The organism is Enterococcus sp. 7E2_DIV0204 (genome assembly GCF_002140855.1).
GTDB lineage: Bacteria > Bacillota > Bacilli > Lactobacillales > Enterococcaceae > Enterococcus_L > Enterococcus_L lemimoniae.
On record NZ_NGKY01000001.1, the window covers coordinates 1315001 to 1361962 of the forward strand.

Annotated in this window: 38 protein-coding genes and 1 pseudogene; 25 read left to right on the forward strand and 14 right to left on the reverse strand. The window is 36.5% G+C overall.

All coding sequences use genetic code 11. The features are described from left to right. The first annotated feature begins 806 nt into the window (after window positions 1-806). On the forward strand, window positions 807-5090 hold the full coding sequence (locus tag A5819_RS06205) for an LPXTG cell wall anchor domain-containing protein (RefSeq protein ID WP_086277636.1): 4284 nt from the start codon (window positions 807-809) through the stop codon (window positions 5088-5090). Between the two features lie 515 nt (window positions 5091-5605). Here A5819_RS06205 and A5819_RS06210 read toward each other — a convergent pair. The 5 genes and pseudogenes from A5819_RS06210 to mnmE form a co-directional block, all read right to left on the reverse strand. Further along, window positions 5606-5935 (reverse strand): annotated as a pseudogene (locus A5819_RS06210) (amidinotransferase); the annotation flags it as partial. Window positions 5936-6075: 140 nt separating this feature from the next. Then, a complete protein-coding gene (locus A5819_RS06215; protein ID WP_086277637.1) occupies window positions 6076-6831 on the reverse strand; it encodes a peptidoglycan amidohydrolase family protein in 756 nt (251 codons plus the stop codon). Between the two features lie 41 nt (window positions 6832-6872). Then, window positions 6873-7217 (reverse strand): hypothetical protein, encoded by a 345-nt coding sequence (locus tag A5819_RS06220; protein ID WP_086277638.1) that lies wholly within the window; start codon window positions 7215-7217, stop codon window positions 6873-6875. Window positions 7218-7519: 302 nt separating this feature from the next. Continuing rightward, a complete protein-coding gene (gene mnmG, locus A5819_RS06225; RefSeq protein ID WP_086277639.1) occupies window positions 7520-9418 on the reverse strand; it encodes a tRNA uridine-5-carboxymethylaminomethyl(34) synthesis enzyme MnmG in 1899 nt (632 codons plus the stop codon). 13 nt (window positions 9419-9431) lie between these two features. Further along, window positions 9432-10829 (reverse strand): tRNA uridine-5-carboxymethylaminomethyl(34) synthesis GTPase MnmE, encoded by a 1398-nt coding sequence (gene mnmE, locus A5819_RS06230; RefSeq protein ID WP_086277640.1) that lies wholly within the window; start codon window positions 10827-10829, stop codon window positions 9432-9434. 313 nt (window positions 10830-11142) lie between these two features. On the opposite strand from mnmE, the gene A5819_RS06235 reads away from it, so the two are divergent. Beyond that, the gene (locus tag A5819_RS06235) at window positions 11143-11484 is read left to right on the forward strand and encodes a hypothetical protein (protein ID WP_086277641.1); all 342 of its coding nucleotides are present in this window, start codon (window positions 11143-11145) and stop codon (window positions 11482-11484) included. Window positions 11485-11533: 49 nt separating this feature from the next. Here A5819_RS06235 and A5819_RS19210 read toward each other — a convergent pair whose 3' ends face one another. The 5 genes from A5819_RS19210 to rpmH form a co-directional block, all read right to left on the reverse strand. After that, window positions 11534-11701 carry a hypothetical protein gene (locus tag A5819_RS19210; RefSeq protein ID WP_176271371.1) on the reverse strand — a complete coding sequence of 56 codons (168 nt, stop codon included), beginning with the start codon at window positions 11699-11701 and terminating at the stop codon, window positions 11534-11536. A 331-nt stretch (window positions 11702-12032) separates the two neighbouring features. Next, on the reverse strand, window positions 12033-12803 hold the full coding sequence (jag, locus tag A5819_RS06240; protein WP_086277642.1) for an RNA-binding cell elongation regulator Jag/EloR: 771 nt from the start codon (window positions 12801-12803) through the stop codon (window positions 12033-12035). Window positions 12804-12818: 15 nt separating this feature from the next. Further along, entirely contained in the window at window positions 12819-13646 is an 828-nt protein-coding gene (locus A5819_RS06245) for a YidC/Oxa1 family membrane protein insertase (RefSeq protein ID WP_086277643.1), read from the reverse strand. Window positions 13647-13661: 15 nt separating this feature from the next. Then, a complete protein-coding gene (gene rnpA / locus A5819_RS06250) occupies window positions 13662-14000 on the reverse strand; it encodes a ribonuclease P protein component (RefSeq protein ID WP_086279660.1) in 339 nt (112 codons plus the stop codon). Window positions 14001-14533: 533 nt separating this feature from the next. Beyond that, on the reverse strand, window positions 14534-14668 hold the full coding sequence (rpmH, locus tag A5819_RS06255) for a 50S ribosomal protein L34 (RefSeq protein WP_010762140.1): 135 nt from the start codon (window positions 14666-14668) through the stop codon (window positions 14534-14536). A 749-nt stretch (window positions 14669-15417) separates the two neighbouring features. Between rpmH and dnaA the strand changes: the two genes are divergently transcribed. The 7 genes from dnaA (at window position 15418) to A5819_RS06290 (ending at window position 25104) form a co-directional block, all read left to right on the forward strand. Next, complete coding sequence (dnaA, locus tag A5819_RS06260; protein ID WP_086277644.1) at window positions 15418-16761, forward strand: chromosomal replication initiator protein DnaA; 1344 nt, start codon at window positions 15418-15420, stop codon at window positions 16759-16761. A gap of 199 nt (window positions 16762-16960) precedes the next feature. Next, window positions 16961-18091, forward strand: a complete 1131-nt coding sequence (gene dnaN, locus A5819_RS06265) for a DNA polymerase III subunit beta (protein WP_086277645.1) — start codon at window positions 16961-16963, stop codon at window positions 18089-18091. 589 nt (window positions 18092-18680) lie between these two features. After that, window positions 18681-18923, forward strand: a complete 243-nt coding sequence (gene yaaA / locus A5819_RS06270; protein WP_086277646.1) for a S4 domain-containing protein YaaA — start codon at window positions 18681-18683, stop codon at window positions 18921-18923. After that, a complete protein-coding gene (gene recF, locus A5819_RS06275; RefSeq protein ID WP_086277647.1) occupies window positions 18910-20037 on the forward strand; it encodes a DNA replication/repair protein RecF in 1128 nt (375 codons plus the stop codon). The genes yaaA and recF overlap by 14 nt, the downstream gene beginning before the upstream one ends. Further along, on the forward strand, window positions 20034-21983 hold the full coding sequence (gene gyrB, locus A5819_RS06280) for a DNA topoisomerase (ATP-hydrolyzing) subunit B (RefSeq protein ID WP_086277648.1): 1950 nt from the start codon (window positions 20034-20036) through the stop codon (window positions 21981-21983). Before recF ends, gyrB begins: the two co-directional genes overlap by 4 nt. Window positions 21984-22003: 20 nt before the next feature. After that, complete coding sequence (gyrA, locus tag A5819_RS06285; RefSeq protein WP_086277649.1) at window positions 22004-24526, forward strand: DNA gyrase subunit A; 2523 nt, start codon at window positions 22004-22006, stop codon at window positions 24524-24526. 146 nt (window positions 24527-24672) lie between these two features. Beyond that, window positions 24673-25104, forward strand: a complete 432-nt coding sequence (locus A5819_RS06290; RefSeq protein WP_086277650.1) for a hypothetical protein — start codon at window positions 24673-24675, stop codon at window positions 25102-25104. Between the two features lie 173 nt (window positions 25105-25277). On the opposite strand, the gene A5819_RS06295 is transcribed toward A5819_RS06290, so the two are convergent. Together A5819_RS06295 and A5819_RS06300 are read right to left on the reverse strand one after the other, a co-directional pair. Further along, window positions 25278-25649 (reverse strand): PaaI family thioesterase, encoded by a 372-nt coding sequence (locus tag A5819_RS06295; protein ID WP_086277651.1) that lies wholly within the window; start codon window positions 25647-25649, stop codon window positions 25278-25280. A 19-nt stretch (window positions 25650-25668) separates the two neighbouring features. Then, window positions 25669-26013, reverse strand: a complete 345-nt coding sequence (locus A5819_RS06300) for a hypothetical protein (RefSeq protein ID WP_086277652.1) — start codon at window positions 26011-26013, stop codon at window positions 25669-25671. Window positions 26014-26190: 177 nt separating this feature from the next. On the opposite strand from A5819_RS06300, the gene A5819_RS06305 reads away from it, so the two are divergent. From A5819_RS06305 to menC, 8 genes are all read left to right on the forward strand, one after another. Beyond that, the gene (locus tag A5819_RS06305; RefSeq protein WP_086277653.1) at window positions 26191-26574 is read left to right on the forward strand and encodes a YccF domain-containing protein; all 384 of its coding nucleotides are present in this window, start codon (window positions 26191-26193) and stop codon (window positions 26572-26574) included. Between the two features lie 316 nt (window positions 26575-26890). Continuing rightward, window positions 26891-28414 (forward strand): zinc ABC transporter substrate-binding protein AdcA, encoded by a 1524-nt coding sequence (locus A5819_RS06310; protein WP_086353024.1) that lies wholly within the window; start codon window positions 26891-26893, stop codon window positions 28412-28414. A 717-nt stretch (window positions 28415-29131) separates the two neighbouring features. Next, complete coding sequence (gene menB / locus A5819_RS06315) at window positions 29132-29947, forward strand: 1,4-dihydroxy-2-naphthoyl-CoA synthase (RefSeq protein ID WP_086277655.1); 816 nt, start codon at window positions 29132-29134, stop codon at window positions 29945-29947. Window positions 29948-29959: 12 nt separating this feature from the next. Next, window positions 29960-31429 (forward strand): o-succinylbenzoate--CoA ligase, encoded by a 1470-nt coding sequence (locus tag A5819_RS06320; protein WP_086277656.1) that lies wholly within the window; start codon window positions 29960-29962, stop codon window positions 31427-31429. Then, window positions 31426-32808: an isochorismate synthase MenF gene (locus A5819_RS06325; protein WP_086277657.1), complete on the forward strand. Its 1383-nt coding sequence runs from the start codon at window positions 31426-31428 to the stop codon at window positions 32806-32808. The genes A5819_RS06320 and A5819_RS06325 overlap by 4 nt, the downstream gene beginning before the upstream one ends. Then, the gene (gene menD / locus A5819_RS06330) at window positions 32792-34516 is read left to right on the forward strand and encodes a 2-succinyl-5-enolpyruvyl-6-hydroxy-3-cyclohexene-1-carboxylic-acid synthase (protein WP_086277658.1); all 1725 of its coding nucleotides are present in this window, start codon (window positions 32792-32794) and stop codon (window positions 34514-34516) included. The genes A5819_RS06325 and menD overlap by 17 nt, the downstream gene beginning before the upstream one ends. Continuing rightward, on the forward strand, window positions 34513-35343 hold the full coding sequence (menH, locus tag A5819_RS06335) for a 2-succinyl-6-hydroxy-2,4-cyclohexadiene-1-carboxylate synthase (RefSeq protein ID WP_086277659.1): 831 nt from the start codon (window positions 34513-34515) through the stop codon (window positions 35341-35343). Before menD ends, menH begins: the two co-directional genes overlap by 4 nt. A gap of 21 nt (window positions 35344-35364) precedes the next feature. Continuing rightward, window positions 35365-36474, forward strand: a complete 1110-nt coding sequence (gene menC / locus A5819_RS06340) for an o-succinylbenzoate synthase (protein ID WP_086277661.1) — start codon at window positions 35365-35367, stop codon at window positions 36472-36474. 57 nt (window positions 36475-36531) lie between these two features. On the opposite strand, the gene A5819_RS06345 is transcribed toward menC, so the two are convergent. After that, entirely contained in the window at window positions 36532-38058 is a 1527-nt protein-coding gene (locus A5819_RS06345; RefSeq protein WP_086277663.1) for an acyl-CoA synthetase, read from the reverse strand. 307 nt (window positions 38059-38365) lie between these two features. Between A5819_RS06345 and rpsF the strand changes: the two genes are divergently transcribed. The 6 genes from rpsF to dnaB all read left to right on the forward strand — a co-directional run bounded on the left by rpsF (window position 38366) and on the right by dnaB (window position 43686). Continuing rightward, window positions 38366-38668, forward strand: coding sequence for a 30S ribosomal protein S6 (rpsF, locus tag A5819_RS06350; protein WP_010766612.1), 303 nt, complete (start codon window positions 38366-38368; stop codon window positions 38666-38668). Between the two features lie 48 nt (window positions 38669-38716). After that, entirely contained in the window at window positions 38717-39268 is a 552-nt protein-coding gene (ssb, locus tag A5819_RS06355) for a single-stranded DNA-binding protein (RefSeq protein WP_086277665.1), read from the forward strand. Between the two features lie 25 nt (window positions 39269-39293). Next, a complete protein-coding gene (gene rpsR, locus A5819_RS06360) occupies window positions 39294-39533 on the forward strand; it encodes a 30S ribosomal protein S18 (protein WP_010762117.1) in 240 nt (79 codons plus the stop codon). A 176-nt stretch (window positions 39534-39709) separates the two neighbouring features. Beyond that, window positions 39710-41686: a DHH family phosphoesterase gene (locus A5819_RS06365; RefSeq protein WP_086277668.1), complete on the forward strand. Its 1977-nt coding sequence runs from the start codon at window positions 39710-39712 to the stop codon at window positions 41684-41686. Window positions 41687-41721: 35 nt separating this feature from the next. After that, window positions 41722-42174, forward strand: a complete 453-nt coding sequence (gene rplI / locus A5819_RS06370) for a 50S ribosomal protein L9 (protein WP_069653499.1) — start codon at window positions 41722-41724, stop codon at window positions 42172-42174. Between the two features lie 141 nt (window positions 42175-42315). Continuing rightward, window positions 42316-43686, forward strand: coding sequence for a replicative DNA helicase (dnaB, locus tag A5819_RS06375; RefSeq protein WP_086277670.1), 1371 nt, complete (start codon window positions 42316-42318; stop codon window positions 43684-43686). A 63-nt stretch (window positions 43687-43749) separates the two neighbouring features. On the opposite strand, the gene A5819_RS06380 is transcribed toward dnaB, so the two are convergent. After that, entirely contained in the window at window positions 43750-44298 is a 549-nt protein-coding gene (locus tag A5819_RS06380; protein ID WP_086277672.1) for a GNAT family N-acetyltransferase, read from the reverse strand. A 247-nt stretch (window positions 44299-44545) separates the two neighbouring features. On the opposite strand from A5819_RS06380, the gene A5819_RS06385 reads away from it, so the two are divergent. Continuing rightward, entirely contained in the window at window positions 44546-45838 is a 1293-nt protein-coding gene (locus A5819_RS06385; protein ID WP_086277674.1) for an adenylosuccinate synthase, read from the forward strand. Window positions 45839-45998: 160 nt separating this feature from the next. Next, window positions 45999-46865 carry a DegV family protein gene (locus A5819_RS06390; protein ID WP_086277677.1) on the forward strand — a complete coding sequence of 289 codons (867 nt, stop codon included), beginning with the start codon at window positions 45999-46001 and terminating at the stop codon, window positions 46863-46865. The last annotated feature ends 97 nt before the right edge of the window (window positions 46866-46962 follow it).

Consider the following 46962-nt stretch of genomic DNA (forward strand, 5'->3'; position numbering starts at 1 on the left):
TTAGTAAGACAAGTGGTTTCTTTTGTTGGTGAGCATTTCTGAAATGGGTTGTTTTGGTTTCGTTCATTGATCATCAGTCCCTTCGTTTTGTAGCTTTAGTGTACTGCTGATCGATAGAAGGTTCTTTCGAAAAATGAACATCAATTTTTTATTTTGATTTGGGGTTTGGTGATTTTCTAGTAGGGTGGCTTCTCTCTTCACACGCCTTGCATTGTTAATCATCCATTCTGGCGGAGCCAGTCATGGTGATTCACAACAAATAACCCACTCTTTGGGGAAGAGTGGGTAAAAGGAGTTAAAAAATGAAAAAGTGTTTTGTTAGGGTTGTTTGTTTGGTATGAATTTATAATAACCTGAAAGTGTGACTATTTTGTGTTGAAAGATAGGTTTCTTTATTACGATTGTTTGTCAGAAATCTGAAGTTTTAATTTAACTTACACAAGAATTAACAATTAAAACGCTACATTACTTTTAATCATTCTTTTGATCAAAAAAATTGATACAAATCATCAAAGCATGTACTTCGAAAAGTTTATTAAACATATTCTACATTTTATATCAATTGTATTCAAAAATCTTATAGAAATCATATAGCATTTTTTCCACTTTCCTTAATTCTCTATAATACTCCTCACATAAATAGTCATATTTCCTGAACTTTATACAAAAATCAAAATAATTTTCTTCCAAGGTAAAAATTCTCTATCACCAAGCTATTTAGTACTTTTTCTAGAAAAGACCATTCTATAATACTTTATTTATTTACTATATGAATATTATTAAAAAAAGAAAGGTAGTGTGATTTAATGAATGACTCATGGAAAAAAGGTTCGTTTAAATTTATGTTGCTTTCTAGTGTGGCTCTCATAGGTTCTGGTATTCCTATACATGCACTGGCTGCAACAGTAGAACAAAAGTCATCTGTTCAGAAAGCGTTGGAAAAAGATTATAAGAGCATATTAGAAGAATACACCACAGCAAAAACAGAATATGAGGATACAAAAAAAGCATATGATATTGCCTTAGAAGACTACAATACCTCCAAAAACGAAGCTGATAAAACCTATGAAATAGCTGATCAACTTAAAACGACGTTAGACGGATTAAAAGAAACGTACAAAAAACAGTTAACGATTTTCGAAGAAGCGACAATGACTTATAACTCACATAAAGCTACATATGAAACAAATAAGTCTAGCTACGAAGCACATATTGATACTTACAACCAAGCAAAAGCTGCCTATGAAACAGAACAAAAACGTTATCAAGACACGGAAACAACTTTTCTCGACATGCAAACAAACTATTTAAGTGCTCAAGCTGAATACGAGCTATTGAACAAGGATGCTGAGGAAAAAAGAACAAGCTACGAAAATTTAAGAGTGGAATACGAAACAAAACGAAAAGTTTACGAAGATGCTGCAACAGCTTATAGAACCATTCAAACAGCATACAATGATGCAAAAAATAAGTACAATACGCAACTATCAGACTATAATTCGCAAAAACTTTCTTACGATGCCTTACTTAACAACTACACTAATAAAAAAACAGTGTATGATACTAAAGCTACAGAATTCAACGTAGCAACAGAGGTATACAATACCTTAAAAACAGAACTTGAAACAGCAAAAACCAGCTATACCGAAGTAAAAACTGACTATGATAAAGCACTTGAGAAATATAATGTACTACTAACTGAATATAATGATACAAAAACAACGTATATAGCGGATAAAGCAACTTATGAAAAACGTTTATCAGACTTAACGGTGACCATAAGTGATTATGAACGAAAACTTACTGAGTATAATAAAATTAAAGAAGAATATAACATTACAAAACAAGCGTACGAAAAAGCAAAAACAACTTATGAAACTTTATCTAGTCAACTTAAAGAATTAGCCATTCAATATGAAACAGAACGTACGGCCTATGAAACCGAAAAGACAGCCTTTGACCAAAAAACGAAAACATATGAAACTGCAAAAACAACTTATGATCAACAAAAATCTGCCTATGATGCTAATTTGATTGCTTATGAAACTGATTTAGCTACCTACAATGAAAAAAGAGCAGCCGCTGAAGCCATTCTAAAACAGTATGAAGAAGGCACAGTGGAATATTCAACAGCTTTGGCCTCCTATAATGAAAATAATACTCGTTATAACGAAGTGGACAAAGAATATCAACAAGTAAAAGAACAAGCTAAACAACTCAATACAAAGTTCAAAGACGTACAAACAGCTTATGACACTGCAACAGCTGATTATCAAAAAATTGCCACTTCCTATCAGTCTATTAGGCAACAATATGATACTCTTTTAGCACAATGCGAGCGAGTGAATACTGATTATCAAAAATTGGAAAAAGAGTACCAAACAATCAGTACGAACTATACACAAGTAATCAATGTCTATGAAGAAACAGAATCTGCCTATCAAGCAGCAGTCACAGAGTCTACTGAAGTAAAACATCAATATGACCTGTTAAAAGAAGCTTATGATGCTGTATTTGCTAAATTTACAAGCGGATCAGACGCTTTTGACATCATAGAAGCAAAATATAACGAGGCGAGCAAAATATATGATGCTGCTAATAAAAAATACGAACTAGCACGTGCCGAATATGACCGTCTTTTACCAGAATATCAAACACTATCAGAGGAATTAACTACACTAAAATCAGAATTGGCTGCAGCTAAAGTAGCTTTTTCAAAATTAGGCGAAACATTAGAAACAACTACAAAACAATACACCGCCTTAGAAACTCAATATACTAAAACAAAAGAAACTTATGATAAAGTAACAAAACAATTTGCTGCTTTAGATGCCGAATACATTATCGCCGAAACAGCCTATACCACAGCGGCAACTGCCCTTTCTAAAGTAAAAGAAACTTTTTTACTACGCGAGAAAGAATATACAGATTTAGCTGCTTACTATGTTGGTCTAAAAACAAAATATGAAGAAACTCTGAAAACCTATAATGCAACTCAAATCAAATTGGGTGAAATGACTGATGAGCAAACAGCTCACGAAAAAGAATTCGCCGCTGTTTCAAAAGAGTACACAGACTTGGGAAACTCCTTTGAAGAGCTTCATGAAAAGTATAGCGGAGTTAATACAGCCTACGGTGCTGCAAATGATGCGTGGAAAGCCGCTGATAAGGACTACCAACTAGCTGATGGAAAATTAAAAACTCTTACTGTCAATTACGATAAAGCTCTTACACTCTACACAAATCTAAAAACTAAATATGATCTTGCAAAGGAAAGTTTCACCACAGCAGCAAAACCATATGAGGATGCCCTTGCTGCTTATGAGAAGGCGGTTGTTGCTGAAGGTGAGATTAATGCTGCTATTACTGGAATGAATAACATTCTTGATGACTTTCCAGCTGATAAAATAACGCAAGAAAATCTTGATAATATTCCTGCTGACTTAGCATTGTGGCAAACTAAATACGAAACAGCTAAATTAGCTTTAACTAAAGCACTAAATGAATCGTGGCCAGTCATTATGGACTATCAAGACAAAAATGATAGTTACAATGCTAGTTCTACTAAACCAGAAATTACCCAAGATCTTATTTATGGACCAGAAGATTTTCGGTCTAAATTAGTAAATTTCATTGCTGAGGCTGAACATGTGATGGAGGATAATATTAATAGTTCTAAAGTGTATCAGAAATACTACCAATCATACAAAGCTTATTCTGATGCTTTCGATGTATACACTAGAGGATGGGGTGTAGGGAACGCTGGAGATCCTGACGATGAATTAGATTCTTGGATCGAAATTATTAACACTGCTGGAACCTTAGATTTCACTCCTATTGGCTATTCGAAAGAACGCTTACAATCATTAAATACATCGAAGGATTGGGATAAATTTGTATCAACTTATGAGTCAATTGCAGGTGGAGCAATTGAGAAACTTACGAATTATTCTAATTATCTAATGAGCGTTTCTGATAAATGGACAGTAGCAAATTCAACCATGGCTACTGCAATTGAAGAATTCAATTTAGCAACAGGCAACAATGTTAAAACACCTATAAACTTAGATAGAATTCCGACTTCGGTCACTACAAGTCTCAATGTTGCAACTGGAGCTTATCAAACAAGCTTAGATGCTTTTTATGCAGATCCTTATATTGAAGATGTTGGTTTTTCTCTATATGACTGGATAGAAATGGGGGGGGGAAGTTCAATAATCAATTGGCGAATGAGTACACAATCCGCGCTTGGAAAGGTTAATCTTCCACCTATTGATTTAAAAACAATTCAAACTGAATTAGATTCGCTAATACTCAAAAAAATAAATACTCCTGAAATTCCAACAGTACCAGATATGCCTGAAATTCCGACAAAGGCAGTAGGAATTAACACACCTAAAAAAGTCGAAAATGTAACAGAACCAACAAATCCAGCGCTTGCACCTGCTGCAGCTTCAACAAAAATTATTGAAAATATCACAGGAATCAACTTACCTGCTTTAACAGATAAACATGCATCTACTCCTCCTAGTTCACTTGTAGAACTAGGTACTTCAGAAAATATAACTGATGTGGAATTAGATAGCGAAGAAGCTGAAGAAAGTATTCAACCTGATGCTCCTGTTGAACTAGAAGCGTTGGAAGATGTTACAGAGGTCGATCCTTTAGAGCAACCTGAAAAATTAGAAGAAGCTCCTATTGTTAACGCTCCAGGTATTCCAGAACTTGTAGCACCAGAGACTGTTGACCCAATAAAAACGCCTATAAAACAACCAATCGAACTTGCTGCACCAACGAAACCTACTGTACTAGAGGCTCCTCTCGCAGTCAATCTAGCCGAGGCGCCAGTAGCTCTAATTGATCCCAAGAAAAAGGAAGAAGCAAAAGGAGCTATTGTTCTAACAACTACTACGTTCGATGCAGTCTCTGATCCTTCAACTAAATCACTACCAAATACTCGTTCTGAAAGAAGACTACCAAATACAGGAACAGAATCTTCTCTAATGGGACAAGGAATGGGGGCCTTTATGGCAGGTGCCGCTGGATCTCTCCTTTTCTGGAAGAGAAGAAAAGGAAAACAAAGTAAATAGAATTTGTCTTCTAAATACAATAGACGATTATAAAAAATAAGCTGAACCACAAAAATTCAAAGAACAATTTTTGTGGTTCAGCTTATTTGATTGTTTGTCTGTTTATCATCTATTCTGGTAGAGTCCGGATTGTTAACACAAGAGATTTATCAGCATCCACGCTCTCTTATTCACTTTTTCTTTGGTTTAGGTTTTTGTGATTCTCTAGTAAGGACACTTCGCTCTTTTTGGTCGCCAAGTATTGTTCATCATCCATTCTGGCAGAGCCAATCATGGTGATTCACAACAAATAACCCACTCTTTGGGGAAGAGTGGGAAAAGGAGTTAAAAAATGAAAAAGTGTTTTGTTAGGGTTGTTTGTTTGGTATGGATTTATAATAACCCGAAATTGTGACTTTTTTGTGTTCAAAAAGTGGCTTCTTTATTACAATTGTTTGGTGAAAGTCTGAATTTCTTTTCGTTTTCTATAAGTTGCCAATTAGTTGGTTGTTCTTAATAAAGCCTGTGTAGTCCAAATATGCTAAAAGTGATTTCAGCCAATTGATACCATTTAAATTACTCGCCAAACCTGAATAGCCAACAAATATTGTTTTACCATATACTAAAACGTCGCCACCTTCTAAAAATGGTCTTGCTTCACTTTTTATATCCGGTTGTGGTGCTGCTACATACATAGCCTCTGGGTGTCTTGATTCCTCAATTAAACTATCCCGAATCGGCAAAATTTCCAAGCGGCGATGGGCAAATCTCGTATTTCCTTCAATGACGAAATGACCAATGGTAAAGAATTGATCTCTTGAAAAGAAATTAGCATAACCGCGCCTACTCTGCTTTCCTAACTCTTTTTAACGGAGCAAATCCACTCTCTCTAAAGTTTTTTGTCATCAATCAGCACTCCATCTATCCTTACTTTTCCACCATTATAGCAAGATTTCCTTATTTTTTATAGATAAGACCTTTTCTAAATGTGTCGTCTCTCATTTGATCAATTGAAAAAACCAGATCCCCACGTTGTATCTGTACGACCGTCATCTGGTCCAACCGCTACATAACGCCGTGCACCACCATGACTGATATAACTGATCCAAACATAGCCATTGCTATGAATATAATGATCATAGTAGATCGTCATATCAGGTAGATAGTAGTCAAGTGCGGGACTGATCGCATCGTCCGGATTAGTATCTTGGCTGACTGCTAATTTTCTGTCTGGATAAAAAGTTCCCGTCATTGAGATTAAACCAACCAGTTGTTCTTGCGGCACGGGCTTGGGCGTTGAAGGTGTCGGCTGTGGTCTGCTTTCATTTCTTCCATAACGATAAATCGTCATTGCAAGACAACCGTTTAATCCCCAAATCGTATCATGGTTATTGATCGTGATGCCATTATAGCCATAATTGCAGTGAATGATGTTATCTTGATCATCTATAAAAATCCCTGTATGACCAGCTCCTCCTCCTGATGCTCCACGATTTCCCCAAATAAAAATATCTCCTGTTTTAGCTGGATAATTTCCAGTTCCATCTGCTTGTATCTTAGTCCAGCCAGCATTTTCTAAATGGGAGAAAAGAGTATCTGTATTGCCCATGATTCCAGAGTTTAAGAAACCACCATTAATCAAAGCGAGATAAACAGCGCTAGAACAATCATAGCTGTTTGGTCCTAACCTTGCATTCATCGAGTAAGTGACTTTTCCTTTTCGATCGGTCATCCATTGAATCATTTTTTCTATATTTTTCATTTTTTTCACTCCTTGTTTTAACTTCTTTATGTGTTTATAACTCATAAAATTGTTTTTGCAATTTCTTGAACGTTTTGAAGAAGTTGTTCATCTTCCATCCAATTTTCAGCTTGAATCCACTGGTAAATCAATTTCATCTTTTCCCGAGTTTCAGGATCTTTAGTGACTGCTTGGTCGGATTCCATCAATTCGTAGACAAAGGTGTTGATAATCTCTACATCCAGTTTCGTTTGCATTTGAAGAATATATGTTAATGGCGGATTCCAGTGTTGGCTGGCAGCTAATTTAGCTTTTCCTCCAACTAAATCTGACCAGTTTAATTCTTTTTTTATTCTTATTTCATCGATTACTTGCCAGAAATCTTCGACTGTTTTGATTGTACGCATCGGTTTTACTCCTTTGGTTTCGTTAATATTAAATATTTGGCTGACTTTCTTTTATCTACCTATTTCGATCTTACTCTATTTTTATGTATATAAACTTTTAACTTACTGTTAAAAGTCTCCCGAAAATCTGTTACATTTATTTAGATAGCAATCATCAAATGTTTCACATGAAACAAAAAAGGAGGGAGCTTCGTTATGAGCTCCCTCCTTTTAACTATTATTCGGCTTGTTCGGTATTTTATGTCTATTACTAGTTACTATGTCATAGCGATGTTTTAAACGTAAACGAACTACATTCTTTTTTAAGATTGTACTTTCGCTATCTTACCTTGTTCAATATAAACCATCAAAATCGAAACATCAGCCGGGTTCACTCCGCTGATTCGGCTTGCTTGGGCAATTGTTTCTGGTTGGATTTTTTGTAATTTTTGTTTCGCTTCAGTTGCCAAACCGTTGATTGCAGCGTAGTCGATATTCTCTGGGATTCGTTTAGCTTCCATTCTTTTTAGTTTATCGACTTTTTCTAACGCTTTTTTGATATAGCCTTCATATTTTAGTTGAATTTCAACTTGCTCAATGACTTTATCATCCAACTCTACTTCAGAAGCGGGGATAAATTGGGTCACTTCATGATAGCTCATTTCTGGTCGCTTTAAGAAGTCTCCAGCTAAGACCCCATCTTTCAACGGAACAGAACCTTTTGCCTCTAAGAACGCTTGTACGTCCGCTGTAGGCTTCACTCTGACTGAATTCAATCGCGCGATTTCAGCCTCGACTGCTTTTTTCTTTTCAAGGTAAGCTGTATATTGTTCCTCTTTGACTAAACCAATTTCATGACCTTGTTCGGTTAAACGTAAATCGGCATTATCATGACGTAAAATCAAACGATATTCAGCTCTTGAAGTTAGCAAGCGATAAGGTTCATTCGTCCCTTTTGTCACCAAATCATCGATCATCACACCGATATAACCATCACTACGTTTCATCACAAATGGTTCTTTGCCTTGGACTTTAAGTGCTGCGTTGATCCCAGCAATCAAGCCTTGTCCAGCAGCTTCTTCATATCCACTCGTACCATTGGTTTGTCCAGCTGTAAATAAGCTATCAATGACTTTTGTTTCTAAGGTTGGACGTAATTGATGTGGTACAACGACATCGTATTCGATCGCATAACCTGTGCGCATCATTTCAGCTTTTTCTAGACCTGCAATTGAATGGAGGATATCTGTTTGAACATCTTCTGGTAAGGAAGTTGACAAACCTTGGACATAGACTTCTTCTGTGTTCAATCCTTCTGGTTCTAAGAACAATTGATGACGAGGCTTATCAGAGAATCGAACGATTTTATCTTCGATTGATGGACAATAACGAGCCCCCACTCCTTCAACAATACCAGTAAACATCGGTGCACGATGTAGATTATCTTGAATGATTTCATGCGTTCCTTCATTCGTATACGTTAACCAACAAGAACGTTGCTCTAAATTATAAGCATCATCTGGCGTACTGAAACTAAAGTGATTCGGTTGCTCATCACCTGGTTGTTCTTCTGTGACAGAATAATCGATTGTACTAGATTTTACACGTGGCGGTGTCCCTGTTTTGAAACGATCCATTTCTAGTCCTAGCTCTTTTAAGTGATCCGCTAACCCAATCGATGGTAATGAATTATTGGGACCTGAAGAATATTTTAGTTCACCGATGATGATTTCACCACGAAGTGCTGTTCCAGCTGTGATGATCACGGCCTTACTTTGGTACTGTGCACCTGTTGTTGTGATAACGCCTTTGCAAATACCATCTTCTACAATCAAACGTTCCACGATACCTTGGCGTAATGATAGGTTATCGGTGCGTTCGATTGTGTGCTTCATTTCGGTAGCGTAAGCGTGTTTGTCCGCTTGGGCGCGCAAGGCGCGAACGGCCGGACCTTTTCCTGTGTTTAGCATCCGCATTTGGATGTATGTTTTGTCTATATTATGACCCATTTCGCCACCCAGTGCATCGATTTCTCGCACAACGACGCCTTTAGCCGGTCCTCCTACAGAGGGGTTACATGGCATAAAGGCTACCATATCTAAATTAATTGTTAGAAGCAGGGTTTTACTGCCCATGCGAGCGGATGCTAAGGCGGCTTCTGATCCTGCATGACCTGCTCCAACTACGATTACGTCATAAGATTCTGCTTTAAATTGGTTCATCGACTCTTCCTTTCTATTTTCCTAAACAAAATTGACTGAATAATTGAGTGATCAGTTCGTCTTGAACACTGTCCCCGACAATCTCACCTAAATAGTCCCAACAGCGGGTCATATCCATTTGAACAAGATCCACTGGCATTCCAGCTTCAATTCCACGTATTACTTCGTCTAGTGCTATCGCCGCCTGATCTAATAAAGCAATATGGCGAGTATTGGATACGTAGGTTGCATCTTTTTCTCCTGTTTGGCCGCCGAAAAATAAGTCTGCGATTTTTAATTCTAATTGTTCCATCCCTGTATTAGATAAAACGGATACTGGCAAAATTTCTTCATCTTTCACAAGCTGTTTTAATGCTTCTCGATCTAGTTGTGAAGGTAAATCCATTTTATTTAGTAAAATCACACGTTTTAAGCCTTCGGTTGCAACTAATAGTTGACGGTCTTCTTCTGATAGTGGTTCATTCTGATTTAAAACCAGTAAAATCAAATCTGACTCCGCTAACGCTTTACGGCTGCGTTCTACCCCGATCCGCTCTACGATATCTTCTGTTTCTCTGATACCCGCTGTATCGATCAATTTTAGCGGTACACCACGAACATTGACATATTCTTCGATCACATCACGTGTTGTGCCTGCAATATCTGTAACGATTGCTTTTTCTTCACGTAGTAAATGGTTTAATAAGCTTGACTTTCCAACGTTTGGACGACCGATAATCGCCGTACTTAACCCTTCACGTAAAATTTTCCCTTGTTTAGCTGTTGTCAGTAAGCCTTCGATTTGGGCTTTAACAAAGCCTGCTTTTTCAAGTAATAATTTTGTTGTTAATTCTTCAACATCGTCATATTCAGGATAGTCGATATTTACCTCAACTTGGGCTAACGTTTCTAAAATTTCCTGTCTCAGTGAACGGATCAGAGTAGATAAATTTCCATCTAATTGATCTAATGCGACATGCATTGCCCGATCCGTTTTAGCTCGAATCAAGTCCATCACAGCTTCTGCTTGAGATAAGTCCATTCGACCATTTAAAAAGGCTCTTTTTGTAAATTCACCTGGTTCAGCTAAACGTGCACCTTCTCTTAAAAGTAGCTGTAATAATTGATTCACGACCACGATTCCACCGTGACAATTGATTTCAACTACATCTTCTCTAGTGAATGTTTTTGGAGCTCTCATCACAGAGACCATCACTTCATCGACCAAGCTGTTTTCTTTCGGATCAAGGATATGACCATAATGAATCGTGTGCGTCGGCACATCTAGTAATTGCTTACTGCCTGAACGATAAACCTTATCTGCAATAGTAATTGCTTGGTCTCCACTTAAGCGGACAATACTAATTGCTCCTTCGCCAGGAGGTGTTGAAATTGCGGCGATCGTATCAAATTCTAGCGTTATTTGTTGCATGATTGACTGAGTTCCTTTCGTTAATGGATTGAGCTGTTTTTCGCGTAATAATTACTACGTAAAATAACTCCTATCTTATTTCAAACTATGTATGCATCTATTTTTGGCTACAAAAAAAGCGCCCACTCCACCCCTATTTTTTTAGGTTGGATCTAGCACTTTCACTGCATCAATTCCTATTAATTTCTTGACATATAATAGCATATTTTCTTATTTTTCGCAACATTATTTGTTTGCTATAAACGTTCGTTAACGTTGCATTTCTTCTAGTTTATCTTTAAAATAAACTTAATAATGCGAGGAGGTTCCTAAAATGAGACAAGCTAAAAGAGATGAGTTAAATGAGCAAGAATTAGAAAATCGTTTAAATGGAATCACATTATCTACAGGAAATGTCAACAAAAAGTATATCCTCCGTGATATTGTTTTTGCGACTGATCGAATTGAAACAGACTTATTTTCACCAGACGTCAACCCAAATGATGTGTTCAGCGGTGTTTACCGTCAGTTAAAAGTCATTGCCTTTGAATATGAAGCGGACGCGGTGATTAATTGTCATTTTGAAGAAAAATATGTGGAATACCAAGGAAAATGGGTCGTGGAAATATTTGCCTATGGCACTGTAGTTCAATTTACCCAAACGAATATTGGTTGATCAATCAAAGAAAAACGGGAAAAGTCTGTTAGCTTCTCCCTTTTTTTAATTAAACCATTGTATGAAACGCGCCAACTAGCATCCCGACAACAGGAACCAAGACCCAAACCCAACTTGCCCAAGCATCCTTATTTTCTTCTTTGATTGTAGCTAATTTTAGACGCAAGTTTTCATTTTCCAATTCTAATTCTTCAATTCTGTTTGTTTGATTATTCATAATGATTTCTCCTTGTTAGTTGATACCCTTATTATGCCGGAAAAATCCTGTGTTCGTTAGATTCATTTGTCATAAGCTCTTATGACTTTTGTCATATAAGTCTATTTTTTTAGACAAAATAAAAAACCTGATCCTAAAAGAACCAGGCTGGAAGAAGCACGAATGCTTCAACTACTTTATCATCGTATTTTGTACGTTGATAAGAATGATTTCGTTTAAAATATACTTTGTTTGACGGTATATGTCAATGTATTTTTTAGTAAAGTGATCCAATCTAAACAAAAAATCTCCCTTTAAAAAAATACTTTTTAAAGGGAGATTTTTATTTGTATTAGTAATATTTTTTCACAGGTTCAACGACTAAATAGCGGTATGGTTCGTCGCCTTCTGAATGTGTTTTGATATGATCGTCTTTGCTTAATGTAAAATGGATTTGCTTTCTTTCAAATGCTGGCATTGGTTCTAAGAAAACGGGACGACCTGTTTGCTTCACTTTTTCGGCCGTTCTTTCTGCCAAGCGTTGTAGGATTGCTTGCCGTTTTTCACGGTAATCACCAACATTTACTACTACAGATAATTTATTCTCTGCAACACGATGAACGAATACTTGCGCTAAATATTGCATGGCATTTAAGACTTTACCATGTTTTCCAATCAAGATTCCTTGTTTGTCGGTATCCAAATGGAAAACCAACAAACCATCTTTACGTTCTAAACGGACTAAAGCAGGTGCATTTAATTCTTTTGAAATTTTTGTTAAATACATTGCTAGTTCTGTGATTGCGTCTTCATCTGCTAAGTTTTCCAAGACCTTTGATTCAGAGGAATCAGATTTAGAAGCTAGTAATTCTTCAACAGCTGTTTCAGTTTTTACTTCCTCATCTGTCACAATGATATCTTCAACTGTTTCGGCAACTGCTTCAGCGATTTGTTCACTAACAGTTGGCTCGATCGATACTTGAGCTAATTTCTTACCAAAGCCCAAAAAACCTTTTTTAGCATCTGCGATCACATTGATCTCTACTTCTTCTTTTGACAAATTCAGTGCGTGCAACCCTTTAGTTGTTGCTTCTTCAATTGTGTTTCCCTCATAAACCGGCATCTGGAAAACCTCCTTTTATTTTTTCTTATTTTTTTTCTTAGGATTCATTGCTTTCTTCAATGCACGTTCGCGTTCTTTTACTTGTCTTTCAGCTTCTGCACGTTCTCTACGAATCTTGAATGGATTATTGATCAATAATGTTTGACCTACTTGGAATGCGTTAGAAACTACCCAATAAAGCGATAATCCACTAGCTAAACTCATCCCCATAACAAAGATCATAACAGGCATGACAAAATTCATGATTTTCAATGAAGCATTTGATTCGATCTGGCTCATGCTTGTTAAATAAGTGCTAGCAAAGGTAAAGACTGCCGCAAGGATCGGTAAAATCAGATATGGATCGGGTTGTCCTAGGTTCAACCATAAGAAACTACCTTGCTTCAATTCTGGTACACGAGAAATCGACTGATAAAGTGCCATCATGATCGGCATTTGGATCAATAATGGTAAACAGCCTGCATAAGGGTTTACATTATTTTCAGCATATAGTTTTTGTTGTTCTTCACGGAATAAACGTTGTGTTTCCGGATCTTTTGATGAATATTGTTTTTGCAGCGCTTTTAATTTAGGTTGTAATTCTTGTGTTTTGCGCATACTTTTTGTTTGGAAATGCATCAATGGTAATAAAATAATCCGAATCACTAATGTAAATAGGATAATCCCAATACCAGTATTTGCCGAAATGGATAAAAATTTGATCGCTTCAGCGAAATAATAGACAATGTAGCGGTCCCAAATTCCTGTACTGCTCTCGTTAATCGGGGCGGTTCCACAGGCAGACAGCACAAAAACAAGTGTAACTAGACCTGCCATCAATAATAAGCGTTTATACTTCTTCACAAAACTGTTCCTCTCTTATTTCAAAATTTTTGCAAGTTTTAACACATGGATCACGTTACTATGGATTTCTTCCGATGTTAACTTGTCAACACCAGGTCTTGCGATAATAATAAAATCACAAGTCGGATCAATCGATTCTTTTAACTGGTAAATCGATGTACGAATTTTACGCTTAACAGCATTTCTGACAACAGCATTCCCGATTTTTTTCCCTACGGAAATTCCTACTCGAAAATGCTTTTGTTCTGGTTTTTCCAATACATAAACAACAAATCTACGATTGGCACAAGAACGTTTATGCTGAAAGACTGCTTGAAATTCTTTTTCTTTTTTTACTCTATAGGATTTCTTCATCTGCATCCCTTTGTTTCTTTCTATCTTTCTTTTTTACTCACTCTACAATAATAGCATATTTTGGTCATTTTTTATCAAAATTAAGGGAAAATATCTAGAGATTTTGCGAATCATGACTCTAAATTCATATAGTATCATTTTTCTGATCTTTTTTCACTTTATTTTATGGGATTATGATATTTTCCGAGGTTGATTCGTTTTTAGAGAATGGTTGTTGTTGATTTTTCCGGCTGATTTAATTGCTATGTTTTTGGTTACTACTATAATAATGATGTTTATAGTGTTTCAAAATAAGAGCTCTATCTTGAGCTGTATATTTAGTCTCACTTTCTTTCTGGATTTAGGTTTTCGTGATTCTCTAGTTGGGAAACTTCGCTCACTGCGTTCGCCAAGTATTATGAATCACCATGACTGGCTCCAACAGAATGGATGATTCACAACAAAAGAACCCTTTATTATTTCCACACATACATTGTGAAGATAATAAAGGGTTCTTAGTTTGAACTTGATTCGTTATTTAAAGTCAACATACATTATGCTGAAATAACTTTTCTGCCTTTACGACGTCTGCTCGCTAATACGTTGCGACCATTTTTTGTGCTCATGCGTTTACGGAAACCGTGAACTTTTTGACGTTTGCGTTTGTTTGGTTGATACGTTCTTTTCATCTCTTGTTCCACCTCCTGAAATTGTAACTATCCATCAATACATAGACATACTTTGATAGTATACCTAGTATTAGGTCCTTTTGTCAATAAATTTTTTGGAATTAATTTTCCTTCTTTGCTAAATAAGTTATCCACAAAAAGAAAAAAGTTAGGGATAACTTGTGGATAGTTTTTTTTTGTGAATCGTTCATTTTTAGTTTTCGTTAGACTTTTGCACAAAAAAACAGGGTGTTTAAAAGTTATACACATCCGTTTTGAAAATTGTGCATAACTTTCAAAAAAGCCTGTGTTACGTGGTTTATTTTTGCAGAATCTGCTGTGGATAAATAAATTTAATCAGAGAAATCCACGGTTTACTTTCGCTTTGTGGATAAGTTTATCACCCTCTGTGAATTTTTTTTCCACAATTCACAATTTGCCTGTGGAAAAAGTTCTGAAAAAATGCTAAAATTCTATTTGCTTATCTATTTATATTTGTTCTGCTTTTTTATATAGAAAAAATTTATTTAGCTTTATGAGCTTTTATGTTGAAACATGCCAAAAACACAACGAAGAAATGAGTTGATGTTGAATGATACACGGTGAAACAAAGTAGAACGTTATTACCATATGTTATCTAGCTACATGGGCTAACTCTTCGGGAAAAAGATAAAAATAGTTTGTGGTAAAAAACACCACAATCGATTTTTCCTATTTTCCTCTCAGAGTTGAACGAGCCCGCTACGCTTTTATATTAAGGAGGTCACCATATGCCCGATATGGAAAGTTTCTGGAAAGATCTAGAAGATACTTACCAATCTGTTTTGTCCGCACCAAGTTTTGATGCATGGATAAAAACAACGCAACCGCTAAAGTTGGAGAATAACCAGTTATGGTTAGAGGTTCCTTCTGCTGTTCATAAAGACTATTGGGAAAAGAATTTAGCCGCAAAAATTGTTGAAACTGGCTTTAAATTAACTGGTGCTGAAGTGATGCCTCATTTTGTGGTTACTGGCGAAAAAGAAACGATCCCGGTTCAAGAAGAAAAAAAAGCCCCTGTGACACAAGAAAAAATTGCTGAACATGGGAAAAAAGCTTTATTGAATCCGAAGTATTCTTTTGACACATTCGTTATCGGAAAAGGAAATCAAATGGCACATGCTGCAGCATTAGTTGTAGCAGAAGATCCTGGTTCTATTTACAATCCACTATTCTTTTATGGTGGTGTTGGTCTTGGAAAAACCCATTTGATGCATGCTATTGGTCACCAAATGCTGCAAAATCGCCCCGATGCCAAAGTGAAATACGTCAGTAGCGAAACATTCACCAATGAATTCATCAATTCGATCCAAACGAAAAATTCAGAACAATTTCGTAAAGAATATCGAAATGTTGATCTGTTACTAGTTGATGATATTCAGTTTTTAGCTGAAAAAGAAGCAACTTTAGAAGAATTTTTCCATACCTTCAATGATTTGTATAATGAAAATAAACAAATCGTACTAACGAGTGATCGACCACCAAATGATATCCCGAAATTACCAGAACGTTTAGTTTCTCGTTTTGCTTGGGGATTGTCAGTCGACATCACACCACCTGATTTAGAGACCCGAATTGCAATTTTACGGAAAAAAGCAGATGCAGAACGACTGGAGATACCTGACGATACGCTAAGCTATATTGCAGGTCAGATCGATTCCAATATCCGTGAATTAGAAGGCGCTCTGGTTAGAGTTCAAGCCTTTGCAACGATCAATGGTGAAGATATTACAACTAGCCTTGCAGCTGATGCACTTAAATCTTTAAAATCTGTCGGCAGCCAAAATCATCTATCCATTTTACAAATTCAAGAAGAAGTGGCAAAGTATTACCATATTCAATTAAAAGATCTCAAGGGCAAAAAACGCGTTAAATCGATCGTTGTTCCTAGACAAATCTCAATGTATCTTTCTAGAGAAATGACCGATAACTCGCTACCAAAAATTGGTGCCGAATTTGGCGGAAAAGATCATACAACAGTGATTCATGCTCATGAAAAAATCCAGCAATTAATGGAAAAAGATCCCACGATCCAAAAAGAAGTTGGGGAAATCAAAAACTTGCTTAATTCATAGCCTGTGGATAAAAAAGCAGAAAAGTAAAAAGTTTTCCACAAGTTATACACAGGTGGAAAACTCCTATTTCATTTCGTTTTCTGACTTTTCCACAGAATTAACAGGACCTACTACTTTTATTATTTATTTATATATAAATACAAAACTGTCTCAGTAAAATTTATGCTTTTAAAATCAATTAAAAAGGAGTTCATTTATTATGAAATTAACCGTAAAAAGAAATACATTTTTACAAGAATTGCAAACTGTTCAAAGAGCCATTTCTTCTAAAACAACGATTCCCATTTTAACAGGTGTAAAAATCGTTTTAACCGACGAAGGTCTGTCGTTAACAGGTAGCAATGCCGATATTTCGATTGAAAGTTTTTTAAGTAAAGAAGACGAAAAAGCTCAAATGACGATCGAGTCAACAGGTAGTATCGTTTTACAAGCTCGTTTCTTTGGTGAAATCATCCGCAAATTACCTGAAGACATGTTCACATTAGAAGTATTGGACAACAATCAAGTCGCAATTACTTCAGGGAAAGCTGATTTTACTGTTAATGGGTTGGATGCAGATAATTATCCACACCTTCCTGTAATCGATGCTAAAAATCAAATTCAATTACCTGTTCACCTGTTGACAAAAATTATCAATGAAACAGGATTTGCTGTATCACTTCATGAAAGTCGTCCAATTTTGACTGGAGTTCATTTTATTTTAGACGATCAAAAATTATTAGCTGTTGCGACTGACTCCCATCGTTTAAGTCAACGGATCATTCCGATCGAACAAGCAGCTGAGAATTTCAATATTGTGATTCCAGGAAAAAGCTTGACTGAGCTTTCTCGTTCATTCACCAATGAAGAAGAAATGGTTGAAATTAGTATCATGGAAAACCAAGTATTGTTTAAAACACAGAATATGTATTTCTATTCTCGTTTGTTGGAAGGAAATTATCCTGATACAAATCGTTTGATCCCAACAAGCTTTAATACAGAAATCGATTTTTATGTTCCAGAATTACTATCTGCTATCGACCGTGCTTCTTTGTTGTCACATGAAGGTCGTAATAATATCGTTCGTTTAGCAATTGCTTCTGACTCAGTTGTTCTTTATGGAAATTCTCCAGAAATAGGGAAAGTAGAAGAGCCACTAAGCTATGAAAAAGTAACTGGTGATCCGTTGGAAATTTCTTTCAATCCAGATTATATGAAAGATGCTCTGCGTGCTTTTGGTGATATGAGTATCACAGTCAAATTTATTTCTGCGATTCGTCCATTTACTTTGGAACCAACAGAAACTGATTTAGACTTTATTCAATTGATTACGCCAGTTCGTACGAATTAAAAAAAAGAGTGTATGAAAACCTGCATTTTAGGTTTTCATACACTCTTTTTCTTATTTTAGCTAATGCGAGAAAAAAATACTCACCTAAAATTAGCTTTATTCATCTAATTTTTCATTTTGCTCCTCCTATAATAAGTCATCAGCAAGCTTTTCATATCTAACTTCAAAACGTCTCTTCCAGTACCTGTTAAAGTATAAACTCGTCGGTGCTTATCTTCACCAGATATTTCACGTATCCATTTTTGTTTTAATAGATTCTCAGTTGATTCATACATACCCACCTTTATATAGAATCGAATTGTATATGTCAATTGCTATTTTAAATAAATTAACGCTTGTGGAATTTTAGAATAGGAACATTTGTCTATTTATTTAACTAAATTGAAAACACTAAAAAAAATTTCTTTAGCCCAAACTCACAAATTTCTCCTTAAAATGCATTTTAAGCCTTTTTTAATCGTTAGAATATTTTTTGTCGATTAGATTCAAAATTGCTTAGAAAGAAAATTAGACGGATAAATTTGTTTTTTGACGTAAAAAAGAGTATAATATTAAGAGTAAAAGTGAAAACAAAAAAGAGGGATGCATTTTGAAAAAGACGATTGTTTTAGAAACTGACTACATGACACTAGGTCAAGTCTTAAAAGAAGTCGACGTTATCAGTAGCGGCGGTGCTGCTAAGTGGTACTTAGCTGAGAATAGTGTTTTTGTGGATGGGGAATTAGAGAATCGCCGCGGTAGAAAATTATACGCCGGTATGATGCTCGAGATACCTGAAGAAGGTACTTTTTTTATGGCCAAAAAAGGCGAGGTAGTCGATGAGACTGAATAAAATCGAGGTACAGCATTATCGTAATTATGATGGGCTGATCTTAGATTTTCCTAAAACACTAAATATTTTCTTGGGGGAAAATGCACAAGGTAAGACGAACCTTTTAGAAAGTATTTATGTTTTAGCCATGACACGTAGCCACCGAACTAGTAATGAAAAAGAACTGGTTCATTGGGATTCCGATTCGGCTAGAATTAGTGGTGTCATCGAAAAGAAGACAGGGACCGTACCATTGGAAATCATTATTTCCAATAAAGGCCGCAAGACCAAAGTCAATCATATTGAACAAAAACGTTTGAGTTCGTATATTGGTCAGCTAAATGTCATTTTATTTGCGCCGGAAGATCTATCGTTAGTTAAAGGCTCACCCCAATTACGTCGGAAGTTTATCGACATGGAATTAGGCCAAGTCAATCCGATTTATCTATATGATCTCGTTCAATATCAGTCTGTTTTAAAACAACGTAATCAATATTTGAAACAATTAGCTGAAAAAAAACAGTCAGATCATATTTATTTAGATATTTTGACGGAACAATTGGCGGAATTCGGTGGAAAAGTATTATTTGCCCGTCTAGAATTTATCAAAAAATTAGAGCACTGGGCTAATTTACTTCATAAAAAAATCAGCCATGAAAAAGAAGAATTAGCGATCGACTATTTTTCAAGTATCCCACTAGATAAAGAAAATTTTTCACTAGAAGAGATCCAAAAGCAATTGCTGCAGAGTCTACTTGATAGCCGAAAACGAGAATTGTTTAAGGCGAATACTTTTTTAGGTCCTCATCGAGATGACCTGATTTTTAATGTAAATGGACAAAATGTCCAGACGTATGGTTCACAAGGACAGCAAAGAACCACGGCTCTTAGCGTAAAGCTTGCGGAAATTGATTTAATGTATTCAGAAACAGGAGAATATCCTGTCTTGTTATTGGATGATGTCATGAGTGAGTTAGATAATGAACGACAATTGCACCTGCTAGAAACGATTGAAGGAAAGGTTCAAACTTTTTTAACCACAACCAGTTTGGATCATTTAAACAATAAATTAACTGTTGAACCAGACATATTTTATGTTCATCAGGGAGAGATAGAGAGGGAAGCAACTATATGACAGAAGAAGAAAAGAATATGAAAGAACGTGCCCAAGAATATGATGCCAGTCAGATTCAGGTATTAGAAGGTCTTGAAGCTGTTCGTAAGCGTCCTGGTATGTACATAGGATCGACGAGTTCAGAAGGTTTACACCACTTAGTTTGGGAGATCGTGGATAATTCCATCGATGAAGCGTTAGCTGGTTTTGCGTCAAGTATCCAAGTTGTAATTGAAGAGGATAACAGTATTACAGTTGTCGATGATGGTCGAGGAATCCCGGTTGGTATTCAAGCTAAAACAGGTCGTCCAGCAGTAGAAACAGTCTTTACCGTTCTCCATGCCGGAGGAAAATTCGGCGGTGGCGGATACAAAGTTTCTGGCGGGCTTCACGGGGTAGGTTCTTCCGTTGTTAATGCACTATCAACAACATTAGACGTAAAAGTCTACAAAGAAGGCAAAATCTATTATCAAGAATTCCATCAAGGTGCTGTTAAAGACGATTTAAAAGTGATCGGTGATACAGACCGTCATGGGACAACGGTTCACTTTGTTCCAGATCCAGAAATCTTTACAGAAACAACGATTTTTAACTTCGATAAATTAGCAACACGTGTGAGAGAATTAGCATTCTTGAACAAAGGTTTAAAAATCTCGATCGAAGATAAACGTGAAGAAAAACCTGTCTTAAAAGAGTATCACTACGAAGGTGGGATCAAGAGCTATGTTGAGCATTTAAATGCCAATAAGGATGTTTTATTCCCAGAGCCCGTTTTCATTGAAGGGGAACAACAAGACATTATTGTAGAAGTTTCTATGCAATATACGGATGGCTACCATACTAACTTATTAAGTTTCGCTAACAACATTCATACGTATGAAGGTGGAACCCATGAATCAGGTTTTAAAACGTCATTAACGCGTGTAATCAATGATTATGCTCGTAAACAAAAGATCATGAAAGAAAATGACGAAAACCTAACAGGGGAAGATGTTCGTGAAGGTTTAACAGCAGTTATTTCTATCAAACATCCAGAACCTCAATTTGAAGGACAAACTAAGACTAAATTAGGAAATTCAGAAGTTCGTACGGTTACAGACCGTTTATTCTCTGAGTATTTCAATAAATTCTTGATGGAAAACCCAACAGTTGGGAAACAAATCGTGGAAAAAGGTCTACTTGCGTCAAAAGCCCGAATGGCTGCTAAACGAGCACGTGAAGTAACCCGTCGTAAAGGTGCCCTTGAAATCAGTAATTTACCTGGTAAATTAGCCGATTGTTCAAGTAAAGATCCTGAAAAATGCGAAATTTTCATCGTCGAAGGGGATTCAGCCGGCGGTTCAGCAAAACAAGGTCGTAGCCGTGAATTCCAAGCGATTTTACCGATTCGTGGGAAAATCCTAAACGTTGAAAAAGCCAGCATGGATAAAATTTTAGCGAATGAAGAAATTCGTTCACTATTTACAGCGATGGGAACAGGTTTTGGTGCTGATTTTGATGTATCGAAAGCGCGTTACCACAAATTAGTAATTATGACCGATGCCGATGTCGATGGTGCACATATTCGTACACTATTGTTGACGTTGTTCTATCGTTTCATGCGCCCTGTTGTTGAAGCAGGTTATGTTTATATTGCTCAACCACCTTTATATGGAGTCAAACAAGGAAAAAATATCACGTACGTTCAACCAGGGAAAAATGCTGAAGAAGAATTGGCTCAAATTTTGGCCTCTCTACCAGCTAGTCCAAAACCAAGTGTTCAGCGTTATAAAGGTCTTGGGGAAATGGATGACCATCAATTATGGGAAACAACCATGGATCCTGAAAGACGTTTAATGTCACGTGTCAGCGTTGATGATGCGATCGAAGCCGATCAAATTTTTGAAATGCTGATGGGAGACCGCGTTGAACCACGCCGAGCATTTATTGAAGAAAATGCCCATTACGTGAAAAATCTAGATATTTAATTAAAGAAGGAGATAGATTCATGAGTGAAGAAATGAAAGAGAACATTCAAGACGTCAATCTGACCAGTGAAATGAAAGAATCCTTCATTGATTATGCGATGAGCGTTATTGTAGCTCGTGCGCTACCAGATGTTCGTGATGGGTTAAAACCAGTTCATCGCCGTATTTTATATGGAATGAATGAACTAGGTGTGACACCTGACAAACCGCATAAGAAATCGGCCCGTGTTGTAGGGGACGTAATGGGTAAGTATCACCCGCATGGTGACTCGTCAATTTATGAAGCCATGGTTCGTATGGCGCAACCATTTAGCTACCGTAGTATGTTAGTTGATGGCCACGGAAACTTTGGTTCTGTCGATGGCGATGGAGCAGCTGCAATGCGGTATACCGAAGCAAGAATGAGTAAGATCGCTTTGGAAATGTTACGTGATATCAATAAAAATACAGTTGATTTCCACGGAAACTATGATGACTCTGAACAAGAGCCAGATGTATTACCAGCGCGTTTCCCTAACCTTTTAGTTAACGGAACAACAGGGATTGCGGTAGGGATGGCAACCAATATTCCACCTCATAACTTAGCTGAAGTAATCGAAGCAACTAGCTTACTGATGGAAAACCCAGATGTTACAACCAATGAATTAATGGAAGTATTACCTGGACCTGACTTCCCTACAGGCGGTTTAGTCATGGGGAAATCTGGTATCCGTCGTGCTTACGAAACTGGGCGTGGTTCGATCACTGTTCGTGCTAAAGTTGAGATCGTTGATATGCCGAATGGTAAAGAGCGTATCTTAGTATCAGAATTACCTTATATGGTCAATAAAGCTCGTTTGATTGAGCGGATTTCAGAATTACATCGTGAAAAACGAATTGAAGGAATCACAGATTTACGTGATGAGTCCTCTCGTGAAGGAATGCGGATCGTAATCGATGTGCGTCGTGATGTTAGTGCTTCTGTTATCTTGAATAACTTATATAAGATGACAGCATTACAAACCTCTTTTGGTTTTAATATGTTGGCAATCGAAAAAGGCGTTCCAAAAATTTTAAGTCTAAAAGAAATTCTTGAAAATTATATCGAACACCAAAAAGAAGTGATCACACGCCGTACGGAATTTGATAAGAAAAAAGCAGAAGCTCGTGCTCATATCTTAGAAGGATTACGAATTGCTTTAGACCACATTGATGAGATTATTTCAATCATCCGTGGCTCAAATTCAGATGATGAAGCAAAATCATCATTGATTGAACGATTCGAGTTTTCAGATCGCCAAGCACAAGCGATTTTAGACATGCGTCTACGTCGTTTAACAGGTTTGGAACGTGATAAGATCGAGAATGAATACCAAGAATTATTGAAATTCATTGCTGATTTAAATGATATTTTAGCTCGTCCAGAACGTGTTGTTGAAATCATTAAAACAGAATTAGGTGACATTCGTGATAAATATGGCGATGCTCGTCGTACTGAATTATTAGTCGGTGAAGTTTTAAGTTTAGAAGACGAAGACTTGATCGAAGAAGCTGAAGTTGTGATTACGTTAACGAATAATGGCTATATCAAACGTGTAGCAAACAGCGAATTTAGAGCACAGCGCCGTGGTGGTCGTGGTGTTCAAGGAATGGGTGTTCATGATGATGATTTCGTGAAAAATCTAGTTTCTTGTTCAACTCATGATACGTTACTATTCTTTACGAATAACGGAAAAGTTTACCGTGCTAAAGGATATGAAATTCCAGAATACGGTAGAACAGCCAAAGGAATCCCTGTAATCAATATGCTAGGAATTGATTCTAGTGAGAAGATTCAAGCGATCATTGCTGTTGAAGGACAAGCAGAAGAAGGACATTATCTATTCTTCACGACTCGTAAAGGTACGGTTAAACGTACAGCTGTTAAAGCATTCTCTAATATTAGAAGTAATGGTTTGATTGCAATCGGTCTAAAAGAAGAAGATGAACTAGTCAACGTCGTTTTAACTAATGGTGAACAAAACATGATCATCGGAACACACAATGGTTATTCTGTGACGTTTGCTGAAACAGCCGTTCGTGATATGGGCCGTACTGCCTCAGGTGTACGTGGTATTCGTCTAAGAGAAGATGATTACGTCGTAGGAGCCTCTTTATTGGACGCTGACACGGAAGTATTAGTGTTGACGGAAAATGGTTACGGTAAGCGGACAAAAGCCTCTGAGTACCCTGTGAAGGGCCGTGGCGGTAAAGGAATCAAGACAGCTAATATTACAGCGAAAAATGGTCCATTAGCAGGACTTACAACTGTTCGTGGTGATGAAGATATTCTAGTCATCACTAATAAAGGTGTCATTATTCGTTTCAATGTTGATTCAGTTTCTCAAACAGGACGTGCAACACTAGGGGTTCGTTTGATGAGAATGGAAGAAGATGCAAAAGTGGTGACGATGGCAGTTGTTGAGCCGGAGCCAGATGAAATCGTTGAAGAAGTTGAAGGTGTGGAAGTCGTTACTGAAACTGTAACTGAAACGCCAGAAACAGACACAACAACAGAGGAATAAATAAAAAAGAACATTTCAGCGAGACGCTGAGATGTTCTTTTTTATTTATCGTTGGTAAATTCGAAAAAAATATAATATCGTTTTTGTTTTGTTTTGAAAAAAATATGATTATAATAAAGAGTAATAAGAAGTGAGAGGTAAAAAGGATGACACAAGAAAAATTATTACTATCGAAAACTTTTTCAAAACAATTAAATATTGGAACGGCGTTATCTAACTTTATCGAAAATATACTAGAAATATTTGGTGGTAAGACAACCGTTTATGAGCGTAGACCGATTACCTTTTCAGAGTATCTTTATGTCGAAATGATCACTTTTTCAAATGGTTTTCAAATTAGAACTAGCTTAAAACGAAATCCAGAGACGTTTGAAATCGAAGCATTTGCTTACTCTGAACCAAACCATGTTTATTTAGCTAATCTAACCACAGAAGAATTAAATTTGATGCATTCACTTGTCAAAAAAGAAAGAGAAAAAATCTTGAATCAAAAATATTCAGAAGTGGATCAAAATGAGCTAGATGTGATGTCATCTTTATTTATGAAATTAAAAATCATAACTGGAGAAATTATGTAATTATAATAAAATAATATAAAAACAGAAGCATCTGGGGAAAAATATAATGTTGATTAGTCTTTCTCTAGAATTAACCTTGAATTTAATTGATGTAAAAAAAACTTTTTTTTGGAATGAGAATAAAAAAGCTGGTAAGTTAAAAATAGCTACACTATTTTAACTTACACGCTTTTTTATTTTTCCGTTCGTTTAAGCAAGGTACAACGACCAACGCTGATCAGATTTCCAGTTTCATTGAAAATTTTTCCTTCCCACACTTGCAAGGAACCGCCAATATGATTTGGTTGGGCTATGACTGTCAGAACGCCCTCCGCGACACTTTTTAGGTGATTGACTTGTAAATCAACGCCGACAGCATAAGCATTTTCTTCTGAAAACTGTTCATTAGCACCTAAACTACAGGCTGTTTCAATTAAGACACCGTTCATTCCGCCATGCAAAATTCCATAAGGCTGTTTATGAAAATCCGCTATTTTCATTGTTAGCACAACTTTTTCTTTAGATTGCTCAGTTGTTTCGATCGTTAAGTAGTCTAGTAAGTGCATAAAAGTCAGTCCTCTCTTGTTATTGTTCGATCGATTCTAGAAATTTGATGACGTTGTCTAAAGCTAATTCATGATAACCTAAAGAATCAAAGTAAAACACTTTTTCTTTAGGATAATTCTTGCAATCAAACTGTTTCTGTAGTCCTGGTACACAGATAATGGCATCAGCTTCTTGAGCAATCACATCAATATCGGCTATTGAATCATCTAAAGCGACTAGCCAAGGACTATTTTTTGTTTCAAGGGTTTTATTTAATTTAGTTACTAGTTTTTTTTGTTTAAACATCCCTAAAATTGAACCATTCGGTAGTTTACTTTTTCCGAGCATCGGCGTACTTTGGTACACTACAACAGCTTTATTCATAAAATCATCTCCTTTTATTGAAAGAATTACTCTTAATTATGATAGTAACCAAGTTATAGGATGATCACAAGTGATTTTGTATAGTTTAATAAATTTATGCTTAGAGAAAGTATCTATTTTCTGCTTTTATAGTATAATTTAATTTTATATCGTTAAGTAGAAATGGGAGGATTTAAGATGGGCTGTTTAGGAAATATTATTTGGTTTATTTTTGGCGGATTTTTTGGTGGGATAACGTGGCTTTTAGCGGGCATTCTTTGGTGTATTACAATCGTTGGAATTCCGATTGGCTTACAGTGTTTCAAGCTTGCAGGGTTAAGTTTTTGGCCATTTGGCAAAAGAGTTGTCTACAGCACAAGTACAGTTTCATTTTTAGTGAACATTCTTTGGCTAGTTTTCAGCGGATTTTGGTTAGCAGTAGGACATTGTGTCAGTGGAATTATTTTATGTGTAACGATTATTGGGATTCCATTTGGGATGCAGTCGTTTAAATTAGCTAAATTGGCGTTAATGCCGTTTGGAGCTCAAGTTGTGCCTACTAATAGTGTTTATATGGAGTAGTTTTCGAAAATGGAATGGACTGATATAAATCGGAGTAGTAGATTTTGTATCAGTCGTTTTACAAATAAAAGGCCAAGGAAGAAACGTAACGTTTTTTTCTTGGTCTTTTATGCATTCCTTGACAATGAGAAAAAAAATTGTTATATTTTCATTTGGACAAAGTGTAACGATTACGTTTTAGACGATCGAAATCGGAAAGGAGTAGCAAGATGAAGGCCTAAACAATTAAAAAGGTTAGCCAAATAAACCTTTTTAATAGTAGTAATTATTTTAAGATACGACGCATCATATAATAAAACGATTGAGGAGATCAGAAATGAAAAAGAAGTTAAGTCTTATTATCGCGATTGCAGGGCTATTTTTACTAGGTATTGTTTTCACCGCCTGTACCAAATCAAAAACTGAGACAAAAGAGAATAAAGAACAAAAACAATTAACGATTGTTACTTCATTTTATCCGATGTATGAATTTACTAGAAATATAGTTGGCGACGTTGGTGAGGTGACGTTAATGGTTCCAGCAGGAACAGAAGCACATGATTATGAACCTTCTGCAAAAGACATTGCCAAATTACAAGATGCAGATGCCTTTGTTTATAATAGTGAATACATGGAAACTTGGGTGCCTAAGATGGAAAAATCACTAAAGAATGTGACGAGCATTAAAGCAAGTGAAGGCATGGTTCTTTTACCTGGAAATGAAGACCACGACCATTCAGCAGAGGAGAGCCATGAAGGACATTCTCATGACTATGATCCTCATCTATGGTTGAGTCCATTTCGAGCAATCAAAGAAGTAGAAACAATCAGAGATGAATTGATTAACCATTTTCCAGAGCAAAAAACAACATTTACTAAAAATGCGGCCGATTATATCGAACAATTAACGGAGCTTAATGAGCAATACGAAGCAAAATTAGCGAATGCCAAACAAAAGAATTTTATCACCCAACATACAGCTTTTTCTTATCTGGCATTAGATTATAACCTAAAACAAATTCCAATCGCAGGAATTTCTCCTGATCAAGAACCACAGCCTTCTCGGATTGCAGAATTGAAAAAATTAGTTGAAGAAACAGGAATCAACTATATCTATTTTGAAGAAAACGCAAATGACCGAGTAGCGAAAACTTTAGCAAATGAGACGGGTGTAGAATTACTTGTATTAAATCCGTTAGAAGGACTTACCAATGAGGATATGAAAGCAGGCAAAACATATATTAGTGTGATGAAAGAGAATTTAGAGGCGTTGATAAAATCAACAGAAGTTACCCCGAAAAAAGAATTAACTGAAACTGCCGTAAACAAGACAGTTTCAAATGGATATTTTGATGATAAGGATGTTAAAGACCGTGAGCTTTCTGATTATGTAGGTGAGTGGCAATCGGTGTTTCCCTATTTAGAAGATGGCACATTTGATCAAGTATTTGATTATAAAGAAAAACTAACGAAAAAAATGACGGCAGAAGAATACAAAGCCTATTATCAAAAAGGATACCAAACAGACGTGGATCGAATTGATATTAGCAAAGATGCCATGACATTTATAGTAGGGGATAAAAAGTATTCATCGAAATACAAATACGCAGGCAAAGAAATCTTAAATTATAAAGCAGGAAATCGTGGCGTTCGCTATTTATTTGAAGCTACAGAAGACACGCCTTACAAATATGTTCAATTTTCAGATCATGGAATCGCACCGTCAAAAGCAGCACATTTCCATATTTATTTTGGCGATGAAAGTCAGCAAAAATTATTAGAAGAAATGGATAATTGGCCAACATATTATCCTGTTGATATGACTGGTTTTGAGATTGCGCAAGAGATGTTGGCACATTGATAGGATGTAAATAGTTAAGTATAAACATTTTTAATAGTAAAAAATTAAAATAGACATGTGATCAAAAAAGCGGCTTTCTGAAAGAATTGTTCTTTCAGAAAGCTGCTTTTTATTTATTCTATTTTATATTAGTTCAATAAAATTGATTCATTAAGTCTGTGTTTATGCTATTTTTGCTCCTTTCGTATCCGAATATTATAACAAAGGACTGTTGCAATACTTACAGTGATTAAAGCAGAAAATAACTAGATAATTATTGAGCTGTATGCTGGAATTCCCCAAAAATAGCAAATGCATAAGAGACTATTTTGACTTGAAAAAAGCTATGGATGACTCCGCCTACAGCTCTAGCGATAATAATGTAAATAAATGTTTTGCGATATGGAACGATTAGACCATATATAATAGGTTCTGTAATACCACTAATTTCAAACTAAAAGAACATTGCCTTTGGAGAAATACTTAGTATTTTTCGAGAAAGGTTTTCTATTTTCGTAAAAAATCTTATTTGCTTTTATCATTCTCTAAACCGTCTATCATTCTAAAATATCCATATTTGTGTATAATAGAAGCATTGAAAACTAATTTAGCTGTGTAAGCTAACTCCCAAGGGAAAAGAAAAAAATTGAGTGAGACAAAAAACTCAGTCATACGTTCCTATTTTCAGTCAGAGCTAAGCGGCTTGTTCCGCTTTTAAAATTATAAGGAGGTTTCCTCATGAGAAACTGGACAACGATCAAAGAATACGATGAAATTTTATTTGAACAAGAAGGTAAAGTAGCAAAAATCACGATTAATCGTCCTCAGGTGCATAATGCCTTCACACCAAAAACGGTTATGGAAATGATCGATGCTTTTAATATTAGCCGTGATAAACAAGATGTTGGTGTGATTATTTTGACAGGTGCAGGCGACAAAGCGTTTTGTTCCGGTGGAGATCAAAAAGTCCGAGGACATGGTGGCTATGTAGGAGAAGATAGTGTTCCTCGTTTAAATGTACTAGATTTACAACGCTTGATTCGAGTAATTCCAAAACCTGTTATCGCAATGGTCAAAGGCTATTCGATCGGTGGGGGAAATGTCCTTCAACTGGTTTGTGATTTAACGATTGCAGCAGATAATGCTAAATTCGGTCAAACTGGGCCAAATGTAGGTAGTTTTGACGGCGGTTATGGTTCTGGTTATTTAGCTCGTGTAGTGGGTCATAAAAAAGCCAAAGAAGTTTGGTTCCTATGTAAACAATATTCAGCTGAAGAAGCATTGGATATGGGGTGGATCAATACGGTTGTCCCATTAGCGGAAATTGAAGATGTTACGATGGAATGGGCAGAAGAAATGTTGAAGAAAAGCCCTCTCGCATTACGTATGATCAAAGCTTCTTTAAATGCTGATACCGATGGACTAGCTGGAATTCAGCAATTAGCAGGGGATGCAACGTTGCTTTATTACACAATGGATGAAGCAAAAGAAGGCCGTGATTCATTTAAAGAAAAACGTGACCCAGATTTCGATCAATTTCCTAAATTTCCATAAAGGGTGAAAATCATGAGTAGTTGGCTGCAAAAACAAGTAAATGAACGACCCGATCAGCCTGCTTTTTATTGGCAGGATGAAACATGGTCATTTGCTGAAGTTGGGCAGGAAGTCAAACAGTGGGCAGATACATTTTCTATGAAAATTCCCAGTAAAGAAAAACGAATCGGTCTATTTAGCCGTAATTCAAAAGAAATGTATTTTTCAATTCTTGCTCTGTGGGCGTTAGGAAAAGAATTGGTTTTGCTAAATACACAATTAAGCATACAAGAACTTCGTTATCAATTGACGGATGCTAAGGTAAATCAGGTAGTGGTTGCTACGGAAAGTTTGTCCTTTTTTGCTAAATTAGATTTTTTAACTGTAACTGAAATGATACAGCCTGAAACTAACCTTTTATCAACAAGTGAAACCACTCCTGCCTACAATCTTGATGCAACAGCTTCGATCATGTACACATCAGGTACTACAGGGAATCCCAAAGGTGTTGTGCAGTGTTTTAGTAATCATTTGTCTAGCGCTTTAGCAACGCAAGAAAACATGAAAATCACAGAAGCAGATTGTTGGCTATGTCCAGTCCCCTTATTTCATATCAGTGGGCTGTCGATCATCATTCGTCAATTAGTATTAGGCTGCAGTTTACGTTTATATAGTAAATTTGAGGCAAAAGCAGTGACGGAAGATCTAGCTGATGGTCAGGGAACGGTGATTTCGGTCGTGGCGGTCATGTTGCGGGAGTTGCTAGAACATTATCCTAAGAACGGCTACAGATCAACTTTTAAAGCGATGTTGCTTGGAGGCGGCCCGATTTCACCTAAAGCATTGGAAAAATGCGAAAGTTATGGTATTCCTGTGATTCAGTCATACGGAATGACTGAAACCTGTTCACAAGTCGTGGCTTTAAGCTTTGAAGATGCTGCGAAAAAAATTGGTTCAGCAGGTAAACCGTTGATGGGAATAGCGCTCAAGATTGTTGATACTAATGAAAAACAGCTAGAGCCTAACAACGTCGGTGAGATTCTATTAAAAGGGAAAAATGTCGTTCGTCACTATTTAAATGGTGAACAATGGCAAACCGTAAAATGGACGCCAGATGGCTGGTTCAAAACGGGGGATATGGGGTATCTGGATGAAGATGGCTATCTTTATCTGGTCAGTCGTTTAAGTGAGTTGATCATTTCAGGCGGTGAAAACATCTATCCTACAGAAATTGAACATGTTTTACAAGAATTTCCCGGAGTAAAAGAAGTTGCAGTCGTTGGCGAGCCCGATGAAAAATGGGATGCAGTTCCTGTAGCGTATATTGTTGGTGCACCAACGATTACAGCAGAAATGATAAACGCATTTGCAAAACAATATTTAGCAAAATATAAACTACCTAAACGGGTTTATTTATGCCACTCGCTACCAAAAACAGCTAGTGGGAAATTAGCGAAACACCGTTTAACAACAATAGAAAGGGAGGCTTTTTTAAACAAATGAGCATTCCTACAGAATTAGTACAAGCTTTTGAAAAAGGCTATCGACAATTTAGCTGGGTCAAAGAAATAAATGAAAACCAAGATTCTTTGCGTACTTCTTTTGAGAAGGGGCAAAAAAAATATAAAGGCGAACGTTTTTATTGGCAAACACCAGAAAAAAACTTTACGTTAGTTGGCTTCGGTAAAGCAAAAGAACTGACGGATGATCAGGCATCTTTTGAAAAAGTCGATGCATTTATTTTAGAGGAAAAAGCAAAAATTTATCAAAACAACTTTATCACGGGAACAGGTGCTATTTTGTTTGGTGGTTTTGCTTTTGATAGCAAACCAATTGAGCAAAATGATTGGGGGCGCATGGAGCAAGGGCTATTTTATTTGCCAACCTTTTTACTGACAGAAACCGATGGGAAACAGTACCTTACAATGAATTTCAGTGCTGAAACTGAAGATGCATTACAGCAAAAGTGGCAACAACTTACAGAAGAGTTTGCAAGCGTTATGGAAACTGAGAAAGTTGCGAAAAAAGAACCTGCACAAATCAAAGCAGAAGAAATTGCGGTCTCAGAGTGGATGACGGTCGTTGATGATACTGTAGCGAAATTGCGAGAAGCAGGTCCGTTAAAAAAAGTTGTTTTAGCCAGACGGATGGAAGTGAAGAGTAATCAACCCTTTCAAGCAGAGGTTATTTTACAAAATCTCCAACAACAGCAAACCAATACGTATTTTTTTGTTTTAGAATCAGATGAACAAATCTTTGTTGGTGCTACACCGGAACGCTTATTAAAAGCTTCTAAAGAAACCTTTTCAACGGCTAGTATCGCAGGTTCTGTTTCACGTGGAACAACCGAAACTGAAGATGACTCACTAGGTCATTATTTGCTAAATGATTTGAAAAATAAGCAAGAGCACAAAATTGTTGTCGACAGAATTATCAAAGAATTAGAACAGATGACAGGGACTTCGATTCAAGCTACAACGCCGCAACTATTAAAGAATCGTGATATTCAGCATTTGTACTTACCGATCGAAGGAAAGCGGAAAAAAGCTTATCGATTCTTGAAGGGAGTTCAGCAGCTACATCCAACACCAGCATTAGGCGGAGAACCAAAAGAATTAGCTATAGCGTGGCTTAAGGAGCATGAACAGTTGGATAGAGGATTATATGGTGCTCCAATCGGCTGGGTTGCGATTAAAGAAGATATTGGCGAATTTGCCGTAGGGATTCGTTCAGCAGTGTTTACGGGGGCGATTGGTTATTTATATGCAGGTTGCGGGGTCGTTAAAGATTCTCAAGCAGAACAAGAACGAATCGAGACAAAAATCAAATTTCAACCGATGTTAAGAGGAATAGGCGGGGAAGATCGTGACAAATCAAAGTGATATGACAAATTATTTACAAACCTTTGTTGAAGGAATGATCAGTAGTGGTGTAGAACAAGCTGTGATAAGTCCAGGTTCACGTTCCACACCACTTGCTTTATTATTGCATCGACAAGGACAAATCGAAACGTTTACCGAAGTGGATGAGCGATCAGCAGCTTTCTTTGCATTAGGGTTAAGCAAGGCAAGTAGTAAGCCGGTTGTTTTATTATGTACTTCAGGAACCGCTGCGGCAAATTACTATCCAGCAATTTGTGAAGCCTATGCTAGTCATATTCCGTTGATCGTTTTGACTACAGATCGGCCACATGAATTACGTCAAGTTGGTGCGCCGCAAGCAATGGACCAATTTCACTTGTTTCAAGGCCATGTCAAAGAGTTTATCGAAATGGCTATCCCAGAAGGCACGAAAATAATGTTGGATTATGCTTATTGGCAAGGAATGCGAGCGACAGATACAGCATGTCAAATCCCTAAAGGTCCTATTCATTTGAATTTTCCATTACGAGAACCGTTATTACCCAATTTAGATCGATCATTGATCGCTGAAAAAACAACTGCCATTTTGGCAGGTAAAAAGCAACTGTCAAAAGAACAGATAATAAACTGTGTTGATGCTTGGCAAGGGAAGCAAGGCATTTTAGTGGTCGGGGGCAATCATACATCAGAAGAAGCTGAAGTATTTATTCAATTAGCCGAAACCTTAAACTGGCCAATCATTAGCGATCCGTTGGCAAATATCACAGCATGCGGCAAAAACAGTCCATTAATCATGAGATGTGCGGATCTTTTTATCCAAGAAGTTGAAATGATCCAATATCCAGAAGTAGTCGTTCGCTTTGGAATGTTACCTATTTCCAAAAATACAATGTTTTGGCTACAATCACTTGAGGATAAGACTACAATGTATTTTGTTGATGAAACAGGTGAGTGGCAAGACCAATTAAAACAAACACAAGTTGCGATCCAAGCCGAAGAACAAACTTTTATTGAAGCAATCATTAATAAAGTTGAAACAAAAACCGTGGACTCATGGAGTAATCAATGGATGACTTGGCAAGAAATAACAGAACAGCAATTAAATGAACTTAGCGAAATGAAAACATTAAACGAAACATCGGCAAGTCTGCTTGTCCATAAGAAAATGGCAGATAACGGTCAGTTGTTTGTTTCTAATAGTAATGCAATTCGCTTTCTAGATCGGTTTTCAACAGCTGAATCAAATCATTATCAGTTATTTGGAAATCGTGGGATCAATGGTATTGATGGGATTGTCTCAACTGCTTTGGGGATGTGTGCAATAAATCCAGAGCGTCAGAATGTATTGTTGATTGGTGATTTGGCGATGTATCATGATATGAACGGGTTATTATTGGCTAAACGTTATAACTTACCATTGACGATTATTTTACTGAACAATAATGGCGGCGGTATTTTTTCTTTTCTTTCACAACGTCAGTTAGCAGTGGAGGATTTTGAACCAATTTTCGGGACACCGATCGATTTAGATTTTTCTTTAGTTGCACAATTGTATGACGCAAACTATGTTAAAGCTGAAAGTTTAGAACAGTTGGCGGTATTGTTGGAAAAAACACAAAAACAGCCTGCATTTCAAATTATTGAAGTTGTTGGTGAGCGTCAAGAAAACGTTCAACTCTACGAAAAAGTAATGATGAGATTAAAAGAAAAGCTAAGGGAAAAAGGATGAATGCAACGATAAATGGCGTAAACTATTATTATGAGTGGTTTTCAGAGTACAAAGCGAAACGACCAACAGTGGTTTGCTTTCATGGATTTACTGGTACTAGCCAGACCTTTGCGCCTGTTTTTCTAAAAGAAAGAGAGCTCAATATTTTAGCGATTGATTTGATCGGACATGGAAAAACCGACTGTTATGTCCATCCATATCGCTATCAGATGGATTGCTTGTGTCAAGATATTGCCATATTGACTGAGCAGCTAGGTATTTTCAAGTTTTCGTTATTAGGCTATTCAATGGGTGCTAGAGCTGCTTTAGGATTCGCCTACTTATTTCCTCAAAAGATTCAGCAACTGATCTTAGAAAGCGGATCTCCAGGTTTAAAGGGGAAAACAGAGCGAATACTGCGCAAATATTCTGATGAACATTTAGCTGGTTTTATTATGAGTCACTCTATCGAAGCTTTTGTTGAGAAATGGGAAAAACTACCTCTTTTTGCTAGCCAAAAAAAATTATCAATCCAAGTTCAGGAAGCTGTACGACAAGAACGTTTGGCGCAACGAAATTTTGGACTTGCCTGTAGTTTGTGGTTTATGGGGACCGGAGTTCAGCCAGACTTTTGGCCAGAGCTAGATAAGTTAAAAGTACCAACTTTGTTAATAGTTGGTGAATTAGATCATAAATTTCAACAGATTGCTTCAAAAATGAAAGAAAGACAGCCCGCTTTTTTGATTGAAATTGTTAGTAACACAGGTCACTGCATTCATTTAGAAAAACCACAGACGTTTGAGAAAATCGTTATATCATTTGTCACTAGCTCATCAGAAGACAGCTAACAACTTAAGGAGGACATATAATTGAAAATTCATCGAGTTGACTGTTATCGTGTTCGGCTACCGCTAAGGATTCCCTTTGAAACAAGTTATGGTCTTTTAGCAGAGAAAGCTTTTGATCTTGTGTTAGTGACCGATGAACTGGGGAATCAAGGAATTGGCGAACTGGTTCCATTTGAGCAGCCCGATTACATAGAAGAGACAATTGACACAGCTCGTATCATACTTCAAAAACATTTAATTCCTTTACTGGATAATGTAGACATCCAACATCCTAAAGAAGTAGCACTGCTTTTTAACGAAGTAAAAGGAAACTACATGGCTAAATCTAGCCTTGAAACAGCAATTTGGGATTTATATGCTAAACGAAATGGAAAAAGCTTAAAAGAGTATTTTACTGATACTAGAGCACAAATTCCTGTAGGTGTCAGCGTCGGTATCCAGACGGATTTGACTAAATTATTGGATCAAATTACTAAGTATGTAGGACTAGGATACCAACGAATTAAATTAAAGATACGTCCTGGTTATGATTTAAAACCAATTGATGCTATTCGGAACAAATTCCCTGACTTACCATTGATGGTTGATGCTAATTCAGCCTATGCCATTTCAGATATCTCACATTTGAAGCAATTAGATGCATATGATCTAGCTATGATCGAACAACCTTTTGCAGCGAATGACTTTTTAGACCATGCGCAGTTGCAAAAAGAACTAAAAACGGATATCTGCTTGGATGAAAATATTCGAACACTTAAAGATTGTGAATTGGCCTTTTCTTTGGGAAGTTGTCGGAGTATAAACTTGAAAATTCCTAGAGTTGGTGGACTCACAGAAGCGATGAAAATCGTTGAATTTTGCAAAGAAAAAGAATTACTAGTCTGGCTAGGCGGAATGTTTGAGTCTGGTGTGGGTAGAGCGCTGAATTTACAGTTTGCCTCTCAAAAATTATTTACTTTTCCGGGAGATATTTCGGCTTCTAATCGCTATTATTACGAAGATATTATTACGGAACCATTTGAGATTCGAAAAGGGGAAATCAAGGTGCCTGATGGATTAGGAATTGGTGTTTTATTAGCCCAAGAAACGTTATTGAAATATGGAACTTACAACTCCTTATTTGTAAAATAAAAAGAATCACAAACTAATTCTTTTGCTTAGTTTGTGATTCTTTTTTATGCTAGACTTTTAATTTTCTTTCAGTGCTTTTTCAATTTGCAATCGTTGGACTTTCATCGTTGCTGTACGAGGAATTTCATCCCAATCCATAATAATCGGTTTGTTCAAGTGAGGTAAATCAGTCACTTGTTCCCACCAAGCATCCCAGTCCATTCCTTGTTTTGGATCAACGGCTAAGATTGGTTGAGGAGAGTTATCCTTCGCTCGAACAATGATCACTTCTTGAAGAAAATCAAGAGCATCTAATAAATGATCCTCAATCGCCAAATTACTATCGATCTTATCAATCAAATCGACTTGACGGTCTTTAAGGAATAAATGTCCATTTTCATCCATAAAGCCATAATCACCACTATCCCACCAAGGACCAAAAACAGTTGCTTGGAAGCGGTCATCTTCTTTAAAATAAGTTAGCGCACGTCCTTTAGACAAGAACTGGATATGTCCATCAGTCATAGCTGGTAAAACGTTACCTTTCTTATCCGCAATTCGTGCTTCAGTTAAACCTTCTAAACCAACCCCCATATCACGAGCGTCAGATAGTTTAAGTGATTCTAAAGTATGAGCTTTTAAGATCATTGGACCACATTCACTTTGACCATAAACTTGAAGGAAAATTGGGTCATTTTTTTCTGAAGCTTTTAAGAAGCTCGCCATCGTGGCATTATTAATAGCATCAAAAGTAGAATGATAATAACGAACGCTTGTAAAGGCTTCTGGCTGTCTTTTGGCTAGCGATGTCCACTGAACAAAATTATTAGGATGAGTTTCTAGAGCGATTGGTTGATATTTTAAGAGCATTTCTGCTACGGAGTCACTATTCGATATCGATAATGGCATCATCGGGAAACCCATAGCCATCAAAGAAGAAATCCCAATATTGAAACGAGAGTGAACAGGCGAAATATGAAATCCAACCAGTTTTTTCTCAGCGATTTTTGTAAAGATTGTTTTTTGCCATTTTGTACGCCACCCCATAGAATTAGCAGAGTGACAGATTAGTTTAGGAATACCAGTTGTACCAGAGGTATGTGTCATGTAAGCAATCATATCTTTAGGTAATTCTACTTGAGGGACTTCATTAGCGGGTGCTTGTAAAAGGTTTGCCACTGAAATTTGTTTTTTGGGTGAACTATTTTTTACTTTTGCGATTTTTGATGCCGTTTCTTCATCAAATAGGATAAATGGATTTTCCAAACGATCAACAAATACTTCAATTGTTTCAGCTGGGAAATGATAAGAAATCATCGCTGGAACAGCACCTAAATAAGAAGCGGCAACTGCTAACAGATACGTATCGAATTTTGAGCTTTTGAAAATGATGATTTTATCTTCAGCCTTTACGCCTAAACTAGCCAATTGATAAGCGCGGTTTAAGATCGCTTCATGACTTAATTGATAAGTGTAATTCGTTCCAAGTTCAGGAAAAGCTGGTAGAGGTTCATCATGAATAATGGCTGTTTCAGGGTTATTACGTGTTGCCTCAAGATAATTCGTGTACAGGTTGAGCGGTTGGTATTCTAACAATTGATTCAATGTAACAGCATCCTTTCAAACTACTTTAGATTATTTGTGTAATTTCGAACAAGGATAGTATACCACGAAAAATAAATAACCTAAATCATAAGTAAAAAAGTAAAAAAAGCTGATTTACACGTATATTAATAGTAAGACCTGAGAGAAAAATGATTGTCAAAAAAAATGATCAAAAATTGCGAAGAATACTTGATTTTATCAGCTTTTAGCTGTATAATGAAACATTGTGAGTAGTCTATATATTTTAGATAACTCTCCTTGCTCTTAGCAAACTAAGAGCCTAAAGTCCATAGGGAGGTGAAAATCAATGAGTCAAGTTACGAATTATGAAGTTATGTACATTATTCGTCCGAACATTGATGAAGAAGCAAAAACTGCTTTAGTAGAACGTTTCGACACGATCTTAAAAGATAACGGAGCTGAAGTTATCGAATCAAAAGATTGGGAAAAACGCCGCTTGGCATATGAAATGAACGGATTCCGTGAAGGCATCTATCATATCGTTAAAGTATCTTCTCCATCAACTGCAGGAGCAATCAATGAATTTGATCGTCTTGCTAAAATCAATGACGATATTATCCGTCACATGATTATCAAGGAAGAAGTTTAATCAAAATGTTTCACGTGAAACATTGGGTTGACGAAAGGAGATGTTTAAATGATTAACAACGTTGTATTAGTTGGAAGACTAACAAAAGATCCAGATTTACGATATACCTCTAGTGGTTCTGCAGTTGCGACATTTACTTTAGCGGTAAACCGTAACTTTACGAATGCGAATGGAAATCGTGAAGCAGATTTTATTAACTGTGTGATTTGGCGTAAACCTGCTGAAACAATGGCAAACTATGCGCGTAAAGGTACATTATTAGGCGTAACTGGTCGTATTCAAACTAGAAATTATGAGAATCAACAAGGTCAACGTGTATACGTAACTGAAGTTGTTTGTGAGAATTTCCAGTTGTTAGAGTCTCGTTCTGCTTCAGAACAAAGACAAACAACAGAAGGATCAGATTCGGCACCAAGTTATAATGCTGGTGGCGGAAGTAGTTTCCAACCACAGAACAATAATTTTTCAGGACAAAACAATTTTAATCAATCATCCTCTCAGTCTAACAATAACGGTATGCCTGATTTCGATAGAGATTCTGATCCATTTGGTGGAACAGGCTCGACTATTGACATTTCAGATGATGATTTACCATTCTAAACGAATTTGATAGGAGGGAATAAGAATGGCACAACAAAGAAGAGGCGGACGTAAACGTCGTAAAGTCGATTATATCGCTGCTAACCATATTGAATATATTGATTATAAAGATATCGAATTATTAAAAAAATTCATTTCTGAACGTGGAAAAATTTTGCCACGTCGTGTAACAGGTACTGGCGCTAAGAACCAACGCAAATTAACAATTGCAATCAAACGTGCACGTATCATGGGCTTATTACCATTTGTTGGTGAAGAGCAATAATATAGAATTACTTAGAGATCAAAGGACTAGTTAGTTCTTTGATCTTTTTTTAGTTTAAATGTAAATAACTGTGAGTGTGGATTTTGAATGTTTCACGTGAAACATTTAGTAACTCGCAGAAATCACTTTTTTATGCTAAAATAGCTTTATCTGCAGAACATGGAGGAGTCCTTATAATGAAAAAAAATGGAATGAAACGGATTTTGGGTTCTGTATTCGTTCTCTTTTTATTAGAAGTAATGTTGCTTTTCTTCTTATCTAATAAATACATGATTATAGCTGGTTTATTAATACTCAATCTCGTATTGATCAATCGGATTTTCTACTTAATCAAAAAAATTGAAATATCTAATACAGAAAAAATCAGAGAAGCAAGTACGATTGCAGAAAAGTCATTAGATTATGCTTTTAATGAAGTGTCTGTTGGGATTATAAATTACGATCCAGACACAAAAGAAGCAAAGTGGTTAAACCCGTTCGCGGAAGATATTTTTCATAAAGATGGGCAAACACTTATCAGCTCAGAATTAATACAAACCTATGTATCACGAGCTGAAAAAGGTAAAGATATATTTAAAGTTGGTGATTATGTATATCGTTTTAATATTGATACAAATCAAAATACGATAACCTTTAAGGATATTACAGAAGAGAGTAATTTGTATCAAGAAAAATTGGAGATGCAGACAGCTATTGGAATTGTATCAGTTGATAACTATGATGATATTACAGATAGTATGGACGAAAAAGAAATCTCTTACTTGAATAGTTTTATTACGACAATGGTTTCTGACTGGATGGATGAATATCAAGTTTTTTATAAAAGACTGAATGCGGAACGTTATTTCTTTATTGCGCAGTTAGAAGATATCAAAAAAATGATGGACACTAAATTTCAAATTTTAGATAAGATCAGAAAAGAATCAAGTACAAGAGAGATAGCAATTACATTAAGTATGGGCATCTCATATGGTGGTGAAACATTAAGTCAAACAGGAAATACCGCCCAAACAAACTTGGATACAGCATTAGTTAGAGGTGGCGACCAAGTCGTAGTTAAAGAAGCGAAAGATAATGCTAAACCAATTTTTTATGGTGGTAGAACAGCTTCCGTCGCAAAGAGAACACGAGTTCGTTCTAGAGCAATGAGTACAGCAATTCAAGGGATTTTGGCAGAGTCATCCGATGTTTATATCATGGGACATCGCTTTCCTGACATGGATGCGATCGGTTCAGCTTTTGGTATGGCACGACTAGCTAAATTTCATCATAAGGAAGCTTGGGTCGTACTAGATAAAAATGAAAGTATTCCTGATGTTGACCGAGTAATGGCTGAACTGGAAAAATATCCTGAGCTGGCGAAGCAAATCATTACACCAAAGGAAGCAATGAAACGAAAAACAGATAGCAGTCTATTGATTATGGTTGACTACCATAAACCGTCACTTTCGATCTCGCAAGAGCTATATGAACAGTTTGATAAAGTCGTAATTATCGATCACCATCGTCGTGGGGATGAATTTCCTGCTAAACCATTGCTGGCTTACATTGAATCATCTGCGTCATCTGCTTCAGAGTTAGTAACTGAATTGATCGAATACCAAAGTAACGCTCAAAGAAGTTTGGATAAGCTTGAAGCAACCTTATTATTAGCGGGAATCGTTGTGGATACAAAAAGTTTTAGTGTCCGGACAACGGCACGCACCTTTGATGTGGCCAGTTATTTAAGAACTTGTGGAGCAGATTCATCTTTAGTACAATATTTATTAAGCTCAGATTTAACTAGTTATTTGGAAATGAACAGTTTGATTGCTCAAAGTGAATATGTTACACCTGACACAGTCATTGTAACTGGCAGCGAAGAGAAGGAATATGATAGTGTGACTGCAGCGAAAACGGCAGATACATTATTATCGATGGTGGGCATCAACGCGGCTTTTGTAATAACAAAAAGAACGGATAAGCAAATTGGGATCAGCGCACGAAGTAACGGGTCGATCAACGTCCAACTGATTATGGAAAATTTAGGCGGAGGTGGTCATTTTACGAATGCTGCGGTACAATTAACAAATGTAACAGTGACTGAGGTAAAAGAGCAGCTACTGAAAGTGATTCAACAAAATATAGATGTAATGTATGATCCAGCTCCATAAACTTCTATGCTTTAAAAATAAGGAGGAATAATAGTATGAAAGTTATTTTTTTACAAGACGTTAAAGGTAAAGGGAAAAAAGGAGAAGTCAAAGAAGTACCAACAGGTTACGCTCAAAACTTTCTAATCAAAAATGGTTACGCTCAAGAAGCCAATAAAGGGAGTATCAGTGCTTTAGCTGGACAAAAGAAAGCACAAGATAAACATGAAGCAGAAATTTTAGCAGAAGCCAAAAAAATGCAAGAATTTCTAGAAAAAGAAGAAACTGTTGTAGAGCTTAAAGCGAAGGCTGGAGAGGATGGACGTCTCTTTGGGTCTATTCCTTCAAAACAAATCGCAGAAGCCTTAAACAAGCAATATAAGGTCAAATTAGACAAACGTAAGCTAGAACTATCTCAACCGATTCGTTCGCTAGGCTTTACAAAAGTTCCAGTTAAATTACATCATGAAGTAACGGCAACGATCAAAGTTCATGTTGTAGAAGAATAATGAATAAAAAACAGAGGCTAACCTCTGTTTTTTACTTATTCCCAATCAAAAATGAAACGATAATGTCATTGTACATTTCGCTTGTTTCTTGTTAAAATAGAAAGACTGAAAAGCGTAATTTTAGCTATAGGAGAGAAAAAAATGAATGAAGTATGGCAAGATCGAGTACCGCCCCAAAGTATGGAAGCAGAGCAGGCCGTTTTAGGGTCGGTTTTTTTAGATGCTGAGGTTATTATCGATGCTTTAGAATACATAGAACCAAAAGATTTTTATCGCCGTAATCATCAATTGATTTTTCAAACTATGCTGACCTTGAATGATCGAAATGAAGCGATTGATGTCATTACGATCAAAGATCGTTTGGAACAGGAAAATTTATTAGAAGATGTTGGTGGTTTAAGCTATTTATCAGATTTAGCGTTGGCTGTACCAACGGCTGCTAATATTGTGTACTATGCGAAAATCGTCGAACAAAAATCATTGCTTCGCAATCTGATTCAAACTGCTACAGAGATTGTTACGAAAGGGTTTGAACAGGGAGAAGATGTTGAGACTATTCTGGATGATGCAGAACGTAGCATCTTAGAAGTTTCAGAAAAAAGAAATAGAAGCGGCTTTTTGTCGATTGCAGATGTCTTGAACACCTCAATCGCCAACATTGACCAACTGTATCAAAACGATGAAGACATTACTGGATTACCAACAGGTTATCCAGCCTTAGATAAAATGACAGCTGGACTACAAGCAGAAGAATTAATCATTTTAGCTGCTCGTCCAGCCGTAGGGAAAACAGCCTTTGCCTTGAATATTGCGCAAAATATCGGGACTAAAACAGACCGTTCTGTTGCTATTTTCAGTTTGGAAATGGGGGCGGAATCGTTAGTTAACCGGATGCTTTGTGCGGAAGGTTCGATTGAAGCGGGACACTTACGAACTGGTCAGTTATCAGAAGAAGAGTGGCAACATCTGATCATTGCAATGGGAAGCTTATCTAGAGCACAAATCTATATCGATGACACACCTGGTATTAAAATTACCGAAATTCGCGCGAAATGTCGTAAACTAGCACAAGAACGTGGCAATCTTGGTTTGATTTTGATTGATTACCTGCAGCTGATTGAAGGAACGGGTCGTGAAAGCCGCCAACAAGAAGTATCAGAAATTTCTCGTCAATTGAAGAAGCTAGCAAAGGAATTAAAAGTTCCTGTTATCGCCTTATCTCAATTATCTCGTGGTGTGGAACAACGTCAGGATAAACGTCCTGTGTTAAGTGATATTCGTGAGTCTGGATCGATCGAGCAAGATGCGGATATCGTAGCTTTTCTTTATCGCGATGATTACTATGATCGTGGGGAAGAAGGCGAGGATGGTGCTCGTGAAGAGCCAGAAATCGACAATGTGATCGAAGTGATTATCGAGAAAAACCGGAGTGGTGCTCGAGGAACTGTCGAACTGTTATTTATTAAAGAATTTAATAAGTTCGCTTCACTATCACCGAGAGAAGAATTCTAAGTATGAATAGATAGAAAGATAGCCTAGGTAAGTGTTTACTGACAACTTACCCGGGCTATCTTTTTAATTGAAATCGGCCTTTAAAAGAGAATATTTATTTAAATCTCTAAACTCATTATACATAATAACTTCTGCCTTATCCGTTCCAACAAAAGAGAAACCACTTTTAAGGGCAACCGTATTACTTGCTTTATTTTCAGTATCAGCTCGGATACTTAATTTATTTAACCCCATATCCTCAAACCCAATTGCACAAACCTTTTTAACTACTTTTGTCATAATACCTTTATTGGTTTGAGATGAATGAATCCAGTAACCAAGTTCAGCCTTTTTATTAGCAGCGTCAATAAAATGTAAATCAATACAGCCGATCATTTTCTGATCAAACGCAATAATAAATAAGCGGTCAGTCCCCTTGACATAGCCTTCCAATTTCATCTTGATATAGTGCTCCTGTGGTTCAAAAGAGGTTGAAGAATCCACAAAATCAAGGAATCTCCTCAAATGATCCCGATCTGAATCAACCACTTCAAAAAGATCCTGAGCCATCTCGAGAGTTGGCTGGACTAAATAAAGAGATTCGTCAATCTCCAAACAAAAAGAATGTTTCATATACCGAATGTACCTCCTATTTAAGTTTATAACATATTGTTTATGATTATAACAAAATGAAATTTCTTTACAAGGAAATAACCAAATTTTCGTTTTTTTATCTGATATAAAATCATTTGAAGATTAATGTTCGTGTTTTGCTTTGTTTTTTAATTTTCTAAAAAACAATATTCGATTTTTCCTTGAAAGCGTTCTGTTTTATTGGTACAATGAATCAGGACAAAATAATTTAGAACGAGGTGTTCGAATGTCATCAGTTGTAGTAGTCGGGACGCAGTGGGGCGATGAAGGAAAAGGAAAGATCACAGATTTCTTAAGTGAGAATGCTGAGGTCATCGCACGTTATCAAGGCGGAGATAATGCAGGTCATACCATTAAATTTGATGGTGTTACTTATAAACTACATTTGATTCCTTCAGGTATCTTTTACAAAGATAAAATCAGTGTGATCGGAAATGGCGTTGTCGTTAATCCGAAATCATTAGTAAAAGAACTGGCATATTTAAAAGATAATAATGTAACCACAGATAATTTACGTATCTCAGACCGTGCTCATGTCATTTTACCTTATCACATCCAATTGGATCAATTGCAAGAAGATGCTAAAGGCGACAATAAAATCGGTACAACGATCAAAGGGATCGGTCCTGCATACATGGATAAAGCAGCTCGTGTAGGGATTCGTGTGGCAGATTTATTAGATAAAGAAATCTTTGAAGAACGTCTAAAAATCAATTTAGAAGAAAAAAATCGTCAATTCGTCAAAATGTTTGATAGCGAACCTATCGCCTTTGAAGACATTTTTGAAGAATATTATGAATATGGTCAACAAATCAAACAATACGTAACAGACACTTCTGTTATTTTAAATGATGCATTAGATGCTGGAAAACGTGTTTTATTTGAAGGTGCTCAAGGCGTTATGTTGGATATTGACCAGGGAACGTATCCATTTGTGACATCATCAAATCCAGTTGCTGGAGGCGTGACGATCGGTAGTGGTGTTGGTCCTTCAAAGATCAATAAAGTCGTTGGTGTATGTAAAGCTTACACTTCACGTGTTGGTGACGGACCATTCCCGACAGAATTGTTTGATGAAACAGGAGAAACAATTCGTAAAGTTGGGAAAGAATATGGGACTACAACGGGCCGTCCTCGTCGTGTGGGTTGGTTTGATACTGTTGTGATGCGTCACTCTAAACGCGTATCAGGAATCACGAATTTATCATTGAATTCGATTGATGTGCTAAGTGGTTTAGAAACAGTAAAAATCTGTACTGCCTATGAATTAGATGGAGAATTGATCTATCATTATCCAGCTAGCTTGAAGGAATTGAGCCGCTGTAAACCGGTTTATGAAGAGTTACCAGGTTGGTCAGATGATATCACTGGATGTAAAACATTAGCTGATCTACCTGCTAATGCAAGAAACTATGTACACCGTATTTCTGAATTAGTAGGTGTGCGTATTTCAACATTCTCAGTAGGTCCAGATCGTAATCAAACAAACGTATTAGAAAGCGTTTGGGCACAAATTTAAATTTGAAAAGCAAGCGAGAGACAAATTATCAAATGTCTCTCTTTTTTTTATTCATCTTTCTCCAAAATATGCCTTTCTTTAGTCTGATTCTACTCTAATAAAGCATGAGTAACAATCGATTATGTGTTAAAATAGAAAAATAGTTAGGGAGGACTTAAAAATGACATTTAAATTAATGACAGACTCATGTTGTGATTTACCATATACATATTTAGAAGCAAACGATGTTGATTTTATCAGTATGACGATTCAGTTAAATGGGAAAGAGTTAGTCGATGACTTGGGGAAGACATTTGATTATGACTGGTTTTTACAAGAAATTAAAATAGGCGGCATGCCGACAACTTCTCAGGTAAATGTAGGACGCTATATTGAATTTTTTAGACCCTTTGTAGAAAAGAAAACACCAATCTTGTATTTAGCTTTTTCTTCTGGATTAAGTGGTTCGTATCAAAGTGCGATGCAGGCTGTCGATATATTGAAAGAAGAGTACAATGACGCTGAAATTTACGTTATAGACACGAAAGCAGCTAGTTTAGGTGAAGGTTTGCTAGTCAGCGAAGCTATCCAATTAAAAGCAGATGGTCATTCTTTAGAGGATATCCTACTATGGTTATCGGAAAATAAAATGACCGTGCATTCGTGGGTCACAGTGGATGATTTAAAGCATCTGGAACGTGGTGGCAGAATCTCCAAAGCGGCAGCAGCGATTGGTGGTTTAATGAGCGTCAAGCCGATTATTGTGGTAGATAAACAAGGCAAGTTACAAAATGTTGGAAAAGTTCGAGGACGTAGTAAAGCCTTGAAAAAGCTAGCAGATGAAACGGTCAAAGAGATGATTGAACCATTGAAACAAACTGTATTTGTTGCTTATGCTGGTGACTTAAAAAGTGCAGAGAGAGTCAAGACCTTGATCGAAGAAAAAATTCAGGTCAAAGAAATTTGTTTGTATCCCTTAGGCCCGACAATTACTAGTCATACTGGAAATGGTTGTGTTGCAGTTTTTTCAAGAGGTGAAAAAAGATAAAAATAAAACACTTAGTGCATTCTTTGTGACGAAGTGTTTTTTTATAATTACTTATACTTTTATTTTGGATCAATAAAGCATATTATAGTACTATATA

What these genes read in the sequence shown, in the direction of transcription:
- A5819_RS06205 (WP_086277636.1), top strand. Translation starts at nt 807, where the DNA reads ATGAATGACTCATGGAAAAAAGGTTCGTTTAAATTTATGTTGCTTTCT.
- A5819_RS06215 (WP_086277637.1), bottom strand. Translation starts at nt 6,831, where the DNA reads ATGAAAAATATAGAAAAAATGATTCAATGGATGACCGATCGAAAAGGA.
- A5819_RS06220 (WP_086277638.1), bottom strand. Translation starts at nt 7,217, where the DNA reads ATGCGTACAATCAAAACAGTCGAAGATTTCTGGCAAGTAATCGATGAA.
- mnmG (WP_086277639.1), bottom strand. Translation starts at nt 9,418, where the DNA reads ATGAACCAATTTAAAGCAGAATCTTATGACGTAATCGTAGTTGGAGCA.
- mnmE (WP_086277640.1), bottom strand. Translation starts at nt 10,829, where the DNA reads ATGCAACAAATAACGCTAGAATTTGATACGATCGCCGCAATTTCAACA.
- A5819_RS06235 (WP_086277641.1), top strand. Translation starts at nt 11,143, where the DNA reads ATGAGACAAGCTAAAAGAGATGAGTTAAATGAGCAAGAATTAGAAAAT.
- A5819_RS19210 (WP_176271371.1), bottom strand. Translation starts at nt 11,701, where the DNA reads ATGAATAATCAAACAAACAGAATTGAAGAATTAGAATTGGAAAATGAA.
- jag (WP_086277642.1), bottom strand. Translation starts at nt 12,803, where the DNA reads ATGCCGGTTTATGAGGGAAACACAATTGAAGAAGCAACAACTAAAGGG.
- rnpA (WP_086279660.1), bottom strand. Translation starts at nt 14,000, where the DNA reads ATGAAGAAATCCTATAGAGTAAAAAAAGAAAAAGAATTTCAAGCAGTC.
- rpmH (WP_010762140.1), bottom strand. Translation starts at nt 14,668, where the DNA reads ATGAAAAGAACGTATCAACCAAACAAACGCAAACGTCAAAAAGTTCAC.
- dnaA (WP_086277644.1), top strand. Translation starts at nt 15,418, where the DNA reads ATGCCCGATATGGAAAGTTTCTGGAAAGATCTAGAAGATACTTACCAA.
- dnaN (WP_086277645.1), top strand. Translation starts at nt 16,961, where the DNA reads ATGAAATTAACCGTAAAAAGAAATACATTTTTACAAGAATTGCAAACT.
- recF (WP_086277647.1), top strand. Translation starts at nt 18,910, where the DNA reads ATGAGACTGAATAAAATCGAGGTACAGCATTATCGTAATTATGATGGG.
- gyrB (WP_086277648.1), top strand. Translation starts at nt 20,034, where the DNA reads ATGACAGAAGAAGAAAAGAATATGAAAGAACGTGCCCAAGAATATGAT.
- gyrA (WP_086277649.1), top strand. Translation starts at nt 22,004, where the DNA reads ATGAGTGAAGAAATGAAAGAGAACATTCAAGACGTCAATCTGACCAGT.
- A5819_RS06290 (WP_086277650.1), top strand. Translation starts at nt 24,673, where the DNA reads ATGACACAAGAAAAATTATTACTATCGAAAACTTTTTCAAAACAATTA.
- A5819_RS06295 (WP_086277651.1), bottom strand. Translation starts at nt 25,649, where the DNA reads ATGCACTTACTAGACTACTTAACGATCGAAACAACTGAGCAATCTAAA.
- A5819_RS06300 (WP_086277652.1), bottom strand. Translation starts at nt 26,013, where the DNA reads ATGAATAAAGCTGTTGTAGTGTACCAAAGTACGCCGATGCTCGGAAAA.
- A5819_RS06305 (WP_086277653.1), top strand. Translation starts at nt 26,191, where the DNA reads ATGGGCTGTTTAGGAAATATTATTTGGTTTATTTTTGGCGGATTTTTT.
- A5819_RS06310 (WP_086353024.1), top strand. Translation starts at nt 26,891, where the DNA reads ATGAAAAAGAAGTTAAGTCTTATTATCGCGATTGCAGGGCTATTTTTA.
- menB (WP_086277655.1), top strand. Translation starts at nt 29,132, where the DNA reads ATGAGAAACTGGACAACGATCAAAGAATACGATGAAATTTTATTTGAA.
- A5819_RS06320 (WP_086277656.1), top strand. Translation starts at nt 29,960, where the DNA reads ATGAGTAGTTGGCTGCAAAAACAAGTAAATGAACGACCCGATCAGCCT.
- A5819_RS06325 (WP_086277657.1), top strand. Translation starts at nt 31,426, where the DNA reads ATGAGCATTCCTACAGAATTAGTACAAGCTTTTGAAAAAGGCTATCGA.
- menH (WP_086277659.1), top strand. Translation starts at nt 34,513, where the DNA reads ATGAATGCAACGATAAATGGCGTAAACTATTATTATGAGTGGTTTTCA.
- rpsF (WP_010766612.1), top strand. Translation starts at nt 38,366, where the DNA reads ATGAGTCAAGTTACGAATTATGAAGTTATGTACATTATTCGTCCGAAC.
- ssb (WP_086277665.1), top strand. Translation starts at nt 38,717, where the DNA reads ATGATTAACAACGTTGTATTAGTTGGAAGACTAACAAAAGATCCAGAT.
- rpsR (WP_010762117.1), top strand. Translation starts at nt 39,294, where the DNA reads ATGGCACAACAAAGAAGAGGCGGACGTAAACGTCGTAAAGTCGATTAT.
- A5819_RS06365 (WP_086277668.1), top strand. Translation starts at nt 39,710, where the DNA reads ATGAAAAAAAATGGAATGAAACGGATTTTGGGTTCTGTATTCGTTCTC.
- rplI (WP_069653499.1), top strand. Translation starts at nt 41,722, where the DNA reads ATGAAAGTTATTTTTTTACAAGACGTTAAAGGTAAAGGGAAAAAAGGA.
- dnaB (WP_086277670.1), top strand. Translation starts at nt 42,316, where the DNA reads ATGAATGAAGTATGGCAAGATCGAGTACCGCCCCAAAGTATGGAAGCA.
- A5819_RS06380 (WP_086277672.1), bottom strand. Translation starts at nt 44,298, where the DNA reads ATGAAACATTCTTTTTGTTTGGAGATTGACGAATCTCTTTATTTAGTC.
- A5819_RS06385 (WP_086277674.1), top strand. Translation starts at nt 44,546, where the DNA reads ATGTCATCAGTTGTAGTAGTCGGGACGCAGTGGGGCGATGAAGGAAAA.
- A5819_RS06390 (WP_086277677.1), top strand. Translation starts at nt 45,999, where the DNA reads ATGACATTTAAATTAATGACAGACTCATGTTGTGATTTACCATATACA.